The 57,671-nt window shown below is 68.6% G+C and carries 36 protein-coding genes, 2 pseudogenes and 1 riboswitch (2 of these 39 cut by a window edge); of the genes and pseudogenes, 20 read left to right on the top strand and 18 right to left on the bottom strand.

Features of this window, described 5'->3' with window-relative positions:
* The 4 genes in view from NC4_RS24540 to NC4_RS24525 are tightly spaced (at most 2 nt apart) and all read left to right on the top strand, a layout consistent with a single transcriptional unit that may run on beyond the window.
* Nucleotides 1-4,679, top strand: the 3' portion of a protein-coding gene (locus tag NC4_RS24540; RefSeq protein WP_084529733.1) for a type I polyketide synthase. Its footprint begins 409 nt before the window's first position; 4,679 of the gene's 5,088 nt are visible here — the last part of the coding sequence; its start codon lies beyond the left edge, outside the window; the stop codon is at nucleotides 4,677-4,679.
* Nucleotides 4,636-6,375, top strand: coding sequence for an SDR family NAD(P)-dependent oxidoreductase (locus NC4_RS24535; protein ID WP_067542494.1), 1,740 nt, complete (start codon nucleotides 4,636-4,638; stop codon nucleotides 6,373-6,375). The genes NC4_RS24540 and NC4_RS24535 overlap by 44 nt, the downstream gene beginning before the upstream one ends.
* 2 nt (nucleotides 6,376-6,377) lie before the next feature.
* Complete coding sequence (locus tag NC4_RS24530; protein ID WP_067542491.1) at nucleotides 6,378-8,573, top strand: hotdog family protein; 2,196 nt, start codon at nucleotides 6,378-6,380, stop codon at nucleotides 8,571-8,573.
* Nucleotides 8,567-10,129 carry a PfaD family polyunsaturated fatty acid/polyketide biosynthesis protein gene (locus NC4_RS24525; protein ID WP_067542488.1) on the top strand — a complete coding sequence of 521 codons (1,563 nt, stop codon included), beginning with the start codon at nucleotides 8,567-8,569 and terminating at the stop codon, nucleotides 10,127-10,129. Before NC4_RS24530 ends, NC4_RS24525 begins: the two co-directional genes overlap by 7 nt.
* On the opposite strand, the gene NC4_RS24520 is transcribed toward NC4_RS24525, so the two are convergent.
* A complete protein-coding gene (locus tag NC4_RS24520) occupies nucleotides 10,102-11,004 on the bottom strand; it encodes a M48 family metalloprotease (protein WP_067542486.1) in 903 nt (300 codons plus the stop codon). The genes NC4_RS24525 and NC4_RS24520 overlap by 28 nt on opposite strands.
* A gap of 235 nt (nucleotides 11,005-11,239) precedes the next feature.
* Between NC4_RS24520 and NC4_RS24515 the strand changes: the two genes are divergently transcribed.
* The gene (locus NC4_RS24515) at nucleotides 11,240-11,569 is read left to right on the top strand and encodes a hypothetical protein (RefSeq protein WP_067542484.1); all 330 of its coding nucleotides are present in this window, start codon (nucleotides 11,240-11,242) and stop codon (nucleotides 11,567-11,569) included.
* Between the two features lie 11 nt (nucleotides 11,570-11,580).
* Here NC4_RS24515 and NC4_RS24510 read toward each other — a convergent pair whose 3' ends face one another.
* The 3 genes from NC4_RS24510 to NC4_RS24500 form a co-directional block, all read right to left on the bottom strand.
* Nucleotides 11,581-12,546, bottom strand: coding sequence for an ADP-ribosylglycohydrolase family protein (locus tag NC4_RS24510; RefSeq protein WP_245721888.1), 966 nt, complete (start codon nucleotides 12,544-12,546; stop codon nucleotides 11,581-11,583).
* Nucleotides 12,547-12,708: 162 nt separating this feature from the next.
* Nucleotides 12,709-13,629, bottom strand: coding sequence for an alpha/beta hydrolase family protein (locus NC4_RS24505; RefSeq protein ID WP_067542481.1), 921 nt, complete (start codon nucleotides 13,627-13,629; stop codon nucleotides 12,709-12,711).
* A gap of 14 nt (nucleotides 13,630-13,643) precedes the next feature.
* Nucleotides 13,644-14,174, bottom strand: coding sequence for a PaaI family thioesterase (locus tag NC4_RS24500; protein ID WP_067542478.1), 531 nt, complete (start codon nucleotides 14,172-14,174; stop codon nucleotides 13,644-13,646).
* Nucleotides 14,175-14,370: 196 nt separating this feature from the next.
* Between NC4_RS24500 and NC4_RS24495 the strand changes: the two genes are divergently transcribed.
* The 6 genes from NC4_RS24495 to NC4_RS24470 are packed head-to-tail and all read left to right on the top strand — an operon-like array spanning nucleotide 14,371 to nucleotide 20,603.
* Nucleotides 14,371-15,495, top strand: a complete 1,125-nt coding sequence (locus NC4_RS24495) for an acyl-CoA dehydrogenase family protein (protein ID WP_067542474.1) — start codon at nucleotides 14,371-14,373, stop codon at nucleotides 15,493-15,495.
* 11 nt (nucleotides 15,496-15,506) lie between these two features.
* Entirely contained in the window at nucleotides 15,507-16,544 is a 1,038-nt protein-coding gene (locus tag NC4_RS24490) for an SDR family oxidoreductase (protein WP_174566886.1), read from the top strand.
* On the top strand, nucleotides 16,541-17,782 hold the full coding sequence (locus tag NC4_RS24485) for an aspartate aminotransferase family protein (RefSeq protein WP_067542471.1): 1,242 nt from the start codon (nucleotides 16,541-16,543) through the stop codon (nucleotides 17,780-17,782). Before NC4_RS24490 ends, NC4_RS24485 begins: the two co-directional genes overlap by 4 nt.
* 11 nt (nucleotides 17,783-17,793) lie before the next feature.
* Nucleotides 17,794-18,264, top strand: a complete 471-nt coding sequence (locus tag NC4_RS24480) for a type II toxin-antitoxin system RatA family toxin (RefSeq protein WP_067542469.1) — start codon at nucleotides 17,794-17,796, stop codon at nucleotides 18,262-18,264.
* Between the two features lie 6 nt (nucleotides 18,265-18,270).
* Nucleotides 18,271-19,950, top strand: a complete 1,680-nt coding sequence (locus tag NC4_RS24475; protein WP_067542467.1) for an AMP-binding protein — start codon at nucleotides 18,271-18,273, stop codon at nucleotides 19,948-19,950.
* Nucleotides 19,941-20,603 carry a class I SAM-dependent methyltransferase gene (locus tag NC4_RS24470; RefSeq protein WP_067542465.1) on the top strand — a complete coding sequence of 221 codons (663 nt, stop codon included), beginning with the start codon at nucleotides 19,941-19,943 and terminating at the stop codon, nucleotides 20,601-20,603. Before NC4_RS24475 ends, NC4_RS24470 begins: the two co-directional genes overlap by 10 nt.
* A gap of 15 nt (nucleotides 20,604-20,618) precedes the next feature.
* On the opposite strand, the gene NC4_RS24465 is transcribed toward NC4_RS24470, so the two are convergent.
* The 9 genes from NC4_RS24465 to NC4_RS24425 all read right to left on the bottom strand — a co-directional run bounded on the left by NC4_RS24465 (nucleotide 20,619) and on the right by NC4_RS24425 (nucleotide 28,042).
* Nucleotides 20,619-21,929: an FAD-binding oxidoreductase gene (locus NC4_RS24465; RefSeq protein ID WP_067542462.1), complete on the bottom strand. Its 1,311-nt coding sequence runs from the start codon at nucleotides 21,927-21,929 to the stop codon at nucleotides 20,619-20,621.
* A gap of 252 nt (nucleotides 21,930-22,181) precedes the next feature.
* A complete protein-coding gene (locus NC4_RS24460) occupies nucleotides 22,182-22,856 on the bottom strand; it encodes a helical backbone metal receptor (RefSeq protein WP_281186389.1) in 675 nt (224 codons plus the stop codon).
* Between the two features lie 42 nt (nucleotides 22,857-22,898).
* Nucleotides 22,899-23,840: a PLL family lectin gene (locus NC4_RS24455; protein WP_067542459.1), complete on the bottom strand. Its 942-nt coding sequence runs from the start codon at nucleotides 23,838-23,840 to the stop codon at nucleotides 22,899-22,901.
* A 32-nt stretch (nucleotides 23,841-23,872) separates the two neighbouring features.
* Complete coding sequence (locus NC4_RS41145) at nucleotides 23,873-24,151, bottom strand: protease inhibitor I42 family protein (protein WP_067542457.1); 279 nt, start codon at nucleotides 24,149-24,151, stop codon at nucleotides 23,873-23,875.
* Nucleotides 24,148-24,930, bottom strand: a complete 783-nt coding sequence (locus NC4_RS24445; RefSeq protein ID WP_501193519.1) for a PLL family lectin — start codon at nucleotides 24,928-24,930, stop codon at nucleotides 24,148-24,150. The genes NC4_RS41145 and NC4_RS24445 overlap by 4 nt, the downstream gene beginning before the upstream one ends.
* Nucleotides 24,931-24,936: 6 nt before the next feature.
* Nucleotides 24,937-25,839 (bottom strand): C1 family peptidase, encoded by a 903-nt coding sequence (locus NC4_RS24440; RefSeq protein ID WP_067542451.1) that lies wholly within the window; start codon nucleotides 25,837-25,839, stop codon nucleotides 24,937-24,939.
* Between the two features lie 193 nt (nucleotides 25,840-26,032).
* Nucleotides 26,033-27,277 (bottom strand): cytochrome P450, encoded by a 1,245-nt coding sequence (locus tag NC4_RS24435; RefSeq protein WP_067542449.1) that lies wholly within the window; start codon nucleotides 27,275-27,277, stop codon nucleotides 26,033-26,035.
* A 42-nt stretch (nucleotides 27,278-27,319) separates the two neighbouring features.
* A complete protein-coding gene (locus NC4_RS24430) occupies nucleotides 27,320-27,535 on the bottom strand; it encodes a hypothetical protein (RefSeq protein ID WP_067542444.1) in 216 nt (71 codons plus the stop codon).
* Between the two features lie 258 nt (nucleotides 27,536-27,793).
* Nucleotides 27,794-28,042 carry a hypothetical protein gene (locus NC4_RS24425; protein WP_067542441.1) on the bottom strand — a complete coding sequence of 83 codons (249 nt, stop codon included), beginning with the start codon at nucleotides 28,040-28,042 and terminating at the stop codon, nucleotides 27,794-27,796.
* A gap of 214 nt (nucleotides 28,043-28,256) precedes the next feature.
* Here NC4_RS24425 and NC4_RS24420 point away from each other — a divergent pair, with 214 nt between their 5' ends.
* Nucleotides 28,257-29,042 carry a hypothetical protein gene (locus NC4_RS24420; protein ID WP_084529729.1) on the top strand — a complete coding sequence of 262 codons (786 nt, stop codon included), beginning with the start codon at nucleotides 28,257-28,259 and terminating at the stop codon, nucleotides 29,040-29,042.
* Here the strand turns inward: NC4_RS24420 and NC4_RS24415 are convergent.
* The 3 genes from NC4_RS24415 to NC4_RS24405 are packed head-to-tail and all read right to left on the bottom strand — an operon-like array spanning nucleotide 29,032 to nucleotide 31,866.
* Nucleotides 29,032-30,054, bottom strand: coding sequence for a Gfo/Idh/MocA family protein (locus tag NC4_RS24415; RefSeq protein WP_174566885.1), 1,023 nt, complete (start codon nucleotides 30,052-30,054; stop codon nucleotides 29,032-29,034). The two genes, NC4_RS24420 and NC4_RS24415, sit on opposite strands and share 11 nt — an antisense overlap.
* 5 nt (nucleotides 30,055-30,059) lie before the next feature.
* Nucleotides 30,060-30,689 (bottom strand): TetR/AcrR family transcriptional regulator, encoded by a 630-nt coding sequence (locus NC4_RS24410; RefSeq protein WP_067542436.1) that lies wholly within the window; start codon nucleotides 30,687-30,689, stop codon nucleotides 30,060-30,062.
* A gap of 10 nt (nucleotides 30,690-30,699) precedes the next feature.
* Entirely contained in the window at nucleotides 30,700-31,866 is a 1,167-nt protein-coding gene (locus NC4_RS24405) for an aromatic ring-hydroxylating oxygenase subunit alpha (protein WP_067542433.1), read from the bottom strand.
* 470 nt (nucleotides 31,867-32,336) lie between these two features.
* Between NC4_RS24405 and NC4_RS43130 the strand changes: the two are divergent.
* The 8 genes and pseudogenes from NC4_RS43130 to NC4_RS24360 form a co-directional block, all read left to right on the top strand.
* Nucleotides 32,337-42,251 (top strand): annotated as a pseudogene (locus NC4_RS43130) (amino acid adenylation domain-containing protein); the annotation flags it as partial.
* A gap of 60 nt (nucleotides 42,252-42,311) precedes the next feature.
* Nucleotides 42,312-48,882 (top strand): annotated as a pseudogene (locus NC4_RS45185) (amino acid adenylation domain-containing protein); the annotation flags it as partial.
* Between the two features lie 123 nt (nucleotides 48,883-49,005).
* Nucleotides 49,006-49,203: riboswitch (cobalamin riboswitch) on the top strand.
* Nucleotides 49,204-49,234: 31 nt separating this feature from the next.
* Entirely contained in the window at nucleotides 49,235-50,704 is a 1,470-nt protein-coding gene (locus NC4_RS24385) for an iron chelate uptake ABC transporter family permease subunit (RefSeq protein WP_169814866.1), read from the top strand.
* Nucleotides 50,705-51,076: 372 nt separating this feature from the next.
* Nucleotides 51,077-51,889, top strand: coding sequence for a FecCD family ABC transporter permease (locus tag NC4_RS24380; RefSeq protein ID WP_245721887.1), 813 nt, complete (start codon nucleotides 51,077-51,079; stop codon nucleotides 51,887-51,889).
* On the top strand, nucleotides 51,886-52,674 hold the full coding sequence (locus NC4_RS24375; protein ID WP_067542422.1) for an ABC transporter ATP-binding protein: 789 nt from the start codon (nucleotides 51,886-51,888) through the stop codon (nucleotides 52,672-52,674). Before NC4_RS24380 ends, NC4_RS24375 begins: the two co-directional genes overlap by 4 nt.
* Nucleotides 52,671-53,264, top strand: coding sequence for a (2Fe-2S) ferredoxin domain-containing protein (locus NC4_RS24370; protein WP_067542419.1), 594 nt, complete (start codon nucleotides 52,671-52,673; stop codon nucleotides 53,262-53,264). Before NC4_RS24375 ends, NC4_RS24370 begins: the two co-directional genes overlap by 4 nt.
* Nucleotides 53,265-53,396: 132 nt before the next feature.
* Complete coding sequence (locus NC4_RS24365) at nucleotides 53,397-53,972, top strand: DUF8020 domain-containing protein (protein WP_067542417.1); 576 nt, start codon at nucleotides 53,397-53,399, stop codon at nucleotides 53,970-53,972.
* Between the two features lie 167 nt (nucleotides 53,973-54,139).
* Nucleotides 54,140-55,714 (top strand): amino acid permease, encoded by a 1,575-nt coding sequence (locus tag NC4_RS24360; protein ID WP_067542415.1) that lies wholly within the window; start codon nucleotides 54,140-54,142, stop codon nucleotides 55,712-55,714.
* Here NC4_RS24360 and NC4_RS24355 read toward each other — a convergent pair.
* Both NC4_RS24355 and NC4_RS24350 read right to left on the bottom strand, forming a co-directional pair.
* Nucleotides 55,661-56,428, bottom strand: coding sequence for a 3-oxoacyl-ACP reductase (locus tag NC4_RS24355; RefSeq protein ID WP_067542693.1), 768 nt, complete (start codon nucleotides 56,426-56,428; stop codon nucleotides 55,661-55,663). The two genes, NC4_RS24360 and NC4_RS24355, sit on opposite strands and share 54 nt — an antisense overlap.
* Nucleotides 56,429-56,454: 26 nt before the next feature.
* On the bottom strand, nucleotides 56,455-57,671 hold the 3' portion of the coding sequence (locus tag NC4_RS24350) for an aldehyde dehydrogenase family protein (RefSeq protein WP_067542412.1). 145 nt of this gene lie beyond the right edge of the window; the window shows 1,217 of its 1,362 coding nt (coding positions 146-1,362); the start codon falls outside the window, past its right edge; the stop codon is at nucleotides 56,455-56,457.

The following is a 57,671-nucleotide window of genomic DNA, read 5'->3' as shown; positions in this document are numbered from 1 at the left end:
GACCGGTGCCGTTGATGCATCCGCTGGCCGCGCGGCTGTCGACTCCGGTCCTCGAAGAGGTGGTGCGGGCCGCGGGGCTGCCCCAGGCCGACGCCGAGGAGATCGCCGACCGCTACGTGCGGGCGTTCGCGCCGTGGGAGGAGAACTCCTTCCCCGGCTTCCTCGCCAATGTGGTGGCGGGGCGGGTGGCGAACCGGTTCGATCTGGGCGGTCTGAACTGCACCGTCGACGCCGCCTGCGCCGCCTCGCTGTCGGCCATGCGCATGGCCATCGCCGAACTCGTGGACGGCCGCGCCGATATGATGATCACCGGCGGAGTCGACACGGAGAACACCATTTTCGTGTACATGTCCTTCGGCAAGGTCGGTGCGCTGTCCAAGACGGACAAGATCAGCCCCTTCTCTGACGCCGCCGACGGCACCCTGCTCGGCGAGGGCATCGGCATGCTCGCCCTGCGCCGCCTGGCCGATGCCGAACGCGACGGCAACCGCATCTACGCGGTCATCCGCGGCCTGGGCTCCTCCAGCGACGGCCGCGCCAAGAGCATCTACGCCCCGCGCGCCGAGGGCCAGCGCATCGCCCTCGACCGCGCCTACGAAGACGCCGACTGCTCACCCGCATCGGTGGCATTGTTCGAGGCGCACGCCACCGGCACCGCCGTAGGCGACCGCACCGAGCTGACCGCCCTGCGGGAGTTGCTCACCGACAATGCCGCCGACCGCCACGGTGCGGCGCTGGGCAGCGTGAAGTCCCAAATCGGCCACACCAAGGGCGCGGCGGGCGCCGCGAGCGTCATGAAGCTCTCACTGGCCCTGTACCACAAGGTATTTCCGCCAACCATCAACGTGGAACGACCCAACAGCGGCATAGATTTCGACTCGGCCCCGTTCTACGTGAACGTCAAACTCCGCCCCTGGATCCGCGACCCACGCCACCCGGTCCGCCGAGCCGCCGCCTCCGCAATGGGCTTCGGCGGCACCAACTTCCACATGGTCCTCGAGGAATACGACGACGACCGCGCGGCCGTGCGCAACCTGCACCGCACGGCTCGCGCCCACCTGTGGCACGCCCCAACCCCCGCCGCCCTCCTGGCCCTCCTGACCTCCGGCGTCCCTGCCGCCGAGGGCGGACCGATCCCCGCCTCGCACGCCCGCCTGGGATTCGTTGCGACAGAAGACAGCACAGCCGACCGACTGCGCGGCCTGGCAATAGAGCGGCTGTCAGCGGGGCTGACAGCCGCCCCGCAAGCCGCCCAGGCCCGAGGCGGCCAGTCGTCGGCTGATCCCGTGATCGACCGCCCGGACACACAGACCGGGGGCGGGAAACCGTCGGCTGATCTGGGCGTCGATCGCACGGACACGCCGGTCGGAGCCGGACAGCTGTCGGATGAGGCAGGTGTCGAGCCGCTGGACGCGCATGTCCGGGACGCGGCGCTGTCGGCTGGCGGGGGCGAGCGACCGGATCCGGACGTGGGGGATGGTGCGAGCGCTGACCATTGGGTGCTGCCGCAGGGTGTGTACTACCGGCGTTCGGCGGTGGCGGGGCTGAAGGTCGGTGCGCTGTTCGCGGGGCAGGGCAGTCAGTACCTGGATATGGGGCTGGAGGCGGTGGTGAATGTGCCCACCGTGGCCGCCGCCTTCGATGAGGCGAATGCCGCGTTCCCGGGCGGGAGTCCGGGGTTGGCGAGGGCGGCGTTCCCGCCGACGATCTTCGACTCGGCGTTGCGACAGGAGCAGGAATCTACGCTGCGGCGCACCGAATACGCGCAGCCCGCGATCGGTGCCCTGTCGGCAGGGCAGTTCCGGTTCCTGCGCGAACTCGGTTTGCGGTGCGACGGTTTCCTCGGACACAGCTTCGGTGAGCTCACCGCCCTGTGGGCCGCCGACGCGGTGACCACCGACGATTACTTCCGCCTGGCGGGCGCGCGGGGCGCGGCCATGGCACCGGTCGGGGACAGCGCTGACAGCGGTGCCATGGCGGCGCTCGCGGCGAGCCGGGACGTGGTCGAGAAGTCGCTCGCGGAGACGTCGGATGTCGTGGTGTGCAACCACAATGCGCCCGATCAGGTGGTCGTCGGTGGTGGGACGGAGGCCGTGGACGCGCTGGTGGCGGTGTGCGCCGAACAGCGCATCACCGCGCGGCGGCTGCCGGTCTCCGCGGCCTTCCACACGCCCTATGTCGGGCACGCGGTCGAGCAATTCCGAGAAGCACTGCGCACCGCCAGCATCGGCGCGCCCGCCGCGCGGGTCTACGCCAACAGTCCTGGCGCCGGGTACGCGTCGGATGCCGACGCCAATGCCGACACCTTGGCCCAGCAGCTTCTTCGACCGGTGGAATTCGTCGAGGCGGTTCGCGCCATGCATGCGGACGGCGTGACCGTCTTCGTGGAATTCGGCCCCAAGCAGGTTCTCACCGGCTTGGTTCGCGCCATCCTGCCCGACACCGATGTCATCGCCATCCCGACCGACAGTGGCCCGCTGGGTGATTCGGATATCGCCCTCAAACAGGCCGCCGTACACCTCGCCGTCCTGGGCGCCGAGCTGACCGGCATCAACCGCTACGACGCGCCGATTCCGGAAGAGCCCGCGCGCAAAGGTATGACTGTCACCCTCTCCGCGCCCGAGTACATCTCGCCCGCCCGGCGCGCCGCCTACCAGGACGGTCTGAGCGACGGCTACCGCGTCGCCGAACTCGCCGCCCGACCCACAGCCGATCCGGTCGCCCCACTGGCGCCGGTCTCCGTTAATGGCGCTGTGGCACAAAGCATTCAGGAGGAACATCCGATGACCGCCCATCCCCAGCCCCGGAACCACCCCGGAGAGGATCCGGCCGCCCAACACCTCGCCCTGCACTCCCGCTACCTCGACAGCCAGTTGACCGTCGCCGAAAGCGTCGTCGGCCTGATCGCCCAGCACGGCCTCGACGACCCGAACCTCCCGCACATCATCGCGTCGGTCCGCGACCAGAGCGTGGCCATCGGCCACGCCCACGAACGCGCCGCCGAGGTCCTCGCCCGCCTGGCAGAACTCGAACTCGGGGCTGCCCCGGCCACCTGGTCCGACCCGATCTCCTACCTGGCCGCGCCCGCCGTTTACGCCGCCCCTGCCGCGCCCCACCAGCTGCCCGCGGCCCAGACCGCCGTGCCAGGATCCGCACTCGCCGCACAGACGGCCATGTCGTCGGCTGCCACGATCGCCGCACCCGAGGCTGTTGCCGCCCAGGTGCCTGCGCCCGCATCGACCACTGCCCAGGCCGCCTCGACGACGCCCACTGTCGGGCCTGTGGCCACGACGGCACCAGTCTCGGTCGCCGCCTCCACTCCTGTGGCGGAACCTGTGGCGGAACCTGTGGCGGAACCCTTTGTCGCACAGCCGAATCAATCCACCCCGCCCAGCTCGAACGGCCACGCCCTGAATGCCGAGTCCGTCCGGGCCGCCCTGGTCGAGGTTGTCGCCAGCAAGACCGGCTACCCCTCCGACCTGATCGACCCCACCATGGATCTCGAAGCCGACCTCGGCGTCGACTCCATCAAGCGGGTCCAGGTCCTCGGCGCAGTCCAGGAACGTTTCCCTGCCCTCCCGCTGATCGGCCCCGAAATGCTCGGCGAACTACGAACTCTCGACCAGATGGTGGACATCCTAGTCGGAGAGGCAGGTGGTGTCGACCCAAAAGCCCCGTCGCCGACCACTGAGCCCAGCTCGGCCGTCGGCCCCACCGCAACTCCCCGTCACCCGGTCACCCTCGTCGACCTCCCGGCGATCGACCCCATGGATCACCCCTTTCGCGCCGACCCGGTGGCGGTAGTGACCGATCACGGTGGCCAGGACGCTGCGAAACTCATTGCGGGACTGGAGGACCTGGGCTGGACGGTGCGCCGCATCGGCCTACCCGCCGCCAATCCCCGAGAGTTGTCGCCCACCGATCAGGTCGGTGCCGAGCTGGAGTCGGTGGAACGGGCCATCAGCGAAAGGCTGAGCGAGCCTGTTGATCTCGTACTGGTCGTGCTCGACGGCGAGCCGACCTGGCTCGGGGCCGAACGTCAGCTCACCGAGTCCATCCTGCTGGCGAAACACGGTCGAGCCGCTCTGACGGCTGCTGACAGCCACAGGAGATTCGGCAGTGACGCGGCAGATGCAGCTGTCGAAAGCCCTGCTGAGGCACAGGCATCTGATGAGAGCCACCGGGTGAGCAGGGCCGTAGCGGATGGCGGGGATCGTCCCGAGGCGCTGACGTCTGCTGAGAGCCGTGGGGAATCTGGTGTCGGTGCTGAGGGTCCGGTCGGCGCATCGACGGCTGCGACACACAGAGACCTGGGGACTGCTGTTCGCGGTCGCACGGCGTTCGTCACGCTGACCCGCCTCGATGGTGGGCTCGGGCTGACCGGGGCTGCTGAGCCCGAGGCTGGGCTGTTGGCGGGTGTGGGGGGTGTGGTGAAAACTCTTGCTGCTGAGGCGCCTGAGTTGTTTTGCCGGGCTGTGGATGTGGATCCGCGGGTCGATGCCGGTCGGGTCGTGGCGGCGGTGCTGGCCGAGTTGTATGACTCGGCGGTCGACACGCTCGAGGTTGGGGTGGATGTCGACGGGGGGACGGCGGACTGTTGTTCCTGGTCGGTATCGGCATCCTGTCGACGGTTCCGTGGTCGAGTTGGAGGCGGCGGAGCCGGTGATCGAGGCCGATGACGTGTTCGTCGTGACCGGTGGGGCGCGCGGTGTGACTGCGTTGTGTGTGGCGGCGCTGGCTGAAGCTCGTGCGGCGGAGTTCATTCTGCTCGGGCGGACCGAGCTTTCGGAGGAGCCCGCTTGGGCTGCGGGAGTGGATGCGGCCGACCTCAAGGGTGCGGTGATCGGTGAGTTGCGGGCCGGGGGAGGGCGACCTGCTCCGCGTGAGATTCAGCGGCTGCATGGCGAATTGGTCGCGCAGCGGGAGATTCGTGGGACGCTCGAGAGGCTGCGCCGCGCCGGTGCGCGGGCGAGTTATCTCGCCGTGGATGTCACCGACGCCGATGCGGTTCGGGCCGCGCTGGCCGATCGGGCGGTGACCGGAATCGTGCACGGGGCGGGCGTTCTCGCGGATGCGCTGCTGGCGGACAAGACGGTTGCGCAGATCGGCCGGGTGTTCGCGCCGAAACTGCGGGGGCTGGGGGCCGTTCTCGATGCGGTGGATTCGGATCGGTTGCGGCACTTGGTGGTTTTCACCTCCATTGCGGGGTTGCTGGGCAATCCGGGGCAGGCCGATTACGCCGCTGCGAACGAGGCGCTGGCGCGGTTCGTCGCGAGTTGGCGGCGTCGGCATCCCGGGCGGCACGGGGTCGCGATCGATTGGGCGGCTTGGGATGGCGGGATGGTCACTCCGGAGTTGCGCGCTTTGTTCGCTTCGCGGGGAGTGCGGTTGCTCGATCCGGTGACTGGGGCGCGCGCCTTCGTGGACGAGTTCTGCGAAGCGCACCGGGGCGACGGCCGGGTATTGATCGGGGAGCCCCCGGCGCTGGCGGGCACCGGCCCGATTCCCGCGTCGGCGCGGATCGCACGCCGGGAAGTGGCTGCGGTGCAGCATGATCCGGTCATTCAAGATCACCGCATTGGTGCGCAGGCGGTGCTGCCCGCGACCTTCGGGCTCGGCTGGTTGATCAATGTCGCCGAACGGGCGCACCCCGGCCTCCGGGTGATCCGGGTGCGCGACTTTCAGGTGAACAAGGGCATCGTGTTCGACGGTGGCCCCGACATTCCCCGCTGGGTGGAGCTGTCCGCGGGCCGTGTCGACGGCGATCGCGTGATCGTCGATGCGGTGGCGCGCGGAGACAGCGGTCGCCCGCTGCCCATCTCCCACTACGCGGCCACCCTGGAACTGGCTGCGGATGTGCTACCCGCACCCCCGCGGCCACCCCATCCCTCCGGCATCGGAGCCGTGGACGGCCAATCCATCTACACCAGCGCCACCCAGTTCCACGGCCCACGCCTGCAAGGGCTGCGGCAGATCCTCGAATTCACGGATGAGCGCCTGGTCGTGCAATGCCGCCTGACCGACGTCCGGGTGGCCGGGGGCGCATACACCGGAGCCCTGCACAGTCCGGTCCTCGCGGACGTCCTGCTGCAAGGCCCGTCGGTCCTCGGCGGCCGCCTGCTCGGCCAGGCCTGCCTGCCGCTGGCCATCGGCGCGGCCGACTACTACGCGCCGCTCCCTGGCGACGCGGACTTCCTCCTCACCGTCGACGGCGTGCGCCGAAATGCCAATGGCATCACCGCCACCGCGACGGCCACCGATCCGGACGGCGCGGTCCTGGTGCGATTAGACGAGCTGGTGTTCGTGGCGACACCGGCCATGGCAGCCAAGTTCGCCGAATCGGTGGCGCACTGGCGAACGGAGACAGCGCGGTGACAATGACCGAACTCGATTTCGTCGGAGAACCTTTCGACGCCCTCGCCTGGACGACACCCGCCGGGCCGCCCGCACCGGCGGCCCCGCCGGTCGCGCCTGTTGCGCCCGGAGCGTCAGCCGCGCTGCTGCCACCGGTCGAGCCGGACGAGTCGGCGTCCGTCGCGCCGGGGGAGTCGCCCGGACGTGTGGCTGCGGCCGCGGTGTTCGCAGCGGGGGCATCCGATACTTCGGCCTCCTCGACTGCGGTTGATCGGCTGGGCTCAGCTGCCGGTGGGAGTGTCGCGGACCTGGTGCGCGAGATGCGGTTAGCGGTGGTGCGCTCGCACGAGCAGATGTTGCGGGCGCAAACCGCATTGCAGCGCAGAGCTCTGCGCATGGATGGGCATGCGTCCGGATCCATGGCCGGGCCGGAGTTCGTTGCCGAGCCGCCGACCGCTGCGGCCGGGCCGACGCCCGTGGACAGCGAGGCCAGGTTCAAACTGCTTGCCCGCACGGCGGTCACGGAATTGGACGCCACGGCCTTGGGTCGACTGGCCGCGGGTGACATTGCCGCGGTGTTCGGTCCGGATTATGCGCAAGATGGCGCGAATCCGGACATCCGTCTGGGCGGTTCGGCGGTCGTGGCGGTCAGCGGTCTCGCCTTGTACGGCGGGGCGTGGGGGAGCGGCAGTTTGGCCGCCCGACTCGAGCTCTCGGTGCCGGACCGCGCCGCTGTGGTCGAGGCAGTCGTTCAAGCGGCGCAGATTTACGCATTGTCCGTTGGCCTCCAGCTGTGCCTGGCCGATGCCACCTTCGAGTGCGAGGCACCCGGTTTGCCCGTCCAGCCGGTCCGCGTGGAGCTTGGCTCGCTCGGCTCCGGTGATCTCGACCTGGTTCTCGAAGTCACCGAAATCGACCTGGTACCGCGGCCTTATCTCCGCGTGGAGGCGGAAATCTCGGTCGCGGGCTCCCCACTCGGCCGGGTACGCGGTGTGACCGTGGCGGTCGTGGAGAAGCCGGGCGTCCCCATCGGCCCGGAACTCGGCGGAGTCCCCGCGCGCTGGCTCGGGCGGATGGGCCGCTTCGGTGACCGCGCGCTGCTCAGCGAATTCCATCTCGCCCAGATGTGCCGGGGCGATCAGGGTATCGGCTTGGGACCGGAGTTCACGCCGAACAGTGCGCGCAAGGCCACCCGGCCGCCGGATCGCGGTCTGCTGCTGGTCGACCGGTTCATGGAGATGTCGGGCACTCGAGGTGTTCTCGACAGTGGTTCGCACACAACCGAATACGACTCGCCCGCCGATTCCTGGTATTACCGGGACACGGCGAACGCATCCATGCCCAACTGCGTCTATATGGAGACCTCGCTCCAGGCCGCTCTGCTGCTCGGCTACTACCTCGGCCCCACGCTCGCCGATCCGGATGCCACGGTGAGCCTGCGGAATCTGGGCGGCACGGCGACGGTGCTGCGTGAGGTGGATCTGCGGGACACGACGATCGTCGAGCATTCGCAGCTGTTGTCCACCTCGCCGATGCCGGGCTCCACCCTGCAGTCGTTCGCGTACGCGAGGACTGTCGACGGCGAACCGTTTTACGAGGGTGAGACCCTGTTCGGCTACTTCAGTGATGCCGCCATGGCGAACCAGACCGGTTTGGACGCAGGTCGTCACGTGCCGACCTGGCTCGACAGTCAGCCGGTGCGGCCCGCGACCAGAACCATCGATATCGCCGCCCGCCGCGCCGACCCGAACGCGCGACTCGTCTCCCGCGATCACCTCGCCCTGCTGGATCGGGTGCAGGTGGTCGACGACGGCGGTATCTTCGGCAAGGGCTATCTCCATGCGGTCCAGCCGATCGACCCTTCGCACTGGGTCTTCGCCCGCCACTTCCGGTGCGACCCGGTCATCCCCGGCTCGTTCGGTATCGAAACCTGTATTCAAGCCATGCAGGAATGGTTGCTGGACAGCGGATTAGGGGAGGGCATGCGTGACCCCGGGTTCGTCCTCCCCGCCGGGTTGCCCTTCACCTGGAAATACCGCGGCCAATTCCTGCCCACCGATGGCGAATGCACCCTCGAAGTGCATCTGAAGCGAATCCAACAGCGCCCGGGGCGAATTCGCGTGGTCGGCGAAGCGAGCATGTGGAAACCCGGCCTGCGGATCTACGAACTCAGCGATATCGCAGTCGAACTGCGTGAGGAAGGAGCGCAACCGTGGTGAGCACGGTCCCCGCCCAGTTGTCCGATGACGTGCGTATCGTCCGGGATGCGCTGCTGCGCCTGGATGATCCATTCTTCCTGGTGCGCAGCGAATCCGGTGTCGCGGCAACCAACGATCCGGTGGTCGCCCGCGCCGCCCGGGTGCTGACCGCCGTCCCGCCCATCCGCCCGGAGTCCCTGGGCGATGCGGCATTCCGCCGCGCGCACGGTGTCCGGCTGGCGTATATGGCCGGAGCGATGGCCAACGGTATCGCCTCGGCCCGCATGGTCATCGCCTTGGCCCGCACCGGCGTGCTGGCCTCGTTCGGTGCGGCCGGTGTCCTGCCCGCACGGGTTGATGAAGCATTGAGCGAGATTCGCCGAGCCGCTCCCGGTATGCCCTTCGCCTGCAATCTGATCCACAGCCCCAATGATCTCGCCATGGAGCGCGCCACCGTGGATCTTTGCCTGCGCCACCAGGTCCGGTGTATCGAAGCCTCCGCGTTCATGAGTCTCACACCGCAGGTGGTGCACTACCGCCTCGCCGGTCTGGCCGTTCGCGACGGGCGGGTGGTCGCCGAGAACAAGGTGATAGCCAAGGTCTCCCGCACCGAGGTGGCCGAGCTGTTCCTGCGCCCCGCCCCCGAACCGATGGTCCGCGATCTGGTCTCCGCCGGGCTCGTCACCCAGGAGCAGGCCGATCTGTCGCGGCGCATTCCGATGGCGGACGACATTACGGCAGAAGTGGATTCGGGCGGCCACACCGATCGCCGCCCCCTGACCGTCCTCCTCCCCGAACTCATCGCGCTGCGCGACCGCATCCAGCACGAACTCGGCTACGCCGGTCCCGTCCGCATCGGCGCCGCGGGTGGTATCGGCACCCCCACCGCGGCACACGCCGCCTTCGCCCTGGGCGCGGCTTATGTCGTCACTGGTTCCATCAACCAGGCCAGCGTCGAAGCCGCCCAATCCGATTCCACCAAGCAGCTCCTGGTCACGGCATCCAGCACCGACTGCGCCATGGCCCCCTCGGCCGACATGTTCGAAATGGGAGTGGAAGTCCAGGTCCTCAAACGCGGCACCCTGTTCGCCGCCCGAGCCAAACAGCTCTACGACACCTACCGCGCCCATCCCGGCATCGACGCCATCCCGGCGGCCGACCGCGCTCACCTCGAGCAGCGCACCTTCCAACGCCCCCTCGACGACATCTGGTCCAATTGCGTCACCTACTTCACCGACCGAGATCCGGACCAGATCGCCCGGGCCGAATCCGATCCCAAACGCAAGATGGCCCTGATCTTTCGCTGGTACCTGGGCCTGTCCTCGGCCTGGAGCATTACCGGCGATCCGGACCGCATTCCCGACTACCAAGTCTGGTGCGGTCCGGCCATGGGCGCCTTCAATACCTGGGCCGCGGGTTCCTATCTCGCCCCCGCCCCCAATCGCCACGCCGCCGACCTCGCCAGCCACCTCATGCGCGGCACCGCCCTGGCCGCGCGGGTAACCCAACTCCGCTCCACCGGCGCCCGCCTCCCCTCCGCCGCCTGTACCTATATCCCCACCCCGCTGGAACGCTGACCCGATTCCCGGCGCCTCATCCGCGAGTGGATCGAGCGGATCCGGCGGCGGGTCGATGGATGGGTCGACAGCGGAGCGGCGAGGAAGCAGGACAGTCGCATGGTCCACGCGCGGGCCGGGGAACCGAAGTGGCAGTCGCGGCCGTGTTCGCGAAGATAGGCCGACAAGCCGTCGCCGAAGCCGAGGTCGACCGCCACCCGGTCGGCCATGCGCTCGTCGCGGCGGCAGACGAGGCGCCGGGCGAGTAGTTGCGTGATGAGGAGGGCGGCGGCGATGTCCGCGGTGCGCGGGTCGAATACCAGGAGCAGAAATCCGGCCAGGGCGGGCAGATACAGGGCGGAGCCCAGGGCGGCGGCCATGCGACTGAGCGGGCCGTCGCCCGCGAGCCCGGCCGGTATGGCGATGGCGCAGCACACCAGGCTCGGCGGAAAGTACAGCGGCGCCGACAACCAGCCGACCGTCAAGGCCACGCTCTGTCGGCGGGTGCTGAGCAGATGGCCGAGTTCGTGGGCGAGCTGTGCGCCCAATTGCGGACGGTGCAGCGTCCGCACGGCCCCGGTCGTCACTCTGATGGTCCGGAAGAACATGGCCCAGCCTTGAACTTCACGGCTCTTCTCGAGCATCACCACATAGTCGTCCTCGGAAATACCGGCGGCCGCGACGACATCCCGCCACGCCGGGAGGAGCCGATTGGCCTGAGCGGGAGTCCAATCGGGGGTCCGCACATCCGGGCGGACCGATTCGACGCCCCTGCCGATCATCAGGATCGGCACACCGGAACACAGCCACAGTACGACGAGGACAACCGTTCCCCAGTGCCCGAGCAACCCACCGACGCGGGCGACGAGCACGCCCGCCAGCACGATCGACGGCATGGACGCGACCAGCAGCGCGACCGACGATATTCGCCGATGTCGTCGTAGTCTTTCTCGATAGCGGGCCTATTCCCGCAGATGTGCGGATTCCAGCAGCGGCGTACACATCGGCTCCCCCCCAGAGTAACGATCTCTCCCTGCAGCCGAAGATACCCCCGGCGTGACCGCGGAAACCATGAGCTTCGGCCGTGCGTTGAATACATTGCTGAGCAGTACAACTCGGGGAGGGTGCAATATGGGTGTTCTGATCGTGCTGGTGCCGTTGGCATGCTGGTTGCTGGCATCATCGGACCCCCGAATCCGGCTGCGCGTGAGCATCATCCTGCTCATGATCGCCGCCGCCCAGTTGCTGTCCTACTTCGTCCTGTCTGAATGGGAGGCGACCGCCATCTCGGTCTTGCTGACAGCAGAGATCATCACCTTGATCGTGGGCATGAAGGCCGATCCGGTGGTGTGGCACGAATCGGTCCGACTAGGCCTCGGCCGCCTGATCACCTGCGGATGCTGCCTCCTGCTCGCCCTGTTCCTCATGGTCTACGCCCTAGGCGGCGCGACAACCACCTGAACCGGCAGACCTCAGTGCCTCCCAGCGCCGGTCAGCCAGCGCCGGAAGCGCCCCGGCGCCCGCATGGTGCGCCGCAGCGGCCGAATCTTGTCGAGCCAGTCGGGCAATGGTTCGCGCGCGGTGATCCACGCCGGTGGGAGCCCACCCGGCAGGGAGCCGGTGTGGGCGGCGACGATGCCCCCGGTAATGGCGCTGGTCGTATCCGTATCGCCGCCTACCGCGATACAGGTCGCGACGGCGGCTCGGTAGTCGCCGAGATGCGTTGCCGCGACCCACAGGGCGAACGGCACGGTGTCCTGCGCGGTCACCCTGGTGCCATTGCCCAGTTCTGCGGCCGCCTGCTCGGCGGAGGCCCCGAGCAAGGTGTACGCACGGCGAATCAGGCGAGTGGTTTCGCCGTTGCCGAGCCCGTCGAGCACGGTGGTGAGGAATTCCTGTGGCGCAGGCCGGATTCCGTCGAGACGCGCGCGCCCGGCGGCCGCCGCCGCCAGCGCCACGGCCACCGCACCGGCGACCCCCTCTGCATGCGAATGCGTAACCTGCGCCGATCGAACCGCCTCGGCCACAGCCTTTTCCGGATCAGTCGCATAGAACGCCCCCAATGGAGCCACTCGCATAGCTGCTCCATTCCCACACGACCCCTGCCCGCCGAACGCCGCCGCGGAAACGTCCCGCCAATGCGCACCCCGACGAATCCGCCCCAGCGAATCCACCGTCATGAATCCATAGTCGCGCCCCGCATCGAACCGCTCGGCAAACGAGGCCGCCAGCCGATCCTGATCGATCTCCCCGAATGCGAGCAGCTCACCGACCACCGCACAAGCCATCTCGGTGTCATCCGTCCACTGCCATCGCCCATCCGGCAACTCACCCTGCTGAAGCTCCGCGATCCCCCTCCGCAGAACCGGGAACTCGGCCCCCACCGCATCCCCCACCGACAACCCGTTCAACGAATCCATCATCAAATCCACATGCATCGCGCCCGATCCTAGCCAGGTCGGCAGTGTCATGACCCCGGTGACCCTCGCTGGACGAACCGCCTCCGTTCTCGCGGTGCCACTGGGGCAAACAGCCAAGCAGGTACTGGTGCAGTTATTTGTCGGAATTTCACTGCACCAGTACCTGCTCGGCGAAGGGGGTTAGGGGGTTTGGTGGATCCACTGGGCGAGTTTCGGGGCCAGGGTGGGGCTGTCCTTGATCCAGGCGAAGTGGTCTAGGTTCTTGATGTTGGAGTCGGGGGTGAAGTGCCAGCGGGTTGGGGTGGCCGATTTCAGGCGGCGGGCGAGGTGGTCGACGGTGGACTTCGGGCCGAGGGGGTCGGAGTCGAAGGAGATCATGAGGGTGCGTATAGGAAGGCTGCGTAGTAGGCGGTCGTAGTTCAGTTTCGAACCGGCGGGTTTGTAGTTGCCGGTTAGGGCGTGGCGGGACCAGTCGATCATGACGCCGCCTGCCATGGGGCCGCCCATGACCTTGCCGCCTGGCCAGTGGCCCTTGATGTTCGAGACTATGCGGACGTACTGGCTGCCGTAGAGGACGCTGAGCCAGCGGTTCGGTTCGAAGGCGCGCCAGTAGACGACGCCTGTTGCGATGGTGATGATGCCTTCGAGTTGGGTTGGGTGGGCCGAGCCGTAGAGGAGGGACAGTTGGCCGCCTAGGCTGTGGCCGAGCAGGTAGAGGGGGGCTTCGGGGAAGCGGGTGCGGAGGGTGTCGAGGATGGCGGGGAGATCTGCTTCGAGCATTTGGCGGTAGCCGTAGTCGGGAGCCTCGCCGAGGGGTGGGGTGCTCTCGCCTTGGGCGCGCAGATCGACTGTGGCCGTGGATAGTCCGGCGGCGTGCAGGGATTTGGCGATGGGCAGGTAGAACTTCGCCTTCATGGCGATGGCGGGGAGCACGAGCACGACGGGAGCGGCCGGGTCGGCGGCGGGGAGGAGGCGGATGACGAAGGAGTCGGCGGCCGACACGTCGGAGCTGGGCACGGTGACCGGGAGGGCTTCCAGGGTGCTGAATTCCGAGGGTTTGCGGATCTCGCCGGAGTCGGCGGTCTTGTTCGGTGTGGACATGGCGCGGCTCCTGATCAGACGGCGGCGGTCCGGCGGGCGGCGAGTTTGCAGACGTAGTCGAAGGAGACCTTGCCGACGAGGACGTCATTGTCGTCGTAGAGCATGGCGCGGCTGTCGACATCGAAGCGGGTCTGCTCGGTGCGCTCGGCAATGGCGCGGATATCGCGGGTGTCCACGGTGCCGATGGCGCGAATGCGGCCGATGGCGGGCTTGAAGTAGACCGAGCGGGAGTCGCGGACCACCATCCATTCGACCTCGCCGAGATCGGGGGCGGCGGCGCCGACGAAGGCCACGGCGCAGGCGATATCGGCGGCCAGATACAGGGCCGCGGCGTGCACGGTCTTGACGTGGTTGCGGAGCTCGGGATTGTCGGGCAGTTCCGCGATTGCCCGCTCGCCGTTCAGCTCGGTGACTCGCACCCCGGTGAACACGCCGAACGGCACGGCCGCATTGGCGATATCGGCGAGCTTGCCGTAGTCGGGATTCTCGGTGGCGAACTCCGCGAACGGCGCGAAGGCGCGGTCGAAGAATGACGTCTCGGCCATGGTCGGGTCCCTACTGCGTCGAATGGGGGCGGCTGACAGCATCTTTCGATTCGCAGTATGTCCGGGCGGGCGGGCCGGAAACGGGCCCATTGGGAGGTCCTATCGCCGTCTTCGGAACTGTGGAACGTACCAGGGCGGGGCGCGCCCGCGTCGGTAGTGTCCGCAACGGCCGGACATTGTGCGGAGGGACATATCGATGCGACTGCTGCAGCGCGAACGCGCGGATCTCGAGCGGTATCTGCCCGGTCTGGACGGGCGGCTGGCCGAGATTCCGCTCGCCGAACTGGAACGGCCCGGATCGCCGGGCCCGAACATGTTCCGCGACGCGGGCGGTCCGGGCCTGGTGATACCGGCCGAGCTCGAGGGGCTGGGCGCGGATGCGGTCGCGGCGGTGCGGGTGCAGCGGGCATTGGGCTCGCGGTCACCGTCGCTGGCGGTCGCGACCACCATGCATCACTTCTCGGTGTCGAGCCTCGCGCTGGTGGCCGAAGACGCGGGCAATGAATGGCTGCTCCTGGAAGCCGTTGCCACCCAAGGACTCCTGGTCGCCTCCGGCTTCGCCGAAGGTCGGCCCGACGGGCGCATACTCGCACCGACCATGACCGCGACCGTCACCCCTGAGGGCCTGCGCGTCTCCGGCGTCAAACGCCCCTGCAGCCTGGCACGGTCGATGGACCTGCTGACGGCGAGCGTCGTCGTGCCGGGATCGGGCGGGGATCAGCTCGGCGTGGCGCTGATCCCGGCCACCGATCCGGGCGTGACCGTCACGCCGTTCTGGTCCAGCTTCGCGCTCGCGGGCGCGGAGAGCGATCAGGTGACCATCGAGAATGTGCTGGTACCAAGCGATCTGGTCATACTCACCGGCCCGGTCGACGGCGCCGGGCTCGACGAGATCCAGATCATGGGCTTCGTCTGGTTCGAATTGCTGATGACCGCCTCGTATCTGGGCGCGGCCACCGCCCTGGTGGAGCGCGCGCTCGGCATGGACCGGGTGAGCGACAGCGAGAAGCTGCGCCTCGTCATCGCCGTGGAAGCGGCCATGGCTGGCGTGGAGAACATTGCCCGCCAGGTCGCCGACGGCCACTCCGAACAGCGACTGCTCGCCGATGTGCTGCTGGTGCGCTACGCCGCGCAGGACGCCATTGCCGCGGTCGTCCCGCGCGCCGCCGAACTGCTCGGCGGCCTGCACTTCCTGTCCGCCGACGATGTCGGATACCTCGCCGCCGCCGTCAACGGCCTCGGCTTCCACCCGCCGGCGCGCGCCAAGATGGCCGGTCCGCTGGCCGAGTACGCGGCGGGGTCCCCGTTGCGAATCGCCTGAAGGGAATCGGAATGAGCTGGCGCACCAGGACAATCCTGCTGACCGGCGGCTCCGGGGTGGTGGGGCGAGCCCTCATCGACGAGCTGGCCGCCGATTTCGATATCGTCTGCCTGCGGCACCGGCGGCCCATAGGCGATGTGCGAGTCAGCGAGTTCGCCGGTGACTTCGCCCATCCCACACTCGGTTTGCCCGCGGCGGACTACCGTCGGCTGGTGCATCGGATCGATGCGATCGTGCACGCCGCGGCGGTGACGAGCTGGAAGCAGGATCCCGCCGATATTCTCGCCGCGAACCTGGCGGGCCCGACAGCCATGCTGCGTCTGGCCGCGGAAGCCGGTGTGCCGCTGTACTTCTACAGCACCGCCTTCGTCGTGCATCCCTTCGCCGGTGCGGACACCTTCCCCGGTGCGGCGGCCTACCTGCGGTCGAAGCTTGAGGCCGAGAAGCTGGTGCGCGAGCATCCTGCCGTTACCGTCATCGTGCGGCCGTCGGTGATCTCCGGCAGCACGGCCGACGGATCCATGGCGGCCTTTCAGGGGTTGCATCGCGTGCTGGGTGGGGTGGTGCGCGGGCGGGTTCCGCTGGTGCCGTGCGTGCCCGAGTCGCTCATCGACACCATCCCGGTGGATCTGGTCGCCCGAGCCCAGGGTCGACTGCTGCGCGAGCAGGTGGCGACGGGGGAGTTCGCGTTGAGCGTGGGCCGGAATGCCCTGCGCGTGAGCGACTTCTTCGAACTGTGCGAGCGCATGTCGCACGAGCTGGGGATCGAGGTGGTCGCACCGCGATTCCTACCCGGCGAAGCCGTCGAACGCCTGGTACTGCCCCTGCTGGAGGAGGCGCTGCCGCTCGCCGCCCAGCAGATGCTCCGCGATCTGCTCGAATTCTGCTGGCTCTTCCAGACTCCCGAACCATTGCCCTCCTCGATGACCGAACTGGGCTTCACCGACGCGATCACCCACACCGCCCTGCGCGATGCGACGTGGAAGACCCTGCGCTACTGGGCAACCGCGAAAAACCTCCGACCCGAAACCGCGGAGCGGGTCTCATGACGGTCACGAGCGGCGTCCCCGCCTGGCCGGACCTGTGCCGCGCCCACTTCGGCCCGGCGCGCGCCGCATTCGGCAATCTGCTCGGCGGCATGGCCGAAATCGCCTCCGCGGGTGCGTGGGTCGAAGCGACCGACGGCCGCCGCTATCTCGATTTCGGCGGGTACGGTGTCTTCCTGCTCGGGCACCGGCATCCGGCGGTGACGGCCGCCGTGCACCGCCAGCTCGATCGGCATCCGATGTCCACCCGCGTCTTCTTCGAACCGACAGCCCTGCGCGCCGCCGCCGCGCTGACGGCCACCCTGCCGGGCGAACTGTCGATGGTGCAGTTCACCAACTCCGGAAGCGAGGCCACCGAGGCCGCGCTCAAACTCGCCCGCGCGCACGGCAAATCGGCATTGATCAGCGCGCGCAACGGCTTCCACGGCAAGACCCTCGGGGCACTGAGCGTCACCACCAACGAGAAATACCATCGCGCGTTCCGGCCGCTGCTCCCGCGGGTGACCGAGGTGCCGTTCGGCGATGCGACCGTCATGGCCGAGGCGCTCGAAGCGGTCGCGGGCAGCGGATGTGTCGTCCTCGAACCGGTCCAGGGCGAGGGCGGCGTGCACATCCCGCCCGACGGCTACCTGCGGGCGGTGGCCGAGCTGTGCCGACGCCACCGGGCGTTGCTGGTGATCGACGAAATACAAACGGGCCTGGGGCGTCTGGGCTCCTGGTGGGGCATCGACCGCGAAGGCATCGTGCCCGACATCCTGCTCGCGGGCAAGGGCCTGTCCGGCGGCGTGGTGCCCATAGCGGCCATGATCGCCGATCCGGTCACCTTCGCCCCCTTCGCCGATGACCCCTATCTGCACACGTCCACCTTCACCGCCGCGCCGATCGCCTGCGCGGCCGCGCTTGCGGCCATAGACACCATGCGTGACGACGAATTGCCCCGGCGGGCAGCCGAACTCGGCGCACGGCTGCTGGAGGGCCTCCGGCACAGTGCCGACGCCCATCCGGCCCGCGACCGGATCACGGTGCGCGGGCGCGGCCTGCTGCTCGGCGTCGATCTCGCCACGCCCGGCGCAGTCGGCGAACTGTTCCTGAACCTCCTCGACCGGGGAGTGCTCGCCAATCACTCGCTCAATGCCTCCAGCGTGGTGCGGTTCACCCCGCCCGCGATCATCACCGACAGCGACGTCGACCTGTTCCTGGCGGCCTTCGACGACGCACTCGCCGCCGTGCCGTTCGGCTGAGAGGAAAACCCTTGCGCGCCGAAGATTTCCGCTACTTCGCCCCCGCGGCCGAGGCGGCGGACAGTTTCGACCGGATCAGCGATTTCGCTCGCTATCCGGAGGTCACCGATGCGGTCGTCTCGGTCGACTACGCCGAGTCCGGCGACCGCGGCCTGATCTCCGCCTGGGTCGTGAAATTCCGCCGCGGCCTGCTGTGCTGGACCGAACGCGATGTCTTCGACCGCGCCGCCGGAACCATCGAATTCGAACAGCTCACCGGAGATTTCACCAGCTTCCACGGCCGCTGGCGGATCACCGGCACCGAGCGGGGCGCCGAAATCGGCTTCACCGCCGAATTCGACCTGGGCATGCCCACCCTCGCCGACATTCTCGATCCCGTCGCGGAATCCGCGCTGCGGGACAACATCACCCGCATTCTCGGCGGCCCGCTCGGCGAACTCCATCCGCTGACCCCCGCCGATACGGCTGAATCGAAAGGCTGACCCGTCGTGACCATCACCGACATTCCCGAATTCTTCCGGGACCACAATCCGGGCCGCGGCCTGAAACGCATTACGGCCATTTCGCGGCCGCCCGCCACCGGCTACTACGGCGATGCCTGGCATACCGCCGCGGCGCGGTTCCCGGATCAGCGGATCGCGCTCCAGCGACCGGCCGATATCGCACCGGAGGCCGGTACCGGATACACGTATTCGCAATGGGCGGATCAGGTTTCGGAAATCGCAGCCTGCCTGTTCGAAACCGGTGTGCGCCCGTGGGACCGGGTGGCGGTGATGAAGGCCAATCATCCCGACGTCCAGGTCATCGGCAGCGCGGTCGCGCGCCTGGGAGCCGTTCCGTTCCAGCTGGCCTGGAATCACGACCACGATGTCGCCACCACCCTGCTGCAGCGGCTCGACCGGCCGTTCCTGGTGACCGATCACGGCAGGCTCGCACAGGCCGAGCTGAGCCCGGAGGAGCTGCGGACGCTCACCACCAGAACCATTGTCGTCGGCCGGGATCCGGCCCCGGAGGGCACTGTCCACCTCGACGATCTGCGCGGCGCGAATCCGGCCCCGGTCCGGTTGCGGGGCTGGAGCGAGCCCATGGTGGCCACCCACACCTCCGGCACCACCGGCTACCCGAAATTCGCACTGCACTCCGCCGAAACCCTGCACGCGGTCGCCCATGTGGAAACCGAGCACTGGGGTGGCCTGGGCTTCCGAAACAGCGACGTCTTCGCGTTCTTCGACCCGTACTTCCACCAGCACACCATTACGGCCTTGCTGACCCTGGCCACCGTCGGCCCGCGCTTCGTCGCCATTTCCGATGTCCTGGAACCGAATGTGGCAGACCTGCTCGCGGCGGACAAGCCCACGGTCGTCGACATGCCGCCGAATATGTACCTCGTCCTCGAACACCTGGCATCGGATCCGCGCGATCTGTTCGAGAAGGTCCGCTTCTACATCAGCTCCTTCGACGCCGTTCACACCCGCTCCATCCGGACCTTCCTGGCCGCCAGCAAGTTCACCCTGCCCGGCTGGATGCAGTCCTGGAGTCAAACCGAACAGGGCACGATCGTCCTGCGCCCCTACCTGAAATTCATGGTGCGCAAGGTCGGCCAATTCCCGCCGCCCTCGCAGAACATGGGCTGGCCCCTGCCCACCGTCGCGAAACTGCGCGCCGTCGATCCCGAAACCGGCGTGGAAGTCCCGCGCGGTCAGGTCGGGCTGATCGAGATCGATCACCCCGGCCGCTGCCTCGCCTATATCGGCGAACAGCACCGCCACACCAATAAGGCCGACGGAACCTGTTGGAACACCGGCGATCTCGGCATCATCTCGCGCTGGGGCACGGTCCGCCTCATCGACCGCGAGATCGACCGCATCGAGGGCGGCAGCGGCATCGCCATCGAAGACGCCCTGCTGGATCGCCTTCCCGAAACCAGCGAGGTCGTCATTCTGCCCCGCGCCGCGGCGCTGCCCGCACCGGTCTACTCCACCTACTCCGGCGAGCCCGTTCCGGCCGAGCGGTGGGCCGCGGCGACCGCGGGTCTGCCCACCCTCGCCGGTCCGATCCACTTGCCCTGGAACGACTTTCCCCGCACCGCCACTTGGAAGATCCGCCGCGTGGAACTGCGCCGCCGCCTCTCCGACGAGGCGCCCACCGGAATCGGCGCATGGACCTGACGCCCGGCCCCCTGGACGCCCGCCCCGGCCAAGCCGTCTACAGCCGCCGCATTCTCGCCGTCTACGACCTCGGCGTCCTGCGCCTGTCCTACCCCCTGGCCTGGGGTTGCCCGAGCAAACACCTGGTGGCCCACTACAACCGGAACGTCGGCGTCAACCACCTGGATATCGGCGTCGGCACCGGCTTCTTCCTGGACCGCTGCCGGTTCCCGCAGCCGCCGACCATCACCCTCGTCGACATGAACGCCAACTCCCTGGCGGTCACCGACGAACGCCTGCGCCGCTACCGCGTCTCGACCCTCCAGGCGAACATCCTCGACCCCCTGCTCCTGCCCCCGGAAAGCTTCGACTCCATCGGCATCAACTGCCTGCTCCACTGCCTTCCAGGCACTTTCGACCAGAAGACCACCGCCCTGGCGAACGTGCGAAAACTCGTCCGCCCCGGCGGCGTGGTCTTCGGTTCGACGGTCCTGGTGAAGGGCGTCCACCACAACCCGCTGGGCCGCTACCTCGTGAACTCCTGGAACCGCCGGGGCATCTGGTCCAACCGACACGACGACCACCCCGGCCCCCAGCGCGCCCTCGGCTCGCACTTCACTCACGTGGAGATCGAAATGCGAGGCCGCTCAGCACTGTTCACCGCACGCCCCTGACCCGACGGGACCGCGTCAGCGCAGCACCGGGAAGTTGCTGCGGAAGCGGTCTTCGGGATCGCGGGACCGCTTGACCGCCCGCAGCCGGTTCAGCGCGTCCGCGCCGAAAGCGTTTGCGGCGCTTTCGGAGTTATTGAGGAAGCCGAACGGCTTGCGCCCGCTGACCGTCGCGCCGAGGCCGTCCACGAGCTGCTGCCGCCGCTCCGCGATGGCCGCGCTCGCCTCGGGTGAAACCCCCAGGCCGACGGTGTAGAGCAGGTACGGATCGCTGATCGGGCCGTGCGGGCTGTCCGACGGCCGCGTCATGGCCCCGCCCAGGTGGCGCAGCTGCACCTGGAGCAGCGGCGCGATCGGTTCCGCGAGTACGGCCTTCGCGGTGGCATCGCCCAGATCGGTGAGCAACTCGCCGCGCGACAGGCCCGGCCCGGGATCGATCGGATCATTGGCGATCGTGCCGAGCTCGGCAATCGGCAGCTCGGCCCGGCTGTCGGACACCGGTTCGCCGATACCGGCCAAGGGCCGCAACAACTCTCGCGCCGAATCGGCATCCCCGAGGTAGGCGAGTTCGATGCCGACCATCGGCGCGCCGCCCGGGAACTGCACCAGGTTGAACCACACCGACAGCTCGTCGGGCGCGTCCGCGGTGATCTCCCGGAAGGCCTCCATCGCCGCCTCGGAACGGTCACCGGCCCAGGTCAGCATGCCGCCGTACAGGCGCGGCGCGGGCAGCAGATCGAATTCGAGCGCGGTGACGAAGGCGAAATCGCCGCCGCCACCCCGCAGCGCCCAGAACAGTTCGGCATCCGAGTCCGCCGTCACCCGGGCGGTGGCGCCGTCCGCGGTGACGACCTCGAACGCGGTGACGCGATCGGCGGCCCATCCGTACGCGCGCGAGAACCAGCTGATGCCGCCGCCCAGGGTGTACCCGGTGACGCTCACACCGGGCGAGCTGCCCGCCAGCCCGAGCAGCCCGTGCGGGCTGGTCCGCGTCAGCACCTCACCCCAGGTGACGCCCGCACCCACCCGCGCGGTCCGCGCGTCCGGATCCACCCGCAGCTCCCGGAGTTTCCCGGTGCGCACCAGCACCACGCCCTCGGTGTCCCCGCTGGCGCCGTGCCCGCTCGGCTGTGCCGCCAGCGTCAGCTTCCGGTCGGCCGCGTACCGCACCAGTGCGGCGGCGTCGGCCGCATCGGCAACCTCGACCACGGCGGACACCGGCTGGTCGACAGTCAGATTCCAGGGCGTGCGCGCCCGATCGAATCCGCTGTCACCCGGCAGCAGCACCGCACCGCGCACCGCGCTCCGCAGGTCGGAGAGGTTCGTCATGAAATCTCGGCAACTTTCGATCGGCCGACCCCGGGGTCGGCGAAGCAGCGCCCGCAGGCGCGAGGACAGGGGTGGAAGCGTACCGTGCGGTAGGTCGATTCCATGATTCGCGGCAGCGACGGGGGATCCGCATCAAGCGCGAAAGGATTGAGCCAGTTGCCTGGTCAGTAGTCCGCGCGCACCGACCAGGGACGGGCCGTACCAAGTGAGGCTGCTGCCCTCGACCAAGGCCACGGGGATACCGGGGAAAGCCTAGGGACCATCGGTTTCGGTGAAGACATAGGGCTCATCGGGGAGGACGGCGAACTCGACGCCCTCGACCAGCTCGCCGGGGGACACCGTCGGATACCGCTCCGGACGGTCGGCGTGGACCAGTCGCAGTCCTAATCGCGCGGCGAGGTCGGCGGTGAAGGTGTCACGCCCGACGACCATCCAGGGATCGCGCCAGATGGGAATCACCGCGGGGCGGACCGGTTCCGGGGGCGGCGCGACCCACTCCGATGCCGCATGCCGCAACCAGGCCGGGGCGGGGACGCCCAAGGCTGTCGCGAACAGTCGCTCGAGGGAAGCGAATGCCTCGTCCAGGGTGCGAATCCTGGTCACCCATACCGGAATTCCCGCCGCCCGCAGGCGTTCGACATCGAGGCGGCGGTTCTCCTCCTGATTGCAGATCACCAGATCCGGCGCGATCTCGGCAATGCGCCTGACATTCGGATTCTTGGTGCCCCGCACCCGCTCGACCGCGAGATCCCGCGGCTGGGTGCACCAGTCGGTCGCCGCGACCAGCAGTCCCGGACAGGTCACGGCGATCGACTCGGTCAGCGACGGCACCAGCGAGACCACGCGCCGCACCGGCCGGGGGATCCGGACGAGCGCGCCGAGATCGTCGGCCGGGTCGGCCTTGTGCGAGGACGGCGTGGGGTCCACGGGATCCCAGGGTAGTCCCGGCGGCCGCCGCCCGGCCGGAACTCAGAGTGTCGAACCGCGCCAGGCCAACTGCAGCTCATGCCTGCCCACCGCCGTGCGGAACGCGGACAGGGCCGGGGCGCAGGCGGTTTCGAAGGCGGCGATGCGGGCCGGGGGCTGCCAGGTCTGATCGCCGTCGAAGCCCGAGTACCAGATTTCCGAGCCGCTGGCCGACTTCCAGGTCAGGTGCAGGCGGCCGTCGTGGGCGGCCAGGGCCGGGGCGAGATCGGAGTACGCGTCGGGGGGATTGCTGCGCGAGATCCAGGCGACGCCGTCCTCCGAACTCCAGAGCCGAATCCAGCTGTCGTCGTCGAAGGTCGCCCGGGCGCCGCGGTGCGCCAGATAGAGCCGGTCGCCGAGCACCGCGATTGCGGGGGAGTCGGCGGAGAGGATGCCGGGCAGCGGGGTGGGTGCGCTCCAGCCCGCATCGCCCCGGGTCGCGGTGTAGAGGTTCTGGTCGGAGCCGATGAGATGGTCGGTGCCGCGCCAGAAGGCATGCAGCGCACCGCGGAACACCACCAGGCACGGCGCGCTGGAGGTCTCCGCGCCACCCAGGATCTGCTGGTCCTCCCATTTGTGCCCGTCCGACGAGGTGGACCAGTAGATGCTTTGATCGCGGTCGGCGCCCTTCCAGGCCAGATACAGCCGTTCGCCGCCGTCCTCGTCCACCGCGGCCAGCGCCGGATGCTCGGAGGTGCCGACGAACGGGAAGTTCCAGGGCGGCGACCAGGTGCTGCCGTCCTCGCTACCGGCGAACCAGATGCTGTTCGTACTGTCCTCCGCCCGCCAGGCCATGTGCAGGCGGTGCTGGAACTCGGTCAGCGCGGGCGCCTCGGGCGAGGTGGCGCCGGGCACCGGGGCCTGTTCGGTCCAGGCGCCGCCCGCCGGTGCGGCGGAGGCCCATAGTCGAGTGTCGGGATTTCGGCGGGAGAAGGGATTGTTCATGGAACTCACCGCGGCTTTCTGGAGTGCGCGAATCAGGTGGTGATGATTTCGATGGTGCGGGTATCGGCCGCGTCGCCGTTCCACGCACGCGCGAGGCGGAACTCGACGGCATACGGTCCGGGGGCGGTGGCACGGATCAGAAAATGCTGGGTGCCACCGTCACCGGGTTGTCCGCCGGGTTCCGGGGTGAATCCGGCATCGACGATCTCGACGCCGTCGGGAATATCGCCGGGCCGCCAGCGATAGCCCGTGACAGGGGCCGACCGCAGCTCGAGGTCGACGGTCCGGCCCACCGCGGCGGTGATTCTCATCCGAACCACTTGTGGAACAGCGCGGAATTCGCGCCCTCGGCAAAGCAGTCCAGGCGGCCGGAGGTCCCGGACGCGGCGGCCGCGCCGGAAAAGAGCTGCCCACCCAGATTCTCCTCGGCGCTCCATTGAGCGCCGTCCCACCAGCGATGCATCATGCGGAAATCGACTCCGGGATAGAACAGGTCGATGCGATCGGGTCCCCAGGAGACGGCGGCCGGGGCACCGGCGAGATAGCCGCCCAGGTTCTCCCATTCGCTCCACTTGGAGCCGTTCCAATACTTGTGATGCAGCTGGTTGTCGCCGCCCTTCGCGAAGGCGTCCAGCCGGTCGGCCGCTCCCGAGGCGACCGCCGGAGCGGAATCCAGTACGCCCCCGAGCTGCTCCCAGCCACCCCACTGGCTGCCGTCCCACCACAGATGCCACAGCGCGGAATCCATTCCGCGCGCGAACACATCGAGGCGGTCCGGACCCCACGACACCGCGGCCGGATCGGAGGACAGCGCCCCGCCCAGCGCCTCCCAACCGCTCCAACCGCCTTGGAACCATGTGTGATACAGCTGATGGTCATGACCCGCGGCGAATACGTCGAGCCGGTCGGGCGCCCACGAGCAGATGGCCGGTCCGCCCTGCGCACCGCCGCCCAGTGATTCCCAGCCGCCCCAGTGCGCGCCGTCCCACCAGCGGTGGTGCACCGCGGCATCCGCGCCGCGCGCGACGACATCGAGGCGGTTCGGGCCCCAGGACACGGCGGCGGGTTTGGACGTCAGGAGCCCGCCCAGCGATTCTCAGCCGTTCCAGCCGAAGGCCGCCGGGAGCCGCACATTGCGTGCCGTGGCAAAGGAATAGGTATCGAAATTGCATTCCCCGTACGCGATTTTGAAGAAGCCGGACATGCCCCAGCCGGTGCCCCACGAGTTCTTGGCGATCCAGCACTGCTCGGCCTCGGAGTAGCCGATCACCTCCACGCAGTGCCCGCCCTGCCACCTGCCGGTGACATGGTGATACACCCCCGAGCCGTAGGCGAAGAAGTCGTCGTAGACGTCGAAAGACGCTGCGCACGGGCCGATTTCGGATAAATGATGCTTGCGCGCGGCGATATCGGTGAGCAGTTCGTGGCTCTCGATGCTCACCTGGGTGGCCGGTCGATCGAGTACCTGCCGCTGATAAGGCTTCCACAGATTGGTCGCGGGATCGATCTGCGGCGGATTGTCGAAGGCGCTCATATACGGCAGCGCACTGTCACCCACGACGCCGCGCAGCTTGATCTGCTCCATGCACGCGTGCGCGTTCCAGCCGCCGCAGCTCGGTCCGTGGCTGGAATTGAAATGCGAGTCGGCCTCGGACAGGTCGAGCAGCTGCGAATGTTCGATGGACGCCATGGATTCCACCACCGCCGTACAGCAGAACGAGACGCACGAGCCGCAGTTCAGCTGATCCCTGACCGAGGTGACGTGATTGCCGTTGTGGTCGCGCCAGTCGACCGCCGGTGCGAAGGCCAGGGATTCGGCCGCGGCGGTGTCCGGTCGCCCGGCGGCGGCCAGAGCCAGGTCCTCGTCGCTGAACACGACGCCCAGCAGGGCCTTCTTCCTGGCATCGCTCAGCAGTGATTGCGGGGTCTCGCGGGCCGACCAGCGCGCCTTGGCGTTTCGCAGCTGATGGTTCAATTCGGTGGTATCAAGATTGGCCATAACACTGTCCTTGGTTGGAACCGAAGTGAATTGGCCGCTTCGTCGCGGCGGACGTGGCCGGTGCCCCGTGCTGGAACCACCCTCAAAGTATGCGCGATGGCCTACCTGGGCAGAGGCGGAATCGGCGCTGCCCAGGTACGAACCGAATTGCCAGTTTCTGTTGTGGCACTGATGATCTCACCGAATCGTGCGGTCAGCTGTAGGCTACCTTCCAGCTCTTGATGGCATTGAGCCAGCCCGAGCGCAGCCGGATCGGCGGGGAGATCTCGGAGAGGTTCGGCATGACGTCGGCGATGGTATTGAACATGAGGTCGATCTCGAGCCGTGCCAGATTGGCGCCCGCGCAATGGTGGGTGCCGCTGCCGCCGAAGCCCACGTGCGGATTGTGGGTGCGGAGGATATCGAACTCGTAGGGGTTCTCGAAGTGGGATTCGTCGAAATTGGCCGAGGCGTAGAAGAGTCCGACGCGATCGCCCGCGGCGATCGGCTGCCCGCTGATCTCGGTATCGCGCAGGGCGGTGCGCTGGATGGCGACCACCGGGGTGGCCCAGCGGACGATCTCGTCGACGGCCGTCCGGGGCCGCTGGGTCTTGTAGATCTCCCACTGGTCCGGATGGTCGACGAACGCCTTCATACCGAGACTGATGGCATTGCGGGTGTTCTCGTTACCGCCGACGATGAGCAGCACCACGAACCACGCGAACTCCTCGGAGGTCAGGCCCGCGCCCTCGACATCGGCCTGGATCAACGTGGTGACCAGGTCGTTCCGCGGGGCCCGGCGCTTCTCCTCGGCGAGATTCCAGGCGTAGCCCATGACGCTCGCGGTGGCCATCCGGTGATCGCCCTCGAAGTCGGGATCGTCATAGCCCATTATCTGATTGGTCCACTCGAAGAGCTGACCCCGATCGGCCTGCGGCACGCCCAGCAGTTCGGCGATGGCCTGTACCGGAAGCTCGCTGGCGACCTGTTCGACGAAGTCGCCACCGCCGGATGTGCTGGCCTCGTGGACGATTCGCTCGGCGCGCTCGCGCAGCGCGGCCCGTAGCGTCTCCACGGCGCGCGGTGTGAAGCCCTTGGAGATGATGCGACGGAACCGGGTGTGCTTGGGCGGATCCATATTCAGCAGCATGGCGCGCTGAATCTCGATCTCCGCGCGGGTGGTATCGCTGGGCTGCCGGATGACCGCGGTGTTCTCCTCCGAGGAGAAGACCTCCGGATTGCACGAAATCTCCTTGATGGCATCGAGTTTGGTGACAACCCAGTAGCCGCCGGTAGCGAACCCGCTGCGCCCGTCGGGCTGCGGATTCCAGTACACCGGGGCGGTGCGGCGCAGTTCGGCGAACTCCTCGACGGGCAGGCGCTCGGCGAGCAGATCCGGATCGGTGAAATCGAATCCGGCGGGGATGGACGGCACGGAACCTCCTGGACGAATGATCATCAAAAGTCAATCATGCGTCCCGATGAGTGGCGCGCCGAGGCCTCAGGATGTCTTCGGGCAGAACGGGTCACACGCGGCGGGCACACTGGGAACCGGCGGCGCTTCGTCGAAATTCGCGGTGCTCACCACCAGCAGGACGGCGATGGCGAAGCCCTGCAGCAGGGTGGCGGTGGCGACCACGAGCGCCCAATTGAGCCGCGGGAACGTGATGACTTCGGTGCCGTCGTCGAGGATGTGGAAGATCACCGCGGCGCTCACGCCTGTGCGAGACAGTTGTGTCAGAACGGCGCTACGCCACCAACCCCTAGCCATGGCCGAACCCGAAGCCTTTACCCGGAACAAATCTGAAGTGCCGTCAATGCGGCATCCTCAGGGTACGTCTCACCTGCGGTGATAGCTACGGAGTATCTGGCAAATCGGATTACGAATACCGATCAGTTCGGTCTAAGAAACAGCTCGAATCGGTTGGGATTCGGGGGTCCAACCGATTCGAGGTCACTGCGTCAGCGGGGCGGACTACCTACCCTGCAGGATGTAGGGCGGGTAGGAGCCGGTGTCCAGCTGGCACCGCCACTCGCGGATGGCACCCTCTCGCTGGAACTGCTGGTCCGCATCGATACACCGGCTGTTGGTCGTGTACGACCCGATGTAGCGCCAGCCGTCGCCCAATTCGGCCTCGGGCCCCGCCTGGGCGGGGCCGCCCAGTGCGGTGAGTCCCGCGATCGCGATCCCGGCGCCGATAGCTGCTGCACGTATGCGCATCATTCTTCCAATCTCTGTACGGGACAGGCCGATCGAGCTTTTCGCCTGCCCACAGCCCGGCAGCTTACGACCGGCGACCCCTGCGTAGCAGTGAAATTCGAGGATTTCGTTTTGAAAGCTGCTGGCAGCCAATGGAATTGGTGTCTTGCGTATGAGCAAGATCGATGCCGGGGCTTACCTCCCGGAAAGATGCGGTGACGAGGGATAACATCGGATCGTGATCACGAGGGAAGTACTCTGCGCGTTCTCCCTGACCGCGGTGGCCGCGGTCCTGTTCTCGACGACCGGGTGCGGCGCGGATGACTCACACGCCGGTCATACCCCCACGGCGACGCAGCGCGCGACCTCGCCGAAACCGCCGCCGACCACGACGCTCGCGGCGCCCACCGTGACCGTTCCGGCCGTCGGCGAGGTGCCCGGCAATGCGAACGCGGCGGCCGCATTGCAGCCGTGGGTGCGGGACCTGGTCGCCGGGGATACCGATGAACTGGTGCGCAAGTGCTGGACCATCGAGCCGCAGCACGCCCGCGAGATGTACGCCGACAAGAACGGAATTCTCGCCGCGATCGGAGAACCCGGCATCGACGGGCAGTTCGCCGTGAGCTGGCAGGGCCCGGTCCGGACGGTCAGCGTGAAACGCGGCGAGATCGCCTCCGGATACGCGTGCCCCTATGTGCGCCCGACCGGATCCCGCACCGGCTTCACCGAGGCCGATGCGCGGTACGCCGTCTACCGGTACCTGTCTCGATGGGTGGGCAGGCCGGTCGATTCCTCCGATGTGGAGGGCGCCTACCCGCTGGTGTGCGCCGGTTCCGTGCTGGCGGGCAATCCGGGCAGACTCACCGGGACCACCGCCTTCGGCGAATCGACGTCGCGGGTGGTCGGCCGCGACGATGTCGAAGTGTCCGTGCCCGTGACGAATTCGTCGGGTGTGACGGGGCCGCTGGTCTTCGCGACGGCCATCGGTCCGGAGGGCTACTGCATCAACGACATCAGCGGGTGACCCGCTCCAGAATCTTCAGTGTCTCGATGGCATCGCGCGGGTCGACGGGGACGGGCGCGCCGTCGCGGAGCGCCGCGGCCATGCCGCGGTAGAACGCCGGATAGTCGCCGGGCTCGCTGGGCACGGGTCGGGTGTCGTCCTCGGTGCCGAACAGGCCCCAGTGCTCGGGTTCGACCGTGCCCCAGGGTTTCCCGTCATCGGGGCGGCGACCGGCGCGCAGGGCCGCCTCCTGTGGATCGAGACCGTATGTCACATAGGCATTCTCGGAGCCCAGCACGCGCAGGCGCGGGCCCAGTTGCGGCGCGACGGCGCTCATCCACAAATGGGAGCGCACGCCATTGGCGTGGGTGAGCGCGAGGAAGGCGTCGTCATCGGCCTGCACGCCGGGGCGGTGGCGGTCGCGTTCGCCGTACACGTCCACGACCGGCCCGAAGAGGGTGAGGGCCTGATCGACGAGATGACTGCCCAGATCGAAGAGGATGCCCGCGCCCTCGTCCGCGCCGCCCAGTTCGCGCCAGCCGCCCTTGGGCGTCGGCCGCCACCGTTCGAATCGGGATTCGAACCGGCGCACCGTGCCCAGGCTGCCGTCCTCGATGAGCGCCCGCGCGGTGCGGAAGTCACTGTCCCAGCGCCGATTCTGGAAGACCGACAACGGCAGTCCGGCCCGCGAGGCCGCCGCGACCACCTGTTCGGCCTCCGCCGAGGTGACCGCGAACGGTTTGTCCACGACGATCGCGAGCCCGGCCGCCAAGGCTTGCAGCGTGAGCGGCGCATGGGTGCGGTTGGGCGTCGCGATCACCGCCAGCTCGATACCGTCCGGATCGGCGAAAAGCTCATCGGCCGTGCGGAATACGCGCACCCCGGGATGCTCCGCGAGGGCCTGCTCGGCGCGTTCGGCCGAGGAGGTCACCACGGCGGCGACCCGCAGCCGCGGCTCGGCGGCAATGAGCGGCGCGTGGAACACCGCCCCCGCCAACCCGTATCCCACTACGGCCACACCGATGTCCGGCACCTCGTTCACCCTTCCGTCGCGACCGGTTCCAGCGCGTCCGCCGCGGCCCGCACCCGCGGCAACCGGGCGAGATCGGCGAGCAGGCCGGTGAATGCGAAATCCACGATCTCCGCGGGACTCACCGCGTACTCGGGCACCGCCAGCACATCGAACAGCGCGATCACCAGCCGCGCCCCCGTGGCCGGATTCATGGCCCGCACATCGCCCTGCTCCTGCGCGGCGGTGACCAGATCGACCACCACCGCGTCGAATTGCCGGATCAGCTCGCGCTCCGCGGCGAAGCTGTCCTGATACAGCTCCGGCGTGGTCAGGATGGTCACCAGCACATACGGCGAATCACGCAGATGCTCCAGCGATTCCCGCAACCACCGATGCAGTTTCACAATGGCCGGCGCGGACACCTCCGCGAGTTCCCCGGCCAATTCGAGCGGCCGCCCCACACCGAGCCGCACCAGCGCCGACAGAATGTCGTCCTTGGTCGAGAAATGCTTGTAGATGGCGGGTTGCGCCACCCCGATCGCCGCGGCGATGGTGCGGGTGGAGGTGGCGGCGTACCCGCGTTCGGCAATGAGCTCGGCGGCCGTGCGCAGAATGCGATCGGCCGCCGAGCTCATTCCGGACGTCGGTGCGGGCATGCCGACCAGGCTATCGCGACTCGCCCACCGGTCCGGGCCACGGCGTGTCGCCGAGTAGGGCCTGGGCGAGATTGCGGTAGAAGGCGATTATGCCCGGCGCCTCCTTGGGGCTCAGATGCCCGCGCTCGGCGAAGCGCGAGCCGACCGCGCGCTGTACCGCCTCCAATCCCGCGCGATCCTCCTCGTTGATCATGGCGGTCACCGCCTGCTGGGTGCGCTCGAGCGACTCGTCCCCGGCCGCCGCCAGTTCCGGCGTGGTGAGCACTCCGCCCAGCACCCGCACCCGGTCGATGGTCAGCGGGACGAAGGTCAGCCACACGATCTGGTCCGACAGCGCGATGAAGGCGCTCACCGGAAATCCGACCAGCACCATGCCGTTCGCCTGCTGCATATCGTCGAGTCGCAGTGTCTGCGACGGCATGGGCAGCGTGAACGGGATCCGCGCGTGCAGCACCCACGGCGAGTAGTGCTCGACCGTCACATCGCCGCCGCCGGGTATGAACGGCTCCAGCGTCTGCTGGTGCAGTCCGAGCACGTGATAGTTCTCGTGCCCGTTCTCCATCACCACTTTCCAATTGACCTGCCATTCCAGCGACCACGTGTCGACCAGCGTCATGCGGTCGAGCCGATAGGCGGCGAAGCGGTGGGCGGCCAGTTCGAGGTGCGGCTCGATGGGATCGGCATCGGCATCGGTGTTCACCCAGACGAACCCGTTCCACTCGCTGACCGCGAACCGCGGCAGTCGGCAATCCGCCTGCACGAATTCGGCATTGCCCCCCATGTATGGCGCGCCGCGCAGCTGCCCGTCCAGGGAGTAGTTCCAGCGGTGATAGGGGCAGGTGAACGATTTGAGCTGTCCCGCACCGGGCTCCACCAAGGGCATGAGCCGATGGCGGCAGACGGGGGAGAGGGCATGCAGCGCGCCTTCCCCGTCGCGGGTGACCACGATCGGTTCGCCCGCAATGGACACTGACACATAGTCGCCTTTTTCCGCTAACTGGTCGGTGTGCGCGACCAGGAACCACGAGCGGCGGAAGATCCGCTCGCACTCGAGCTCCCACAGTTCGGCCGAGGTGTACGCGGCTGGCGGCAGGCTCAGGGCGGGGGGTTGCGGATCGAGGTATTCACGCAGTGTTGTGCGAATCTCATCGATTCCCCGGTGGGTGAGCACGGACATCTTGGAACCTCCCAGGCGGTGGGTTATCGATCGATAACCTCTGATTGTCAGGTTATCAAGTGATAACCCTGCGTCAAGGGAGTTCCGCGCGCAGAGGTGTCTGAGAGGGATAGCCATCGCGTCGCCGGAGCCCGTGCGAGACGCTGTGGCGGAGGAGGGGTCTCCGCAACGATGTCCCGTCCAAACCGCACTTGTGGTCTGATATGTGCCGAATGCCCCCAAAATCGATGGCTTCTCGGCCGTTCCCACCGTGGTTCGCCCACGGTGCGCCGCGGGACGGTCGAGTGCGTCGATTTCGGATTGCTCCACGGCTCGAATGAGAGGAATGCAGTACTCGGATGGATAGGGTTCGTCGTACCGTTCGAGGTAGAACTCGTCGTAGGTCGGGGGGCCTTCTCTTTGTTCAGTTGCTGACCGCCGCGGTGGAGTCGGCGGCGGATTAGATTGCCATTAGCTATGAACCGACCGGTATGTCGGGCGAGCGGCGCGAGATCGGCTACACCGAACTCGACGAGTCCTCGTCGCGCCTGGCGCGGGAGCTGATCGATCGCGGCGTCGGGCCGGGCGATATCGTCGCCGTCGGTTTCACCCGGTCGTTCGAATCGGTGCTGGCGGTCTGGGCCATCGCCAAAACCGGTGCGGCGTACGTGCCCGTCGACCCCGGGCTGCCGCCGGAGCGGCGCGCCTATATCCTCGCCGATTCGAATGCCGTGCTCGGACTGACCGATACCGCGCACCGCGCCGCGTTCGGCGCCGATATCGAATGGCTGGACCTCGCCGATCCGGAATTCCGTGCACGCGTGGCCGCCCGGCCCGCGCATCCGATCTCCTATGTCGACCGGGTCCGCGCGCGCACCGAACAGCATCCGGCCTACGTCATCTACACCTCCGGGTCCACCGGCCGCCCCAAGGGCGTGGCGGTGACCCACGCCGGGCTGGCGGCGCTGGTCGCGACCGCTCGCGAGCGCTACCGCGTCGGTCCCGGCGCCCGGGTGCTGCACGTGTGCTCGCCGAACTTCGACGTCTCGGTGCTGGAGTTGCTCCTGGCCTTCGGTTCCGGTGCGACGCTGGTGATTTCGCCCGCCACCGTCTTCGGCGGCCAGGAGCTGGCCGAGTTGATCCGGCGCGAGCGGGTGAGCCATGTCCTCATCACCCCGGCGGCGCTGGAGTCGGTGGATCCGGCCGCGCTCGAGACCCTGCGCGTGGTGGTCGTGGCCGGTGACGCGTTCGGGCCCGGGCTGGTCGAGCGCTGGGCCGTGCCCGGGCGCTCGTTCTTCAATGCCTACGGTCCCACCGAGGCCACCATTCTCGCGACCAGCAGCGCCGAGCTGACCACGGCGGAGCCGATCACCATCGGCGCGGCCCTGCCCGGAATCGGTGCGGTCGTGCTGGATTCGCGTCTGCGCCCGGTTCCGGCGAGGGTCGTCGGCGAGCTCTACCTGTCCGGTCCCGCACTGGCCCAGGGCTATCTGGGACGGGCGGCGCTCACCGCGGACCGCTTCGTGGCCGCCGCCTTCGGCGGTGACGCGGGCACGCCGGGGACGCGCATGTATCGCACCGGTGATCTGGTGCGCCGCCGGATCGACGACGGCGCCATCAAATACGTGGGCCGCTCGGACTTCCAGATGAAGATCCGCGGGTTCCGCATCGAACTCGGTGAGATCGATGCCGCGCTCACCGCGCATCCCGATATCGAATACGCCGCCACCCTCGGGCGGACCGCGCCCTCGGGGGCCACCGAGCTGGTCGCGTATGTGTTGCCGCGCAATGGAACAGCGCTCGATACGGCCGCGGTCGCGCGCTTCGCGGGCGACTCGCTGCCCGGCCACATGGTGCCGTCCGCCTTCGTCGTGATCGACGCTATCCCGTTGACGCCCAATGGAAAACTGGATCGGCAGGCCCTGCCCGAGCCGGACTTCGAGGCGGCCGCTTCGCGCGCGCCCGAGGGCGAGGTGGAGACCCGGCTCGCCGAACTGTTCACCCAGGTCCTCGGTGTCCGCGTGGGCGCGGAGGATTCGTTCTTCGCCGCCGGTGGCGACAGCATTCTATCCATCCAGCTGGTGTCGCGCGCCCGCGCGGCGGGAATCGTGTTCACCCCCAAGGATGTTTTCGAGCATCGCACCGTCGCCGGGCTGGCGCGGGTGGCGGTGGACGGCGCCGAACCGGTGGCGGGGCTGACCGAACTGCCCGGCGGCGGTGTGGGCGAGATGCCGCTGACGCCGGTGCTGGCCGCCCATACCGCCGGTGGCCGATTCTTCGCCCGATTCACCCAGCAACTGGTCCTCGCGCTGCCGGAGGGCATCGATCGGGCCGGGGTGGTCGCGACACTCGACGCGGTGCTGAACCATCACGACATGCTGCGCGCCCGACTGCGATTCGACGAGGGACGCGCGCAGTTGCGGACCTTGCCCCCGGTCGAGGCGGCCGGGGCGGACGAGCTGCTGACCACGGTCGAGGCGCCCGCGGGACTGGATGCCGACGCGCTCGCCGCATTCGCCGACAAGGCCATGGATGCCGCGCTCGGCGCCCTCGATCCGGCAGCGGCGCGCATGCTCGCGTTCACCTGGCTGTCCCGCCCGGACGGTCCCGGCGCGGTGATCGTCGTCGCGAATCACGCTGTGATCGACGGCGTCTCGTGGCGCATCCTGGTCTCGGATCTGGTGGCCGCGTGGGCGCAGTACGCCGCCGGGCAGCCGATCGCGCTGCCCGCGGTCGGCACCTCGTTCCGGCGCTGGGCGCACGGTCTGGCCGAGACGGCGTCCGGTCGCACCGGGGAACTGGAGCACTGGCGGCGGACTCTCGCCGCCGCCGATCCGCTGCTGGGTGCGCGGGCGCTCGATCCGGTCGTCGACACCGTCTCCACCGTGCGGCAATTCAGTGTCTCGGTGCCGCCGGAGGTGACCCGCGCGGTGCTGACCGAGCTACCCGCGCTGTACCGCGGCGGTGTCAACGACGGCCTGCTGGCCGCGCTGGCGCTGGCGGTGCGCGCCTGGCGGGCGGAGCGGGATATCGAGGCCCCGGCCACCCGCATCCGGCTCGAAGGGCACGGTCGCGAGGAGCATGCCGTTCCCGGCGCCGACCTCAACCGCGCCATCGGCTGGTTCACCACCATGTACCCGGTGGTCGTGGACCTGTCCGGCCTCGACGCCGAGGCCGCCTGGGACGGCGGGGAGGACACCGCGGCGGTCCTGAAATCGGTCAAGGAACAGCTACTCGCGGTGCCGGACAATGGCATCGGCTTCGGGCTGCTGCGCCACCTGCACCCGGACTCCGCCGCGCTCGACGGCCCGCTCGGCCAGATCGGCTTCAACTATCTGGGCCGGGTCTCGACCGGCGATGTGCCGGAAGGGCTGGCGGACGGCGGCTGGCTGCCGACCGCCGCCTGGGGCGAACCCGCCGCCGCGCAGGATCCGGCCATGCCCGCGCCCGCCGTGGTCGATATCAATGCGATCGTCACCGAGACCGGCGACGGCGCGGTGCTGTCCGCCTCCTTCGCCTACGCTGGGGAGATTCTGGACGAGCCCGCCGTGCGTGAGCTGGCCGAGCACTGGGTGGCCGCGCTGACCATGCTCTCGGACCACACGACCCATCCGGCGGCGGGCGGGCTCACCCCCGCCGACGTTCCGCTGGTGCGGGTCACGCAGAGTGAGCTCGACGCCTGGCACGGTGACCATCCGGGACTGGCCGATATTCTGCCGCTCTCGCCGCTGCAACTCGGATTGTTCTATCTGACACAGGTTTCCAGCGCGGAGTCCGATCCCTACCTGTTGCAGTGGGCGATGGAACTGTCCGGCGCCGTCGATCTGGAGCGGCTGCGCCGGGCCGCGCAGACAATGGTCGACCGCCACGCCATCCTGCGCACGGCCTTCGGCGCCACCGCCGATGGCGCCCCGGTGCAGCTCGTCATCGCGCATGCCGAGGTGCCGTGGCGGGTCGTCGACGCCCCCGACGCCGATCCGGCCGAACTCTGTGCCGCCGAACTGCGGCGCGGATTCGATCTCGCCGTCGCGCCGCTGTTGCGATTCACGGTGTACCGCACCGGTTCCGGCCGCGTCCAGCTGGTGCTGACCTCCCATCACCTGCTGCTGGACGGCTGGTCCATGCCGTTGCTCATGAAGGAACTGCTGGTTTCCTATGCGGCCGACGGTGATTCGGTGCTGCCGCGGGTGCGGCCGTACCGCGATTACATCGCCTGGCTGGCACGCCGCGATCGGGAGCACACCCTCGATGCTTGGCGCGAGGCGCTGGCCGGGGTGAGCCCGACCCGGATGGTGCCCGAATTGGCGCCGACCACGGAATCCGGTGCGGGTCACGGGGTCTGCGCAGCCATCCTGTCCGAGGTCGAGACGGCCGCGCTGGCGGCCTTCGCCACCGCCACCGAAGTCACCGTCAATACGGCGGTCCAGGCCGCGTGGGCGCTGGTGCTCGCCGCTTGCACAGGACGCGACGATATCGTCTTCGGCGCGGTGGTCTCCGGGCGTCCCCCGCAGCTCGACGGCGTCGACGATATGGTGGGGCTCTTCGCCAACACCATTCCGGTGCGCGTCCGATTCGACGAGCAGGAGCCGGTGCGCAAGCTGCTGATCCGGCTACAGTCCGAACAGGTTTCGCTGCTCGACAGCCATCAGCTCGGACTGGCCGAGATCCAGCGCGCGGCGGGCGCGGGAGAATTGTTCGACTCCATCCTGGCCTTCGAGTCCTATCCGGTCGACGCCGACGGGCTGCGGCAGGCGCACGGCGCGATCGACGGATTGGAGATCGCCGGACTGCGAGCGGTCAATTTCACCCACTATCCGGTGGCCGTGGAAGTGGAGCTGGGCGACCGGTTGCGCATCGCGGTGCAGCATCGACGCGATCTGGTCGGCGCCGCCGAAGCCCAGGCGCTCGCCGATCGAATGCGGCTGCTGCTGGGCGAATTCGCCGCCGCGCCCGATCGCATGCCCGCCGATCTGCACGCGCTGCTCGACGCGCACAACGATGTCATCGCGCAGACGCGGTACTGGCGCGAGACCCTGGCGGGGCTACCCGAGGAGTTGAACCTGCCCGCGGATCGGCCGCGGTCGGGCGCGCCCGTCGTGGTGGACCGCCCCGGTGCAGTGGTCCGCGCCGCCGTGGACGACCTCGCCGCCGCGGATTTCCCCGTAGCGAGGGACCGCATTGCCCTCGACATCGGCGCGGACCTGCACGAGCGGTTGCGGCAGTTCGCCCGTACGCGGGAAACGACGGTGTTCACCGTCGCGCACGCGGCGTTCGCGGTGCTGCTCGCGCGCCTGTCCGGAACCGCGGACATCGCGACCGGTACCCCGGTGGCCGCGACCCCGGACGCCGGTGCCTCGAACCTGGTGGTCCTGCGTACCGGCGTGCGTGGCGAGGAATCCTTCCACGCGCTGCTGGCCTATGCGGAAGACGTTGCCCTGCAAGCCTTCGCACGCGCCGATGTCCCGTTCGACGCGGTGGCGGCAATGCTGGACCCCGTTCGATCACAGGGCCGCCACCCGCTGTTCCAAGTCATGTTCACGGTCGGTGCGGAGGTCGCGTCCGGCGCGTCGATCGATCTGGCCCTGCGTATGCCGGAACAGGGTGACCTCACGGAATTCGCCTTCGCGAGTGAGCTTTTCGACCGGCGCACGGTGGAGGTGCTCGCCGAGCGGTTCCTGCGCCTGCTCGATGCGGCTGTGGATCGGCCGGAGCTGCCCGTGGGTGACCTGCCGCTGCTCGCCGCCGACGAACTCGCGTTGCTGACCCACGTGCCCGCCGACGACGTCATGACCACCGCACTGCTGCCGGACCTGCTGACCCGCGGCATCGCACTCGGGGCGGATCGCATTGCGGTGCGTTACCAGGGCCGGTCGGTCACCTACGGCGAACTCGACGCCCGCAGTTCGCAATTGGCGCGCCTGCTCATCGACCGCGGGGTCGGCCCGGAGAGCCTGGTCGCTGTGGCCCTGCCGCGCAGTTACGATCTGGTGCTCGCGGTGCTGGCCATTGCCAAGGCGGGTGGTGCGCACGTACCCGTCGACCCCGGCTATCCCGCCGACCGGATCCGGCACATGGTGGCCGATTCCGGTGTGACGCTGGGTATTACCGTCGCGGAGCACTCCGGGCGGCTGCCCGGCGGCCCGGAGTGGCTGGTGCTCGATGACCCCGAGACCGATCGCCGCCGCGACGCCTACCCCGCCGGTCCGGTGGCGGACTCGGAACGCCGGGCGCCGCTGCGCATGCACAACCCGGCCTATGTCATCTACACCTCGGGTTCCACGGGTATGCCCAAGGGCGTCACCGTGACCCACACCGGGCTCGGCGGCATGCTCGCCGACGCCCTGAGCCGCTACCGGCTGGAACCGCGGCACCGCTTCCTGCACATCTGCTCGCCGAGCTTCGATCCCTCGGTCTTCGAATGGATGTGCGCGTTCTCCGTGGGCGCGACCCTGGTCATCGTGCCGCCGTCCATCATCGGCGGCGCGGAACTGGGCGACCTGCTGCGCACCGAGCGGGTGACGCACGCCCTCATCACCCCCGGCGTGCTCGGTACCGTCGACCCCGCCGGGCTGGACGCCTTCGAGGCGATCTTCGTCGGCGGCGATGTCATGACCCCCGACCTACTGGCCCGCTGGGCGCCCGGGCGGCGCTACTACAACGCCTACGGTCCTACCGAGGCCACCATCATCTCCTCCTACGCGGAACTGACCGTGGGACAGCGCATTACGATCGGCGTCCCGGTGGCGGGCATGGCCGCACTGGTGCTCGACGCCCGGCTGCGACCGGTCCCGCCGGGTGTCGCGGGCGAGCTGTATCTCACCGGCGGCAGCCTGGCCCGCGGTTATCGGAACCGGCCCGGACTCACCGCCGAACGATTCGTCCCCGACCCGTGGGGTGCGCCGGGCGCGCGCATGTACCGCACCGGTGACGTGGTGCGCTGGTACGCGCCGCCCGAGCAGCGCGACGGCAATCATGCACGGGCGTCGGTGGATTGGCAGTTCGACTATGTGGGCCGCTGCGACGCACAGGTCAAGGTGCGCGGCTTCCGCGTCGAACTCGGCGAGATCGACGCGGTGCTGAGTGGCCGCGCCGAGGTGGCCTTCGCCATCACCGTGGGTCGCACGCTGCCGTCCGGGGCGACCGCGCTGGTGTCCTACGTGCAGTCCGCGCCCGGGCACAGCGTCGAACCGGCCCGGCTCACCGAGTACGCGGCCGGAATCCTGCCCGCGCACATGGTGCCCGCGGCCATTGTCGTGGTCGACGAGATGCCGCTCACCTCGAACGGCAAGATCGACCGAAAAGCCCTGCCGGAACAGGTTTTCGAGACGACCGCGACCCGCGCTCCGCAGGGCCCGGTGGAAGCGCGGCTGGCCGAACTCTTCGCCCAGGTGCTCGGTGTCGAGTCGGTCGGCGTGAACGATTCGTTCCTCGCGATCGGCGGCGACAGCATCATGTCGATCCAACTGGTGTCGCGCGCCAAGACAGCCGGGATCGTCTTCACCGCCCGCGACGTGTTCGAGCAGAAGACTGTGGCCGCCCTGGCCCGGATCGCGGCCGTGGGCGCGGAGGCGGCGCAGGTCGTCCTCGCCGAGCTCCCCGGCGGCGGTATCGGCGAAGTTCCGCTGACCCCTGTGCTTTCCGAATTCCTCGCCGAACGACCCTCCGATCGGTTCGCCCAGACGATGGTGCTGGCGCTGCCCGAGAACATCGACCGCCCCGGGCTGATCACCACGATCGCGGCGGTACTGGACCGGCACGAGGTACTCCGTTCGCGGGTCTGGCAGGACGGCGGCGAATGGCGGTTCGAGGCGCTGCCGCGCACTGCGGTCGACGCCGAAACCCTGGTCACCGAGATCGGCGTGCCCGCCGGTGCGGACGAGCAGGAACTTACCCGAATCGGCAGCGCTGCAATGACTTCCGCCCAGGCCGCGCTCGACCCGGCCAATGCACGCATGCTGTCCTTCGTCCGGCTGCACCGCCCCGACGCGCGTGACGTACTCGTCGTGGCCGCCCACCACTACGTCATCGACGGCGTCTCCTGGCGCATCCTCATCCCGGATTTGCCCCTGGCCTGGGCACAGCATGCCGCCGGTCAGCCGATCGTCCTGCCTGCGGTGGGAACGTCGTTCCGCCGCTGGGCGCACGGCATCGCCGAAGCGGCCGCCGGACGCACCGCAGAACTCGGCCATTGGCAGCGCACAATCGCCACTCCGGACCCGCTGCTGGGCGCACGCGCCCTGAACCGCGCCATCGACACCTACGCGACCCTGCGCTCCGTCACGGTCCAGGTGCCGGTCGACTTCACCGAGGTCATGCTGACCACACTGCCCGCCCGCTACCGCGGCGGCGTCAACGACGGCCTGCTCGCCGCCCTCGCACTGGCCGTGCGTACCTGGCGGTCACGGCGCGGCATCGACGCACCCGTGACCCGCATCAAGCTGGAAGGTGATGGGCGCGAAGAGAATGCCGTCCCCGGCGCGGACCTCACCCGCACCCTCGGCTGGTTCACCAGCGTCTACCCGGTCGCACTTGAGCTGCCGTCGGTGTCGTCGCCCGCGGGCAGCGAGAGTGCCGGGATGGCGAGCGGAGTTTCGAACGAGCCGCGCATCATCGGTATCGCCGACATCGATGCCCGGAGCATCGCGACCATCCTGAAGTCCGTCAAGGAACAGCTGCTTGCGTTGCCGGACAAGGGAATCGGCTTCGGCATGCTGCGCCATCTCCATGCCGAGACCGCCGAGTCGCTCGCTGGTGACATCGACCAGATCAGCTTCAATTACCTTGGGCGCGCGGCCACCGGTGCGCCCGCCGATCTGCCGGACCAGAGTTGGTTGCCCACAGCTGATCTGGGTGTGCTCGATGTCGACTACGACCCGAGCATGCCGGTCGGCGCGGTCCTCGACATCAACGCCATTACCGCCGAGACCGCGGCCGGGCCACAGATGGAGCTGAGCTTCGGCTATGCGAGCGACATCCTCGACGAGGCGGCCGTGCGGGAGCTGGCCGACGACTTCGCGGCCGCGCTCACCGCCTTCGCCGCACACCTGGACGATCCGGCGGCGGGCGGGTTGACTCCGTCGGACGTGCCGCTGGTCCGGGTCTCTCAGTCCGAGCTGGATCGCTGGCGGTGCGCCTACCCGTCGCTGTCGGACGTGCTGCCGCTGTCGCCCTTGCAGGATTCGCTGCGGGTGCTCATGGAGCTGCTGGACGGTTCCGCCGAGGCGTACATCATCCAGCTGGCCGTGCAGCTGACCGGCGAGCTGGATATCGAACGGCTGCGGCGGTCCGCACGCGCCATGCTCGACCGGCACGCCAACCTGCGCACCGCGTTCGTGCCCGTGGCCGACGGCACCTCCGTACAGGTCGTCGTCGACGACGTCGAGGTCCCGCTGCGGATCGTGGAGGGCGTGGCCGAAGCCGAACTGCCCGAACTGCTGCTCGCCGGGCAGCGCCTCGGATTCGACCCGGCGGTGGCGCCGCTACTGCGATTCACGGTGTACACCACCGATTCCGGGCACACCCACCTGGTCCTGACCGGCCACCACATCCTGCTCGACGGCTGGTCCATGCCATTGCTCATGAAGGAACTGCTGGTCCTCTACGCCACCGGCGGCGACCCGGCGGTGCTCACGCCCGTGCGCCCCTACCGCGACTATCTGCACTGGCTCGCACAGCAGGACCGCGCCGCCGCCGAGCGGGCCTGGTCGAATGTCCTCACGGACATCACGCCGACCATGCTCGCCCCCGAGCTGGCGTGGCCCGCCGCAACGGAAACCGGTTACGGCCGTTGCGAGTTCGAGCTGTCCGCCGCCACAGCCGCACTCACCGCCTATGCGGCCAGCGCCGAAGTCACCGCCAACACCCTGCTGCAAACAGCCTGGGGCCTGGTGCTCGCGGGCAGCACCGGCCGCGACGACGTGGTCTTCGGCGCGACCATCTCCGGCCGCCCCGCCCAACTCGACGGCATCGGCGAGATGATCGGGCTTTTCGTGGACGCCATCCCGGTGCGCGTGCGCTTCAACAGCACCACGACGGCGCGAACCCTGATCGGCGACCTGCAAGCCGAACAAATCTCCCTCCTCGACCACCATCACCTCGGCCTCGGCGCCATCCAACGCGTCGCGGGCCAGGGCGAATTGTTCGACACCATGCTGGTTTTCGAGTCCTACCCGGTCGACGCCGAAGGACTCAACCAAGCCGGTGGAGCACTCGGCGACCTCCGAATCGATGCCCTCAGCGGCGAGGATTTCACGCACTACCCGATCACCGTCCTGGTATTCCTCAACGACCGCACCCTCGTGCAGGTGAAGTACCGCCGCGACACGGTCGCCGCCGCCACCGCACAAGCCGTCGCGGACCGTCTCCGGCGAGTACTGGCCGACCTCCTCACCGCCCCGGGCCGCCGCGCGAGCGAGATCGCGCGGTCCCTCGACGCTGCCTCCGGCGACCCGATCGCCCGAGCCCGCTACTGGCGCACCGCCTTGGCCGGACTGCCGGACCGGCTGGAACTCCCGACCGACCGCCCGCGCCCAGTCCTGCGTACACAAGCGCGTGGGCGAGTGGCCTTCTCGGTGCCGCGGGAGATCCACCACGGCCTGCGACAGCTCGCGGACAGCGCAGACGTCACATGGACCACGATCGTCCGCACCGCGTTGGCGGTGCTGCTGGCACGACTCACCGGCACCGACGACATCGCCATTGGGACGCCCGGCATGGCGGCGCGCGCTGACAACAGCCCCGCCCGCCATCCCGGCCCGCTCGTGGCCGAAATGACGGACAGCACAGTGCGTTCCGAGCGGCTGCCCGTGGCGGCAGAGACAGCCGCCGACCAGGAGCTCGCGCACAGCGCCGATATGGTGCTACGGACCCGCGTGGACGTGGATGCGTCGTTTGTGGATCTGCTCGCGGCTGCACGCCGAGGTGAACTGGACGCGATCGCGCACGCGGGGATTCCTTTCGAGGAGTTGGCCGACCTGCTCGGGGTGCGGCGGACATCTGCCCGGCATCCGCTGTTCCAGGTATCGCTGTCGTTCGAGACGGTGGAAACGGGCTTCGCGCCATCGGGAGTTCGCGTCCCTACCCTGCCGAACCCGCTGGAAGCAAGCAGTGACCTGGCCCTGGTGGTGTCGGGTGACGAGGGTGAATCCGCTCTTGTGCATGGCGAGATCTCTTTCACCCGTGATCTTTTCGACGACGCCACGGTGGAGGCGTTCGCCGAGCGATTCGTTCGGGTGCTGACCGACATTGTCGGACGACCGGCCATGCGGGTCGGTGATATACCCCTGCTGGCCCCGGCGGAGTATCACCGGTTGACCCGGATGGGTGGTGGATTCCCGCTGGCCCTCGGGTTGTTGCCGGAGTTGCTCACTCGGGGTGTGGAACTCGGTCACGGACGCGTTGCCGTGCGCGAGGCCGGGGACAGCCATACCTATGGAGAACTCGACGCCGATTCATCCCGCCTGGCGCGGGAGCTGATCGCTCGCGGTATCGGGCCGGAAACCGTGGTGGCGCTGGCCATGCGCCGGTCGTACGCCATGATTGTCGCTATTTGGGCGGTTGCGAAGACAGGTGGCGCTTACCTGCCCGTCGATCCGGGGTATCCGGCCGATCGGGTGCGCTATATGCTCGCGGATTCCGGTGCTGCGGTGGGGATTACCGTGGGCGCCCACCAGGGCCAGTTGCCCGCAGACGTGGACTGGCTGGTGCTCGATGACCCGGAGTTCCGCGCGCACTGCGCCGAACTGCCCGCCGATCCGGTCACTGATGCCGATCATCTTGCGCCGCTGTGTCTTTCGCATGCCGCGTACCTCATCTACACCTCCGGCTCGACGGGTATGCCGAAGGGCGTCACCGTCACCCATGCCGGGCTCGGCGGTCTGATCGGCTATTCGGCCGATCTGCACCGGCTCGAACCCGAGTCCCGGATGCTGCACATCTGTTCTCCGAGTTTCGATCAGTCCGTCGAGGAGATCGCCACCGCCGCCTACACCGGCGCGACCCTGGTGATCGCGCCGCCGGACATTCTCGGCGGCGCCGAACTGCACGAGTTGCTGCGCGCCGAACGCGTGACGCACACCATCATCACCCACGCTTTGCTCGGCACCGTCGACCCGTCCGGGCTCGGTGATCTGGCCGTGGTCTCTGTGGGCGGCGAGGCCGCCACCTCCGAGTTGCTGGCCGCTTGGCAGCCCGGTCGTCGTTTCGTGAACGGCTACGGCCCGACCGAGGCCACCATCGGCGCGGCGTACACAACTCTGCGGGCGGGACAGCGGGTGTCGATCGGCCGCCCGGTCCCCGGCGGTTGGGCGATGGTGCTCGACAACCGCCTGCGTCCGGTGCCCGCGGGCGTCGTGGGTGAGCTGTATCTCGCCGGACCAGCCCTGGCCCGCGGCTATCACCGGCGTCCGGCCGTGACGGCGGATCGATTCGTCGCCAATCCGTGGGGAGCGCCGGGGGAACAGATGTACCGCACCGGCGATCTGGTTCGCTGGATCGATGTGCCCGTCACCGGGCCGGTGGGCGGCGAACTGGAGTATGTGGGCCGCACCGACTTCCAGGTGAAGATTCGCGGTTTCCGCATCGAGCTCGGCGAGATCGACGCGGTGCTCACGGCGCATCCCGATGTCGACTTCGCGGTAACCATCGGACGTGAGAACACCAGCGGCGTCACCGTATTGGTGTCATACGTGGTGGGTCGCGCTCTCGATCCCGAGCAGCTGACTTGCTGGGCCGCTCGAACTCTGCCGGGGCACATGGTGCCTGCGGCGGTCGTGGTGCTCGATGAGGTACCGCTGACGGCGGTCGGCAAGCTCGATCGGAAGGCCCTGCCCGCACCGGAATTCGCGGCCCGCCCCTACCGGGAACCCGCGACCGCGGCCGAGCGCATCGTGGCCGGGGTACTCGCCGAGGTGCTCGGACGTGACCGCATCGGCGCGGACGACGATTTCTTCGAGCTGGGTGGCAACTCTCTGCTGGCGACCCGGGTGACGGCGCGCCTGGGCATTGCCCTGGAGGTTCAGGTGCCGGTGCGGATGCTTTTCGCCGCGCCCACCGTGGCCGGTCTGGCCCGCGAGATCGCGAAACTCGCCACCGAACACAAGCGCCCGGTGCTGGTGGCGGGCGAACGGCCGCAACATATTCCGCTCTCGCCCGCACAGCAGCGCATGTGGTTCCTGAACAGGTTCGACACGACCTCCGCCGCCTACAACATCCCTGTCGCCCTGCGGCTCAGCGGCGCGCTCGACGTCGAGGCAATGCGCTCGGTCTTCGCCGATCTGGTTGCGCGGCACGAGATCCTGCGCACCGTCTACCCGCAGGCCGACGCCGGGCCGGTGCAGATCATCCTGCCGTCGACGGGTGCGCGCGTGCGGCACCTCGAGGTGGGAATTCTTGCCGCTTCCGAGGTGGAATCGGCGGTTGCGGAGCTGGCATCGACCAGCTTCGATGTCACGACCGAGGTCCCGCTGCGGGCCGCGCTCTGGCAGGTCGCCGAGGGTGAACACATCCTCGCCCTCGTCGTCCACCACATCTGCGGCGACGGCTACTCCGGCGGACCGCTCACCCGAGATCTGGTGACCGCGTATGTCTCTCGTGCACGCGGCCAGGCTTCGCAGTGGACGCCGCTGCCGGTGCAGTACGCCGACTACGCGCTCTGGCAGCGCGCCCTGCTCGGCGACGAGGCCCAGCCGGACTCCCTCGCGGCCCAGCAGCTCGCCTACTGGCGCGAGGCGCTGGCCGACCTGCCCGATCAGCTGGACCTGCCCCGCGATCGGCCGCGCCCGGCGGTGCAGTCCTTCGCGGGCGGCCGGGTGGAGGTGGCCATCGACGCCACCACCCATGCGGGGCTGGCCGAACTGGCGCGCGCCCAGGGCGCGACGCTGTTCATGGTGGTGCACACCGCGTTCGCGGTGCTGCTGGCCCGCTTGTCGGGCACCGACGACATTGCCATCGGCACGCCGACGGCCGGTCGCGGAGCGGCCGAGCTGGATGATTTGATCGGCATGTTCGTCAATACCCTGGTGTTCCGCACCCGGGTGGACGCCGCCGCCGGATTCACCGAACTGGCTGCCCGCCAGCGCGATACAGACCTGCAAGCCTACGCGCACGCCGACGTGCCGTTCGAGCGCCTGGTCGAGGTGCTCAATCCGGTGCGGTCGACCGCACGGCACCCGCTGTTCCAGGTGGGGCTGTCCTTCCAGAACCTGGCCCCGGTCGATTTCGCACTGCCCGACGCACAGGGCGGCGCAGCCCTGACCGTCACCGGATCGACCACCGATCGGCAACTGTCCCAGTTCGATCTGCACCTCATCGTGGCCGACGGCTACGACGAACACGGTGCGCCGACGGGCATCGGCGGGCACCTCACCTACGCCACGGACCTGTTCGACGAATCCACGGTGCGGGACTTCGCCGACCGGTTTCTCCGGGTGCTCGACGCCGTCATCGCGGAACCTCGACTACCCGTCGGCGCAATCGATCTGCCTGCGCCGCACGAGAACCGCCGACTTCTCACGGACTGGAACGACACCGAGCACGCCCTCGCGCCGAATGCCGACGCCACCCTGGTGTCACTGCTCGACGCGACGATCGCCGCCACCCCGGACGCCGTCGCATTGGTCGCCGCCGACGGCGCCCGGATCGGCTACGCGGAACTCGACGCCCGGGTGAACCGTCTCGCGCGCTATCTGATCACCCGCGGCGTCGGACCGGAATCCCGAGTGGCGCTGGCGATCCGGCGTTCGGTCAACCTCGTCGTCGCCATGTACGCGGTGAGCAAGGCCGGTGGCGCCTACGTCCCGCTCGACCCGGATCAGCCCGCACAGCGCACGACTACCTGCTGGAGACGACGGCGCCGGTCTGTGTATTGACCTACGCCGACTCCGATTTCGCCACGCACGCGGCGCCGGTGGTGCGAATGGATCTGCTGGACCTGTCCTCGCTGCCGACCGCCACGGTCACCGACGCCGACCGCCTCGGGCCCCTGCGGCCCGGACACGCGGCCTACGTGATCTTCACCTCGGGTTCCACCGGCCGCCCCAAGGGCGTGACCGTCTCCCACGGCGCGATAGTCAACCAGCTGCTGTGGAAGACAACGGAATTCGAGCTGACCGCCGACGATGCCGTGCTGTTGAAGACGGCCGCGACCTTCGACCTGTCGGTGTGGGAATTCTGGTCGGCCGCGGTATGCGGCGGCCGCCTGGTCATCGCCGCACCGGACGGCCAGCGCGATCCGGCCTATCTGAACGCCCTGATGACCCGCGAGGGCGTGACCACCCTGCACACCGTCCCCTCGATGCTGGACGCACTGCTCACCGGCAGCCTCCCGGATTCGCTACGGCGCGTGCTCGCCATCGGCGAGGCCCTGCCCGCGTACTGGCTCGCCGGTTCACGCTCATGGCGCCGCGGGCGGCGCTGTTCAACCTGTACGGCCCGACCGAGGCGGCGGTCTCGATCACCCGCCATCCGGTGACCGGCCTCGCCGACCCGTCCGTGCCGATCGGCACGCAGGTGTGGAACAGCCGGGTCTACGTGCTGGATGCGCGCCTGCGGCCGGTGCCGCCGGGCGTCACGGGTGAGCTGTATCTGGCCGGTTCCCAGCTGGCCCGCGGCTACTTCGGCCGCGCCGACCTGACCGCGGATCGCCTCGTGGCCAACCCGTTCCGGCCCGGCGCGCGCATGTACCGCACCGGAGATCTGGCGGCCTGGACCGCGGACGGTGCGCTCGACTACCGCGGCCGCACCGACTTCCAGGTCAAGATCCGCGGTTTCCGCATCGAACTCGGCGAGATCGACGCGGTCCTCACCTCCCATGCGGACGTGGCCATCGCGGTCACGATCGGCCGCGAGAAACCCTCCGGTGCAATGGTTCTGGTGTCGTACGTGGTGGGGGACCGGCCCCTCGATCCGGACCGCCTCATGGAATGGGCCGCCCGGACCCTGCCCGCGCACATGGTGCCCACCGCGATCGTGGTCCTCGACCGGTTGCCACTGAGCCGGACCGGCAAACTCGACCGCGCGGCCCTGCCCGCACCGGAATTCGCGCCGCGGGCCCACCGGGCCCCGTCGACAGCCCTCGAGACCACGGTCTGCGAGGTCTTCGCCGACGTGCTGGGCTTGGAGCGAATCGGCTTGGACGACAACTTCTTCGAGCTCGGCGGCAATTTGCTCGTCGCCACGAGACTGGTGGCGCGCCTGAGCGCGGCCGTGGCCGAAACGGTGCCGGTGGTCCGGGTGTTCACCACGCCCACACCCGCCGGAATCGTCGGCGCACTGCGATCCCCGAACACCGCGGGCGCGAACTCGGAAGCCGCGTTCGACATCCTGCTGCCAGTGCGCGCCCGCACCGGCAACAGCACGGCCGCACCGCTGTTCTGCATCCACCCGATCGGCGGCATCGCCTGGTCCTTCGCCGGGCTGGCCGCCCACCTGGATCCGGGCCGCCCGCTCTACGGACTCCAGTCGCCCGCACTGAGTTCGCCCGAGCCCCTGCCGGATTCGATCGAGGACTGGGCTCGCCTGTATGTCGAGCACATCCGGGCGGTGCAGCCCGAAGGCCCCTACCATCTGCTCGGCTGGTCCCTCGGTGGCGTCCTCGCGCACGCCGTGGCCGTCCAACTCCAGGACGCGGGCGAGCAGGTGGCGCTGCTGGCCATGATGGACAGCCGCTTGCGGCAGGCGAATTCGGCGGCGGTCACCGCGGCCGAGGTGACGGTTCCGGATCTGCTCGGCGGGTTGCTCGGCGAACAGGCCGCCGAACTCGGCCTGGATGGCGCGCTGGAGGTGACCGAACTGGCGGAGCGGCTGAGCGAGCTACCGGAACCGTTCGCCTCCTTCGGCTCTGAACGCATTCGGCGGGTCGTGGACGCCGCCCTCGCCTCGGCAACCCTGGATGCCGCCTACAGCGCCCGGTCCTTCGACGGCGACCTGCACTTCTTCACCGCGGCCCGCGATGATTGGACGTGCTCGGTCAATGCCAAGACCTGGGTGGCGGCGGTGACCGGCACGGTGCACAACCACCCGGTGGCATCGACGCACTAGCGCATGACCGCCGACGCGCCGCTGCGCCGCATTGCCGAGGTCCTGCACGACGCGCTGGCGAGCGCCCCGCTGCCCGTCTCCGGATGAGGCAACGCCGCGGCACCGGGGTGGCTCGAGCGCTTGGTACAGTCCCCGGGCCGTGGTGTTCGGGAAACCGGTGTGGAACCGGTGCGGCCCTCGCCACTGTGATCGGGAGCGACTGATCGACCCGGACGACGCCCGCCGTCGTCCGGAACCACTGGGGCGCTGGTGCCCCGGGAAGGTGGATCCGTCGCGCAGCAACCCGTCAGCCAGGAGACCGGCCACGGCAGGCAGTACCACCCGTTCCACGAGGACCTGGAAGGCGGTCACCTTGACCACGTTCGTTTCCGCGCGCCTGCGTACCGGCGCGCTGATCGCCTGCGCGATCGCACTCACCGGTTGCGGCGCGCAATCCGGACCGGCGGCCGACGGAGCACAGGCCGTCACGCGCGCCAATTGCGGTATCGACATCACCGTGAGCGGCCCGCCCCAGCGGATCTACGCGGCGTACCAACCGGCCATCGAGATCGCGCACGCGCTCGGGGTCACCGATCGGCTGGCCGGGACGGCCTTCCTGGATTCGGCCGTGCTGCCCGAATACCAGGACGCGCAGGCCCGGTCTCCGTACGTCGAGAAGCTGCCCAGCCGCGACGAAATGCTGGCGAAGAACCCGGATTTCGTGCTGTCGGGCTTCAACGGGGTATTCGCGAAATCCGCGCAGAACAGCATCGGCACCCGGGCCAGCCTGCACGACCTGGGCGTGGAGACCTGGGTCCTGAGCCCGCTGTGCCCCAGCGCGGATGGTCTGGCCGATGAAGCCATCAACCCCGCCACCGTGCGGTTCGAGAACGTCTACGCCGATCTGCGGGACCTGGGCGCGCTGTGGGGTGCGGGCGATCGGGCCGAGCAGGTGGTCGCCGCGTTCACTGATTTCCGCGGGACCGATACCGATCGGATCGTGCGCTATATCCGCTTGCCGCGCACGATCGCCGGACTGCTCGCGGGTATCGCGCTCGCGCTGGCCGGGGCCGTCATGCAGGGCCTGACCCGAAATCCGCTGGCGGGACCGGGATTGCTCGGCATCAATGCCGGGGCCTCCCTGGCCATTGTCGTCGCCATGGGCGGGCTGGGGCTCGGCACCGTCATGGGATTCGTGTGGTTCGCCTTCCTCGGCGCGGCCGTCGCGGCGGTGTTCGTGTACACGCTCGGTTCGCTCGGATTCGGAGGCGCCACACCGGTGAAACTGGCGCTGGCGGGTGCGGCGTTCACCGCGCTGTGCGGGTCGATCACCACCGCGATCACGCTGCTGGATCGGGGGAAGTTCGAGAACTTCCGATTCTGGGTGGTCGGGTCGCTGACCCGCGCGGACCTCGAATCCGTTTCGGGGACAGCGCCTTTCATTGTAGCCGGGGTAGTGCTGGCGATCGCCGTGGCGCGGACGCTGAACACCATTGCGATCGGTGAGGATCTGGCGCGCACGCTCGGTGCCCGCCTTGCCGCCGTCCGGGCCGTCGGGGCGGTGAGCGTGGTGGTGCTGGCCGGTGCGGCGGTGGCCATTGCGGGGCCGATCGCGTTCATCGGCTTGGTGATTCCACATATGGCGCGCGCCTTCGCCGGGCATGACTACCGGTGGATCCTGGCCTGGTGCGCTGTCCTGGGACCGGCGCTGCTGCTGCTCGCGGACATCCGGGGACGTGTCATGGCACAACCACAGGAGATCCAAGTGGGGATCATCACCGCGTTCGCGGGCTCGCCGTTCTTCCTCTATCTGGTGCGCAACCGGAAGGTGGCGAAGCTATGACCGCCCGACTCCGGCGCCCGGTCGAAGAACCACCGCGGCATTCCGGCGTGCCCCTGAACGGATGTGATCGGCGCGGCGTGGCTCCCGATCGCGTGCCTGCCGGGGCGACCAGCCGGACCTCTGTCCGGCTGCCGCGGATGCTGCCTGTCGGTACGATCCTGCTGCGCTCGCCCGGACGGCGGATGGTCATCCGCGTCGATCGGCGCTCGATGCTGATCACCACCGTACTGACGGCGGCCGCGCTGGCGGTGGCGGCGTATTCGCTGACCGTCGGGCACTATCCGGTCACGGTCGGCGATGTGCTGCGGATCCTCGGCGGCGGGGGCACTCTCATCGAATACGACGTGGTGGTCTCCGATCGGCTGCCGCGGGGTGCTCACCGGGCTCTGCACGGGCGCCGCCTTCGCGCTGTCCGGCGCTGTGCTGCAACGGATCGCGACCAATCCGCTCGTCAGCCCGGAGATCATCGGCATCAATGCGGGCGCGTCGCTGGGCGCGCTGGTGGTGAGCGTTGTTCTCGGCGGCGCGGGGCTGGTTCTGGTGTGTGGCGCCATGGCTGGATCGTTCGTGGCCATGACATTGATTGTCGTGGTCGCGACCAAGAACGGGCTCGATGGTTACCGGCTCGTCCTGGTCGGGATCGGCGTGACCGCCATGCTGTCGTCCGCGATCTCATTCGTGCTGACCCGGGCGAATATCTACCAGGCGCACACCGTGGCCGCGTGGCTCAGCGGCAGCCTGGCCAATCGGGACTGGATGCACGTCTGGTTCGGCGCGGCGGCACTGCTGGTGACACTGCCGCCGCTCCTAGTGTTCGCGCGGTCGCTGGCGTTGCTCGAACTGGGCGACGAACTCGCGAATTCCCTTGCGGGACAGCGTGGTCTGCACCGCGCCACACTGATCGTGCTCGCCGCCGCGGCCGCAACCCTCGCCACCGCCGCGGCCGGTCCCATTGCCTTCGTCGCGCTGGTCGCACCGCAGATCGTGCGGCGGCTGCTCACCGAACGGCGCGCCGGACTCGCACCAGCCGCTGCCGCGGGCGCGCTGCTGGTGGTCGCGGCGGATCTGGCCGCGCGGCGGCTGTTTCCGGCCGAACTGCCGGTCGGCGTGGTGACCGCCATTCTCGGCGCACCCGTTCTCGTCTATCTCCTCGCTCGCGCAACCCGAATCGGACACGCTGGATGACCGCACATCTCACCACCACCGGACTCGCACTCGCCTATGGCGATACCGCGATCGTCACCGATGCCACCGTCGACTTCCCGGCCGGGCAACTGACCGTTATTGTCGGCCGAAACGGTTGCGGCAAATCGACATTGCTGCGCGGACTGGCCCGGCTGGTGCCGCCAACCGCGGGCGCGGTACTGCTCGACGGGGCCGATATCGCGAAGCAACCCGCGCGCACCCTGGCGCGCCGCCTCGGCATGCTGCCGCAGCAGCCGCAGGCCCCCGATGGGATCACCGTCGCCGATCTCGTCGGGCGCGGCAGGCATCCGCATCAACGCTGGTTCCGGCAATGGTCCGAGGCCGACGAGGCCGCGGTGCGGCGCGCGCTGACCGTCACCGACACCCTCGAACTCGCCGCGCGCACCGTGGATCAGCTGTCGGGCGGGCAGAAACAGCGGGTGTGGATCGCGCTGGCGATCGCACAGGATCCGGAGGTCATGCTGCTCGACGAGCCGATCACCTTCCTCGATCTGGCGCATCAGCTCGATGTGCTGGAGGTGCTTCGAAATCTGTTGCCGCGCACCATTGTCGCGGTGCTGCACGATCTGAATCTGGCCGCCCGCTACGCCGAAAATCTCATTGCCATGAAGGACGGGCGGGTGGTCGCGCAGGGCTCGCCCGCACAGATCGTGCGTCCCGAGGTGGTGGCCGAGGTCTTCGATCTGGAGTGCGCGGTCATCGACGATCCGATCACCGGGACGCCGCTGGTCGTGCCCGCCGCGCGAACGGTGCGCACAGCATGAGCCGCCGCTATGTCCTGGTCGCCCGGCCCACGCCGTCGGGTGTCGATATCCCGGCCGTGGAAGCGCTGGCCCGCGCCTGCGGGATCGGCTACGCCCTGCTCGACCAGGGCGAGCCGACCATCCACGCTGTCCTCGATAATGCTGTGGCAGAAGGTGTTCCGGTCACCCTAGTACCCTTGGCGGTCCCGCGCGACCGCTATCTCGAGACCTGGATCGCCCGCGCGGTGGCGAACTGGCGCGAGACCCGCGCCGCCGATCTCGATGTGCGGATTACCGAAAGCATCGACAAGGCAGCCGAATTCGCCGAGGTCGTGCGCACCAGAATGCGTGACGAGGGCGCACCCGTCACCGCCAGCCCGCGGGCCTTCCGCAGTCCGGCGTGGTCGGAGATTCCCGAGCACACCGCGCACATCCTGGTCTGCCGCGGCCCGCGCTGCACGGTCTACGGCGCGGGGGAGTTGCACCGCACGCTGACCCGCGATCATCCCGACGCCCTCGTCACCCCGACCGGCTGCCTCACCCCGTGCAATCTGGGGCCGCTCTACATCACCTACCCGGACGGCGAATGGCATACCGCCGATTTATTCTGAAAAATTCTCTATTCGGATCCTTGATCGTTACGCCATTCCGGAATTACTCGCCGCCTCCGGGTGCAATTGTTTAGGTGTTTTGCCGTACCCCCGTCAGGTCCCATGTTCGATTCGACCGAGAGGTGTGACCGAATGAGGATCCGAAAATTCGTCGCGACAACTCTGCTGACCATTGCCGCCATCGGAATCGCGGCGGTGACCGTCCATGCGGAACCCGTCCCCGCCGCACCGGCGCCGCCCGCCATCGGCATGTACAGCGGCAGCGAGAACGGCATCGAATACTCGACGAGCGTGAGCGCGGACGGCCGGGCCGTCACGACCCACCTCGTCAACGGGCGGTTCGATCGCGAACACGACGGCAAGGTCATTTCCGTGACCGCCGCCGACGGCACGCTCGTCGAACGCTGGCCGATGCTGTACGAAACCGCGGGTTATGCGGTGCGGCTGGAAACGGAAGTGAGCCCCGACGGCAGCACGCTGACGGTTTATCCGTCGAATGACGTCCTGACGCCGTCGGATGGGCAGCAGTTGCGCGATATCGGATTCATCGGCGCGGCCGCGGGCCTGATCGTGGGCGTTCCGATCGGTGTGGTGCTCGGGTGCGCCGTCGGCCTCATCTTCCTGATCATCGGATGTCTGCCGGGCATCTTCGTCGGCGGCGTGATCGGTGGCGGTATAGGCCTGGTGCTGGGAGCCATTGTCATCTGATCCCTCCGCCCGGAGTGCTCATCGGGAATCGCGGCCCCGCCCCTGGCGGCGATTCCCGATGGGCCGCACTCAATTTCGGTGTTGTGCAGCGGTTGAGGTGGCTTTACTTCAGACTGATCTCCTGGCGAACGCCGTGTGAGGGCGGTGTTCACACGCGGGAGAAAAGCATGACCGACACCCAGCCTCAATCCGACGACGAACATCGCCTCGCGCAGCTCGGCTACCGACAGGACCTGGCTCGGACGTGGTCCGGTTTCTCGAACTTCGCCATCAGTTTCACCATCGTCTCCATCCTGACCGGCGGGCTCGCCAGTTACGGCATCGGCCTGGCCAATGGCGGGCCCATCACCATGGCGTGGGGCTGGCCGCTGGTGTCGATAATGGTGCTGTTCGTGGGGCTGGCCATGGCCGAATTGGCCTCGGCGTACCCGACTTCCGGCGGGCTCTACTGGTGGGCCTCGGAGTTGGGCGGGCCGATCTGGGGCTGGTTCACCGGATGGTTCAATCTGATCGGGCAGATCGCGGTGACGGCCGCCATCGACTACGGCGCGGCCATTTTCACCACCGTGGTGCTGAATGTGATCGGCATCGATATCGGAACCGACCGCAATGCCATCTTCCTGGTGTTCGCCGCCATTCTGGTGCTGCACGCGGTGCTGAATGCCCTCGGCCCGCATCTGTCGGCGACGATCAACAATATTTCCGCCTGGTGGCATGTGGGCGGCGTGGCCATCTTCGTGGTGGTGCTCGGCTTCGGCGCGGAGAACCATCAGAGCGTCGGGTTCGTATTCACCGAGACCGTGGACAACAGCGCGGTCGGATTCGGCGGCGTGGCCTTCAGTTTCATGCTCGGGTTGCTGCACGCGCAGTACACCTTCACCGGCTACGACGCCTCGGCGCACATGTCGGAGGAGACGCACAATGCCGCGCGGACGGCGGCGAAGGGGATCATCAATACGATCATCGTCTCGGCGGTGGCCGGTTACCTGCTGATCATGGCGGTGACCTTCGCCATCCCGAACCTCGACGATGCGCTCGATCCTGCGAAGAACAGCGGATATCCGGTCATCTACATTCTGGAGAACTCGCTCAACTCGTTCTGGTCCGGGCTGCTGTTGATTATTGCCGCTGTCGCGCAGCTGTTCTGCGGTTACGCCTCGGTCACCTCGGCGTCGCGGATGCTGTTCGCCTTCGCCCGGGACGGCGCGGTGCCGGGATCGGCGCTGTGGTCGAAGCTGTCGGCGCGCAAGGTGCCGGTGAACGCGGTGCTGTTCATCTCGTTCTTCGCATTCGTACTGCTGATTCCGTCGATGCTGGTGCCCGCGGCCAATGCGCCGACCGCGTATGCCGCCGCCACCTCGGTTGCCACCATCGGTCTGTATATCGCCTACGGCCTGCCGATTCTGCAGCGCCAGTTGCACGGCAACCGATTCCAGACCGGGCCCTGGCAATTGGGGCGGTGGTATCGGCCGATCGGGATTGCCGCGCTGGTGTGGATCGTGCTCATCAGCGTGCTGTTCATTCTGCCGATGGACGACCACGGGTATCCGTGGAACGGCGAGTTCACCTGGACCGCGGTCAATTACGCCCCGCTCACCCTCGTCGCCGTGGTGGGCGCCATTACCATCTGGTGGTTCGCTTCGACCAGGCGCTGGTTCACCGGGCCGAAGCGCTTTGTCGACGAGCCTTCAGAGCGGGGTCACATAGGCGCCGGAGATACCGCCGTCGACCAGGAACTGTGAGGCGGTGATGAAGGAGGAATCGTCGCTGGCGAGAAAGGCCACGGCGGCGGCGATTTCCTCCGGTTCGGCGAAGCGGCCGGTGGGAATGTGCACGAGGCGGCGGGCGGCGCGCTCGGGATCCTTGGCGAACAGCTCCTGCAGCAGCGGGGTTTTCACCGGGCCGGGGCACAGGGCGTTGACGCGAATGCCATTGCGGGCGAACTGCACTCCCAGCTCGCGGCTCATGGCGAGCACGCCGCCCTTGGAGGCGGTGTAGGAGATCTGCGAGGTGGCCGCGCCCATGACGGCGACGAAGGACGCGGTATTGATGACCGAGCCCTTGCCGCGCTCGAGCATGTGCTCGATGGCGTACTTGCTGCACAGGTAGACCGAGGTGAGGTTCACCTCCTGCACGCGGCGCCAGGCGTCGATACCGGTGGTGAGTATCGAATCGTCCTCCGGGGGTGAGATTCCCGCATTGTTGAAGGCGATGTCCAGGCCGCCGTAGGTGTCGACCGCCGTCTGGAACAGCGCCTTGACCTGCTCCTCGTCGGTGACGTCGACCTTCACGTACAGGCCGCCGACCTCCGCCGCCGCGGCCTCGCCGGAGGCGGCGTCGATATCGGCGACGACGACCCTCGCGCCTTCCTGGGCGAACCGCCGGACGGTGGCCAGGCCGATACCACTGCCGCCGCCGGTGACGACCGCGACTCGATCCTGTAAGCGCTGCAAGATAACTCCTTCGATCGGATAGGTGGTGCTCAGTCGGTGGCGAGGAAGACGTTCTTGGTCTCGGTGAAGGCGCGCGCGGCGTCGGGGCCGAGTTCCCGGCCGAGTCCCGACTGCTTGAATCCGCCGAACGGTGTCCAATACCGCACGGAGGAATGCGAATTCACCGACAGGTTCCCGGCTTCGACCCCGCGCGCGACGCGCAGCGCGCGGCCCACGTCCGAGGTCCAGATGGAGCCGGACAGGCCGTATTCGGTGTCGTTGGCAATACGCAGCGCGTCGGCCTCGTCGTCGAAGGGCAGCACGGCGACCACGGGGCCGAAGACCTCCTCGGTGACAATGCGATCGGCCGGGCTCGACGGCAGCACAACCGTTGGCGGGAACCAGAATCCGGGACCTTCCACGCGAGTGCCGGTGAACGCGACGGTGGTGGACGGCTCCAGGAACTCCGCGACCCGCTCCCGGTGCGCGGCCGAGATGAGGGGACCCATCTCGGTTGTCTCGTCGCCCGGATCGCCGACCAGCACGCCGCGCACCGCCGGTTCCAGAAGTTCGAGGAAGCGGTCGAAGACACTGCGCTGCACCAGGATCCGGGAGCGGGCACAGCAGTCCTGACCGGCATTGTCGAAGACGCCGTAGGGCGCGGTGGCGGCGGCCTTTTCGATATCGGCGTCGGCGAACACGATATTGGCGCTCTTACCGCCCAATTCGAGGGTCACCCGCTTCACCTGCTCGGCGCAGCCCGCCATGATGGACTTGCCGACCTCGGTGGATCCGGTGAACACCACCTTGCGCACGGCCGGATGGGTGACGAACCGCGCGCCCACCACCGAGCCCTTGCCGGGCAGCACCTGGAAGAGGTGCTCGGGCAGGCCCGCTTCCCGCGCCAACTCGCCGAGCCGGATGGCCGTCAGCGGCGTGAGCTCGGCCGGTTTGAGCACCACCGTATTCCCGGCGGCCAGGGCGGGCCCGAAGCCCCAGGCCGCGATCGGCATGGGGAAGTTCCACGGCACGATGATGCCGACCACGCCGAGCGGTTCGCAGAAGGTGATGTTCACCCCGCCCGCGACCGGAATCTGACTGCCCAGCAGGCGTTCCGGGAGTCCGGCGCTGTAGTGCAGCACATCGCGGACATTGCCCGCCTCCCAGCGCGCATTGCCGATGGTGTGGCCCGCATTGGTCACCTCGAGCCGGGCCAGATTCTCTATCTCGGCATCGACGGCCTCGGCGAAGCGCCGCAGCAGCCGGG

The sequence above is a fragment of the Nocardia crassostreae genome, assembly GCF_001613405.1.
In the GTDB taxonomy this organism is placed as follows: domain Bacteria; phylum Actinomycetota; class Actinomycetes; order Mycobacteriales; family Mycobacteriaceae; genus Nocardia; species Nocardia crassostreae.
The sequence above is the reverse complement of the archived record's forward strand: the minus strand, read 5'-3'. Positions and strand labels throughout refer to the sequence as shown.

Excerpts from the sequence above, each read along its gene's own strand:
- NC4_RS41145 (WP_067542457.1), bottom strand. The coding sequence starts at position 24,151 with ATGAGAATCACCGCCGCGGTGGGCCGGACCGTCGACCTCGAGCTGCGG.
- NC4_RS24410 (WP_067542436.1), bottom strand. The coding sequence starts at position 30,689 with ATGCCCGCACCGACGTCCGGAATGAGCTCGGCGGCCGATCGCATTCTG.
- NC4_RS24520 (WP_067542486.1), bottom strand. The coding sequence starts at position 11,004 with ATGCCGTCGATCGTGCTGGCGGGCGTGCTCGTCGCCCGCGTCGGTGGG.
- NC4_RS24495 (WP_067542474.1), top strand. The coding sequence starts at position 14,371 with ATGCGACTGCTGCAGCGCGAACGCGCGGATCTCGAGCGGTATCTGCCC.
- NC4_RS24375 (WP_067542422.1), top strand. The coding sequence starts at position 51,886 with ATGACCGCACATCTCACCACCACCGGACTCGCACTCGCCTATGGCGAT.
- NC4_RS24465 (WP_067542462.1), bottom strand. The coding sequence starts at position 21,929 with ATGACGAACCTCTCCGACCTGCGGAGCGCGGTGCGCGGTGCGGTGCTG.
- NC4_RS24370 (WP_067542419.1), top strand. The coding sequence starts at position 52,671 with ATGAGCCGCCGCTATGTCCTGGTCGCCCGGCCCACGCCGTCGGGTGTC.
- NC4_RS24500 (WP_067542478.1), bottom strand. The coding sequence starts at position 14,174 with ATGGCCGAGACGTCATTCTTCGACCGCGCCTTCGCGCCGTTCGCGGAG.
- NC4_RS24515 (WP_067542484.1), top strand. The coding sequence starts at position 11,240 with ATGGGTGTTCTGATCGTGCTGGTGCCGTTGGCATGCTGGTTGCTGGCA.
- NC4_RS24485 (WP_067542471.1), top strand. The coding sequence starts at position 16,541 with ATGACGGTCACGAGCGGCGTCCCCGCCTGGCCGGACCTGTGCCGCGCC.
- NC4_RS24365 (WP_067542417.1), top strand. The coding sequence starts at position 53,397 with ATGAGGATCCGAAAATTCGTCGCGACAACTCTGCTGACCATTGCCGCC.
- NC4_RS24425 (WP_067542441.1), bottom strand. The coding sequence starts at position 28,042 with ATGATGCGCATACGTGCAGCAGCTATCGGCGCCGGGATCGCGATCGCG.
- NC4_RS24440 (WP_067542451.1), bottom strand. The coding sequence starts at position 25,839 with ATGGCCAATCTTGATACCACCGAATTGAACCATCAGCTGCGAAACGCC.
- NC4_RS24470 (WP_067542465.1), top strand. The coding sequence starts at position 19,941 with ATGGACCTGACGCCCGGCCCCCTGGACGCCCGCCCCGGCCAAGCCGTC.
- NC4_RS24360 (WP_067542415.1), top strand. The coding sequence starts at position 54,140 with ATGACCGACACCCAGCCTCAATCCGACGACGAACATCGCCTCGCGCAG.
- NC4_RS24455 (WP_067542459.1), bottom strand. The coding sequence starts at position 23,840 with ATGAACAATCCCTTCTCCCGCCGAAATCCCGACACTCGACTATGGGCC.
- NC4_RS24530 (WP_067542491.1), top strand. The coding sequence starts at position 6,378 with ATGACCGAACTCGATTTCGTCGGAGAACCTTTCGACGCCCTCGCCTGG.
- NC4_RS24435 (WP_067542449.1), bottom strand. The coding sequence starts at position 27,277 with ATGATCATTCGTCCAGGAGGTTCCGTGCCGTCCATCCCCGCCGGATTC.
- NC4_RS24490 (WP_174566886.1), top strand. The coding sequence starts at position 15,507 with ATGAGCTGGCGCACCAGGACAATCCTGCTGACCGGCGGCTCCGGGGTG.
- NC4_RS24405 (WP_067542433.1), bottom strand. The coding sequence starts at position 31,866 with ATGTCCGTGCTCACCCACCGGGGAATCGATGAGATTCGCACAACACTG.
- NC4_RS24510 (WP_245721888.1), bottom strand. The coding sequence starts at position 12,546 with ATGCATGTGGATTTGATGATGGATTCGTTGAACGGGTTGTCGGTGGGG.
- NC4_RS24505 (WP_067542481.1), bottom strand. The coding sequence starts at position 13,629 with ATGTCCACACCGAACAAGACCGCCGACTCCGGCGAGATCCGCAAACCC.